The sequence below is a fragment of the Paenibacillus piscarius genome, assembly GCF_022234545.1.
In the GTDB taxonomy this organism is placed as follows: domain Bacteria; phylum Bacillota; class Bacilli; order Paenibacillales; family Paenibacillaceae; genus Paenibacillus_AQ; species Paenibacillus_AQ piscarius.
The window spans coordinates 115,343-173,013 of the sequence record NZ_JAIEUI010000001.1; the positions used below are offsets into that span (position 1 = coordinate 115,343).

39 protein-coding genes (2 of these 39 running past the window's edge) are annotated in these 57,671 nt (G+C 53.8%); 29 read left to right on the forward strand and 10 right to left on the reverse strand.

The features are described from left to right. The 3 genes from K1558_RS00560 to K1558_RS00570 form a co-directional block, all read right to left on the reverse strand. Positions 1-279, reverse strand: partial view of a hypothetical protein gene (locus K1558_RS00560; RefSeq protein WP_238649430.1) — the 5' end (the start) only. It extends 846 nt beyond the left edge of the window; 279 of the gene's 1,125 nt are visible here — the first part of the coding sequence; its start codon is at positions 277-279; the stop codon falls past the left edge of the window. Between the two features lie 198 nt (positions 280-477). Next, positions 478-1,548: a YqhG family protein gene (locus tag K1558_RS00565; RefSeq protein WP_420800388.1), complete on the reverse strand. Its 1,071-nt coding sequence runs from the start codon at positions 1,546-1,548 to the stop codon at positions 478-480. Then, positions 1,548-3,299, reverse strand: coding sequence for a DEAD/DEAH box helicase (locus K1558_RS00570; RefSeq protein WP_238649431.1), 1,752 nt, complete (start codon positions 3,297-3,299; stop codon positions 1,548-1,550). The genes K1558_RS00565 and K1558_RS00570 overlap by 1 nt, the downstream gene beginning before the upstream one ends. Positions 3,300-3,671: 372 nt before the next feature. On the opposite strand from K1558_RS00570, the gene K1558_RS00575 reads away from it, so the two are divergent. Further along, positions 3,672-7,460: an LAGLIDADG family homing endonuclease gene (locus K1558_RS00575; protein WP_238649432.1), complete on the forward strand. Its 3,789-nt coding sequence runs from the start codon at positions 3,672-3,674 to the stop codon at positions 7,458-7,460. 259 nt (positions 7,461-7,719) lie between these two features. Next, positions 7,720-8,235 (forward strand): hypothetical protein, encoded by a 516-nt coding sequence (locus K1558_RS00580; protein ID WP_238649433.1) that lies wholly within the window; start codon positions 7,720-7,722, stop codon positions 8,233-8,235. A gap of 316 nt (positions 8,236-8,551) precedes the next feature. On the opposite strand, the gene gap is transcribed toward K1558_RS00580, so the two are convergent. Continuing rightward, a complete protein-coding gene (gene gap / locus K1558_RS00585) occupies positions 8,552-9,562 on the reverse strand; it encodes a type I glyceraldehyde-3-phosphate dehydrogenase (protein ID WP_238649434.1) in 1,011 nt (336 codons plus the stop codon). Positions 9,563-9,701: 139 nt separating this feature from the next. Here gap and K1558_RS00590 point away from each other — a divergent pair, with 139 nt between their 5' ends. Beyond that, entirely contained in the window at positions 9,702-10,301 is a 600-nt protein-coding gene (locus K1558_RS00590; RefSeq protein WP_238649435.1) for a TetR/AcrR family transcriptional regulator, read from the forward strand. 137 nt (positions 10,302-10,438) lie between these two features. Here K1558_RS00590 and rarD read toward each other — a convergent pair whose 3' ends face one another. Further along, positions 10,439-11,341 (reverse strand): EamA family transporter RarD, encoded by a 903-nt coding sequence (gene rarD, locus K1558_RS00595; RefSeq protein WP_238649436.1) that lies wholly within the window; start codon positions 11,339-11,341, stop codon positions 10,439-10,441. 294 nt (positions 11,342-11,635) lie between these two features. Between rarD and K1558_RS00600 the strand changes: the two genes are divergently transcribed. The 7 genes from K1558_RS00600 to K1558_RS00630 all read left to right on the forward strand — a co-directional run bounded on the left by K1558_RS00600 (position 11,636) and on the right by K1558_RS00630 (position 22,763). Continuing rightward, positions 11,636-12,604, forward strand: a complete 969-nt coding sequence (locus tag K1558_RS00600; RefSeq protein WP_238649437.1) for an NAD-dependent epimerase/dehydratase family protein — start codon at positions 11,636-11,638, stop codon at positions 12,602-12,604. A 604-nt stretch (positions 12,605-13,208) separates the two neighbouring features. After that, positions 13,209-14,576, forward strand: a complete 1,368-nt coding sequence (locus tag K1558_RS00605) for a cytochrome ubiquinol oxidase subunit I (protein ID WP_238649438.1) — start codon at positions 13,209-13,211, stop codon at positions 14,574-14,576. After that, complete coding sequence (locus K1558_RS00610) at positions 14,573-15,586, forward strand: cytochrome d ubiquinol oxidase subunit II (RefSeq protein WP_238649439.1); 1,014 nt, start codon at positions 14,573-14,575, stop codon at positions 15,584-15,586. Before K1558_RS00605 ends, K1558_RS00610 begins: the two co-directional genes overlap by 4 nt. Next, entirely contained in the window at positions 15,587-17,347 is a 1,761-nt protein-coding gene (cydD, locus tag K1558_RS00615) for a thiol reductant ABC exporter subunit CydD (RefSeq protein WP_238649440.1), read from the forward strand. Then, entirely contained in the window at positions 17,344-19,065 is a 1,722-nt protein-coding gene (gene cydC, locus K1558_RS00620; RefSeq protein ID WP_238649441.1) for a thiol reductant ABC exporter subunit CydC, read from the forward strand. Before cydD ends, cydC begins: the two co-directional genes overlap by 4 nt. A 139-nt stretch (positions 19,066-19,204) precedes the next feature. Further along, positions 19,205-21,004 carry an ABC transporter ATP-binding protein gene (locus tag K1558_RS00625; protein ID WP_238649442.1) on the forward strand — a complete coding sequence of 600 codons (1,800 nt, stop codon included), beginning with the start codon at positions 19,205-19,207 and terminating at the stop codon, positions 21,002-21,004. Further along, positions 20,943-22,763 carry an ABC transporter ATP-binding protein gene (locus K1558_RS00630; RefSeq protein WP_238649443.1) on the forward strand — a complete coding sequence of 607 codons (1,821 nt, stop codon included), beginning with the start codon at positions 20,943-20,945 and terminating at the stop codon, positions 22,761-22,763. The genes K1558_RS00625 and K1558_RS00630 overlap by 62 nt, the downstream gene beginning before the upstream one ends. Here K1558_RS00630 and K1558_RS00635 read toward each other — a convergent pair. Then, positions 22,760-23,644: an AraC family transcriptional regulator gene (locus K1558_RS00635; RefSeq protein WP_238649444.1), complete on the reverse strand. Its 885-nt coding sequence runs from the start codon at positions 23,642-23,644 to the stop codon at positions 22,760-22,762. The two genes, K1558_RS00630 and K1558_RS00635, sit on opposite strands and share 4 nt — an antisense overlap. A gap of 155 nt (positions 23,645-23,799) precedes the next feature. On the opposite strand from K1558_RS00635, the gene K1558_RS00640 reads away from it, so the two are divergent. The 4 genes from K1558_RS00640 to K1558_RS00655 all read left to right on the forward strand — a co-directional run bounded on the left by K1558_RS00640 (position 23,800) and on the right by K1558_RS00655 (position 30,445). Next, positions 23,800-26,517 (forward strand): glycosyl hydrolase family 95 catalytic domain-containing protein, encoded by a 2,718-nt coding sequence (locus K1558_RS00640; RefSeq protein ID WP_238649445.1) that lies wholly within the window; start codon positions 23,800-23,802, stop codon positions 26,515-26,517. Positions 26,518-26,617: 100 nt separating this feature from the next. Beyond that, positions 26,618-27,106: an LURP-one-related/scramblase family protein gene (locus K1558_RS00645; RefSeq protein ID WP_238649446.1), complete on the forward strand. Its 489-nt coding sequence runs from the start codon at positions 26,618-26,620 to the stop codon at positions 27,104-27,106. Positions 27,107-27,197: 91 nt separating this feature from the next. Next, on the forward strand, positions 27,198-28,709 hold the full coding sequence (locus tag K1558_RS00650; protein WP_238649447.1) for a WG repeat-containing protein: 1,512 nt from the start codon (positions 27,198-27,200) through the stop codon (positions 28,707-28,709). Positions 28,710-28,906: 197 nt separating this feature from the next. Next, positions 28,907-30,445, forward strand: a complete 1,539-nt coding sequence (locus K1558_RS00655; protein ID WP_238649448.1) for a carboxylesterase/lipase family protein — start codon at positions 28,907-28,909, stop codon at positions 30,443-30,445. 337 nt (positions 30,446-30,782) lie between these two features. Here the strand turns inward: K1558_RS00655 and K1558_RS00660 are convergent, their stop codons facing one another. Further along, complete coding sequence (locus K1558_RS00660; RefSeq protein ID WP_238649449.1) at positions 30,783-31,547, reverse strand: helix-turn-helix domain-containing protein; 765 nt, start codon at positions 31,545-31,547, stop codon at positions 30,783-30,785. A 202-nt stretch (positions 31,548-31,749) separates the two neighbouring features. On the opposite strand from K1558_RS00660, the gene K1558_RS00665 reads away from it, so the two are divergent. The 5 genes from K1558_RS00665 (at position 31,750) to K1558_RS00685 (ending at position 38,886) form a co-directional block, all read left to right on the forward strand. Beyond that, positions 31,750-33,480 (forward strand): extracellular solute-binding protein, encoded by a 1,731-nt coding sequence (locus K1558_RS00665; RefSeq protein ID WP_238649450.1) that lies wholly within the window; start codon positions 31,750-31,752, stop codon positions 33,478-33,480. A 72-nt stretch (positions 33,481-33,552) separates the two neighbouring features. Beyond that, positions 33,553-34,452 (forward strand): ABC transporter permease, encoded by a 900-nt coding sequence (locus K1558_RS00670; RefSeq protein WP_238649451.1) that lies wholly within the window; start codon positions 33,553-33,555, stop codon positions 34,450-34,452. Positions 34,453-34,535: 83 nt separating this feature from the next. Beyond that, positions 34,536-35,387 (forward strand): carbohydrate ABC transporter permease, encoded by an 852-nt coding sequence (locus tag K1558_RS00675; protein ID WP_420800396.1) that lies wholly within the window; start codon positions 34,536-34,538, stop codon positions 35,385-35,387. A gap of 81 nt (positions 35,388-35,468) precedes the next feature. Beyond that, positions 35,469-37,235 (forward strand): sensor histidine kinase, encoded by a 1,767-nt coding sequence (locus tag K1558_RS00680; RefSeq protein WP_238649453.1) that lies wholly within the window; start codon positions 35,469-35,471, stop codon positions 37,233-37,235. Further along, complete coding sequence (locus tag K1558_RS00685; protein ID WP_238649454.1) at positions 37,213-38,886, forward strand: response regulator; 1,674 nt, start codon at positions 37,213-37,215, stop codon at positions 38,884-38,886. The genes K1558_RS00680 and K1558_RS00685 overlap by 23 nt, the downstream gene beginning before the upstream one ends. A gap of 369 nt (positions 38,887-39,255) precedes the next feature. Here the strand turns inward: K1558_RS00685 and K1558_RS00690 are convergent, their stop codons facing one another. After that, positions 39,256-40,404, reverse strand: coding sequence for a family 8 glycosyl hydrolase (locus K1558_RS00690; RefSeq protein ID WP_238649455.1), 1,149 nt, complete (start codon positions 40,402-40,404; stop codon positions 39,256-39,258). A 222-nt stretch (positions 40,405-40,626) separates the two neighbouring features. Here K1558_RS00690 and K1558_RS00695 point away from each other — a divergent pair, with 222 nt between their 5' ends. Both K1558_RS00695 and K1558_RS00700 read left to right on the forward strand, forming a co-directional pair. After that, on the forward strand, positions 40,627-42,450 hold the full coding sequence (locus K1558_RS00695; RefSeq protein WP_238649456.1) for a family 43 glycosylhydrolase: 1,824 nt from the start codon (positions 40,627-40,629) through the stop codon (positions 42,448-42,450). Between the two features lie 22 nt (positions 42,451-42,472). Continuing rightward, positions 42,473-43,900: a family 43 glycosylhydrolase gene (locus tag K1558_RS00700; RefSeq protein ID WP_238649457.1), complete on the forward strand. Its 1,428-nt coding sequence runs from the start codon at positions 42,473-42,475 to the stop codon at positions 43,898-43,900. A gap of 72 nt (positions 43,901-43,972) precedes the next feature. On the opposite strand, the gene K1558_RS00705 is transcribed toward K1558_RS00700, so the two are convergent. Next, positions 43,973-44,866 carry an AraC family transcriptional regulator gene (locus K1558_RS00705; protein WP_238649458.1) on the reverse strand — a complete coding sequence of 298 codons (894 nt, stop codon included), beginning with the start codon at positions 44,864-44,866 and terminating at the stop codon, positions 43,973-43,975. A gap of 119 nt (positions 44,867-44,985) precedes the next feature. On the opposite strand from K1558_RS00705, the gene K1558_RS00710 reads away from it, so the two are divergent. Then, positions 44,986-47,412: a glycoside hydrolase family 31 protein gene (locus K1558_RS00710; RefSeq protein ID WP_238649459.1), complete on the forward strand. Its 2,427-nt coding sequence runs from the start codon at positions 44,986-44,988 to the stop codon at positions 47,410-47,412. A 55-nt stretch (positions 47,413-47,467) separates the two neighbouring features. On the opposite strand, the gene K1558_RS00715 is transcribed toward K1558_RS00710, so the two are convergent. Then, a complete protein-coding gene (locus K1558_RS00715) occupies positions 47,468-48,382 on the reverse strand; it encodes an AraC family transcriptional regulator (protein ID WP_238649460.1) in 915 nt (304 codons plus the stop codon). Positions 48,383-48,468: 86 nt separating this feature from the next. Here K1558_RS00715 and K1558_RS00720 point away from each other — a divergent pair, with 86 nt between their 5' ends. The 7 genes from K1558_RS00720 to K1558_RS00750 all read left to right on the forward strand — a co-directional run. Further along, a complete protein-coding gene (locus K1558_RS00720) occupies positions 48,469-49,320 on the forward strand; it encodes an amidohydrolase family protein (RefSeq protein ID WP_238649461.1) in 852 nt (283 codons plus the stop codon). Positions 49,321-49,533: 213 nt separating this feature from the next. Further along, positions 49,534-50,493: an aldo/keto reductase gene (locus tag K1558_RS00725; protein ID WP_238649462.1), complete on the forward strand. Its 960-nt coding sequence runs from the start codon at positions 49,534-49,536 to the stop codon at positions 50,491-50,493. Further along, a complete protein-coding gene (locus K1558_RS00730; protein ID WP_238649463.1) occupies positions 50,493-51,512 on the forward strand; it encodes a zinc-binding alcohol dehydrogenase family protein in 1,020 nt (339 codons plus the stop codon). Before K1558_RS00725 ends, K1558_RS00730 begins: the two co-directional genes overlap by 1 nt. Before the next feature lie 20 nt (positions 51,513-51,532). Continuing rightward, a complete protein-coding gene (locus tag K1558_RS00735; protein ID WP_238649464.1) occupies positions 51,533-53,779 on the forward strand; it encodes a glycoside hydrolase family 95 protein in 2,247 nt (748 codons plus the stop codon). A 531-nt stretch (positions 53,780-54,310) separates the two neighbouring features. Beyond that, positions 54,311-56,005: a type 2 periplasmic-binding domain-containing protein gene (locus K1558_RS00740; protein ID WP_238649465.1), complete on the forward strand. Its 1,695-nt coding sequence runs from the start codon at positions 54,311-54,313 to the stop codon at positions 56,003-56,005. A gap of 96 nt (positions 56,006-56,101) precedes the next feature. Then, on the forward strand, positions 56,102-57,088 hold the full coding sequence (locus K1558_RS00745) for an ABC transporter permease (protein ID WP_238649466.1): 987 nt from the start codon (positions 56,102-56,104) through the stop codon (positions 57,086-57,088). Positions 57,089-57,103: 15 nt separating this feature from the next. After that, on the forward strand, positions 57,104-57,671 hold the 5' portion of the coding sequence (locus K1558_RS00750; RefSeq protein WP_238649467.1) for a carbohydrate ABC transporter permease. Its footprint extends 344 nt past the window's final position; only the first 568 of its 912 coding nucleotides appear in the window; it begins with the start codon at positions 57,104-57,106; its stop codon lies beyond the right edge, outside the window.

A 57,671-nucleotide genomic window follows, 5' to 3' on the forward strand; every position in this document is an offset into this window, starting at 1 on the left:
GGCATCCTTCCACTCCTTAAAAGGAGCATTGGCTGACAACTGCCCGATCATCTGCTTCGTGAAGGCCTGCAGCGTCTCCGGCGCCGGGATCGGCTTCATGGCAAGCTCCGGAAGCGTCTCCTGCATGACAGCCTGGGTCACGGTAGCGCGGCTGCTAGTTGAGGCGAGCGCAGCGGGAGAGGCAGCACTTATGACCAGCAGAGATAATCCAATCGACAGGCAGAGAAGCAGGCGGCTAAGCCGCCGGAGCGCTTCCTGCTGCCTTGCTGTGATCTTCATAGGTTCGTTCACCTTTCCTGTTCCAAAGGTTAGCGGAGTCCGCCCGGCCAGGACTTTCTTGCCACAGCAACCGGCCTGGCTTCCGTTTCTTACTGTAATTGTAGAGGACAAGCCCTGAAAAGGCTGTTGCTTGCTGTCGCGGCAGGCGGCAGGAGTTTCTTTGTTTTTTTGCCTGCTTTTAGCGGACGGGGTCGCATTCTATGTGCTGCGCAGATGGAACAGCCCGTATGTGACGGCAGAAACTGCAATCTGCGGCTCATACTGCCACGTGGTCTCCTGCCGGCGGCGGTTATATTGCTCCCGGGTGCTGAGCCGCTTCTCCTCATCCTGCTCCTTGAGCAGCTCCGCGTAATAGATATCCACGATGCTAAGCTCCAGCTCCAGCCGCTGCCGGGCTTCTTCGGCCCAGGTATAATCCATCAGCGCCAGCTTGGAGGTGAGATACCCTTCCAGCCTGTCGGCTCCAGTGGCAAGACTAAGCTCCGAGGGCTGGATATGAATATTCTCCGGCAGGCGCGGCGTCAGCTCCCTGGACTCCAGCCGGGCCTGGAAATCCGGCACGATCAGGCCGGAGGTCAGCGACACACCGATGAAATGCAGCTCCTCGCGCTTCAGATCACAGGTCATCTCTACCTTGTAGCAGACCGCCAGCCACGGCTCGTAGGCTGCTGAGAACAGCGTGGTCCGCTGCCGCTGCCCCGGGTCCTCGAACAGCTGCAGGCAGCGGCCCTCGTCCTGCGCCGCCGACCAGATCTGGCGCAGGCGCTTGCTGCCGTAGGTCACATCCTCCCGGCGGATCATGCCGGGGCCAAGACGCGGCAGGGCCGGAACGATGCCGAAGTACCGGGCCAGGATGCTGTCCTCCGGGGCAGCGGACACCCCCGGCGGCACTACGCCGCCTGGAGCGGCCGGCTGCGCTGCGCCTAGCTCCGCACCTGCTTCGGCATCCCCCGCCCCGGCCAGACCCGGCAGCGTTCCTGGCCCGGACGGACGCCTTGCCCCGCCGCGCGGCTGGGCCGTTCTCTCAGCGGCCTGCGCCGCGAGTGCATCGTACTTCTCCGGGTCGAAGACGAAGCTGAAGCTTAGGGTCTCGGGATCTACGCCGGTGCGCTCCACGAAGCTCCAGTAATAAGGCCGGTCCGTCAGCATCCGGTCCGCGCGCGGCGAGAGCTTCACCGTCACATGCAGTGGAGAGGACTCCAGAATGGTACATTCCGTGGCCTCCAGATAATCCATGACCTGCTTGCGTACTTCCACAGGCGTCAGCATCAGCGGGCCACCCCGCTCTCATCCACATCCGCATCGGCATGGGTCAGGCTGCTGAGCGTATCGCCGATTCCGTCCAGTCCGCTGCGCAGCTCCTCGTCGCTGCGGGCCTCGAGGACGATTTTGTACAGGCTTTTCTCCAGCGACCCGTTCTGCTCGAAGCGCTCCAGGATGACGTCCAGCCCGCCGATGACCATCTCGAACATGTTGATTTTCTCATGCAGCAGGTGGAGGATATGCTCTTCGATGGTTCCTTCGGTGGAGAGATTGTAAATCACCACATCATTCTCCTGGCCCAGCCGGTGCACCCGGCCGATCCGCTGCTCGACCCGCATCGGGTTCCAGGGCAGATCGAAATTGATCATATGGTGGCAGAATTGCAGGTTAATACCCTCGCCGCCCGCCTCTGTAGCAATCATCACCTGGGCGCGGCCGCGGAAGAGGTCCATCATCCAGTCTTTTTTGCCGCGGTTCATGCCGCCTGAGTAGGTCACACATTGAAGCCCGTGATCCCGGAAATATTGCAGCAGATACTCCTGGGTCGCGCGGTATTCGGTGAACACAATAACCTTCTCGTCCATCTCCCGGATGAGTTCGATCGTCTTCTCGGCTTTCGTATTGGTTTTGACCGTGCGGATCGTCTGGAGCAGACCCATCATGCGCTCACGCTTGGGCGAGTCCTCCGGCAGCTTCTTGATCAGATTCACCAGCGTAACGAACACGGCATCCCGGCTGCTGCACACCTCGCGCTGAAGCGTGACCAATGAGAGCATACTGCTGAGATTGCCGCCCGCCTCCTGATACTGGTCCTTGACGAAGGCAGTAACGCCGTCATACAACGCCTTCTCCTCCTCAGAGAGAGTGAGCGGGATGTTGCGCACCTTGCGCTTGGTGAAATTCACCGGCCCCTCGCCCCGGCGGTTGCGGATCATCACCTTGGACAGCTCGCCCCGGAGCTGCACTTCATTCTTGGGCTGGCGCTTGTCCACAACGAAATTGGCGGCAAAATCCCCCTGATTCCCAAGCTGCCCCGGCTTCAGCAAAGTAATCAGATTGAACAGCTCGCCGAGGTCGTTCTGCACGGGGGTGGCGGTGAGCAGGAGGCAGTATTTTTTGCGGAGCTGCTGGACGAACTGGTAATTCGTCGATTTCTTGTTCTTCAGCTTATGGGCTTCGTCGATGATCAGCATGTCGTACTCCTGGCTTAGCAGCATCTCCTTATGCGGGTCGCGCTTGGCCGTATCCATCGAGGCGACCACAATATCGTTGCCCCAGGAATAGGTCTTCTTCTGCGCCACAGCAGAAATGCCGAATTTCGTATTCAGCTCGCGTACCCACTGCAGGACGAGCGAAGCAGGCACCAGAATCAGCACCCGGCTCACCAGGCCGCGCACCAGATATTCTTTTAGCACCAGTCCGGCTTCGATCGTCTTGCCCAGGCCCACCTCATCGGCGAGGATCGCCCTTCCCGACATCTCGAACAACACCTTATGCGCGGTATCCAGTTGATGCGGCAGCGGCGACAGCCCGGACAGATGCTTCATACACTGCAGCTCATCGAAGCTCGTGACCAGGCTTGACTGCTCTCCCTGCACGGCAAGACGGGATAACCGCCAGTCGCCCCAGGGTCCGCCTTTGTCGAGTCTGGATTCCAGATCCTGCAGCCAGTTCCGTTCAAAAGCTAGAGGAACAGGCAGCAGCGGCGCAGGTGTCACGTTCTCTTGGGGCAGGGAATTGCGGAATAATTGCGTCATGATGCAGCCTCCTCCGGTGCGGTTTCATATCGAATGCGTACCAGTAGTATGTGCGTTTCAGAGAGATTTCATAACCCCGCTTCGCCGGGCTGGCGCCTGCGGAATCTGCATTTTCCCTGCAAAGCTTTCAGGATCACCACCTGCAAAAAAACGAGAAAGAGGGAGCAAACGAGCGTTCTTTTCCTGATTTCAGGGCATTCCCGCCCGGGGCCGGTTGTTTCAAAAAAGACCGCAAGTCACAATATGTGGTATAGTTTTGAAGTTGAAGTACACCATATATTGTTACAGAAGTGTGAAGCACGGTCCCCTCGCGGACCTCTTCACCACAATGAACGGCAGCATCACCTATTAATCAACCGGGAGGTTTTGCTATTGAGTACAGTAGAACATAACAAGCGCCTGGAAGGCCTGAGTGAGAAAATTTTCCTGGACCGTTATGCCTGGAAGGATGCAGACAGCAACAATGCGAAGGTGGGCGATGTCGTCCTCGTGCTGACGAAGGATGATCCGAAGTTCCCGACCAAGGAGGTCGGCGAGATTGTCGAGCGTACCGGCCGAACCGTTACAGTCCGTACCCGCAGCGGCGAGCTGGTGCAGTCGGATGTCGAGAAGCTGACGCTGAATATAGAGAAGACACCGGAGGAGATGTGGGACCGCCTTGCGGCCGCGATGGCCTCTGTGGAGAAGACACCTGAGCTTCAAGAGGAGTGGACAAGCCGGTTTCGCTCGATTCTGGATGACTGGAAGCTGGTTCCGGGCGGACGGATTGCGGCAGGCGCAGGGGCAAGCGAAGAGCTTACGTTGTTCAACTGCTATGTCATTCCATCGCCAAAAGACAGCCGGGGCGGCATCATGGAGACCCTCTCCGAGATGACCGAGATTATGGCCCGCGGCGGCGGAGTGGGCATTAATCTGTCCTCGCTGCGCCCGCGCCGCGCTATTGTGCGTGGGGTGAATGGCTCCTCCAGCGGCTCCGTGTCCTGGGGCGGATTGTTCAGCTATACGACCGGACTGATTGAACAAGGCGGCAGCCGCCGCGGCGCACTGATGCTGATGATCAACGACTGGCACCCGGATGTGCTGGACTTCATCACCGTGAAGCAGACGATGGGCCAGGTCACGAACGCCAACCTGTCGGTATGCGTCAGCAACGGCTTCATGAAGGCAGTGAAGGAGGATCTGGATTGGGAGCTGGTCTTCCCCGACACCACTGATCCCGATTACGACACGCTCTGGGACGGCGATCTGGACAAATGGAAGGCCGACAACCGCCGCGTCATCCCTTACCGCACCGTCAAAGCCCGCGATGTCTGGCATACCATTATCGAATCGGCCTGGAAATCAGCAGAGCCGGGCGTTGTTTTCATGGAGTATTATAATCAGATGTCGAATAGCTGGTATTTCAATCCGATTATTTGTACGAATCCGTGTTTCCACCCGGACACCAGAATTGCTACGGAATACGGCCTTTTAACCATCGAGGAGCTATATAAGAAGGTCGGAACGGAATCCTTCCTGGTTGGAACCGATTTGAGACTGGTGGAGCAGGCCAAAGTGGTTGGCGGAAGAAGCTACGAAGTTCCGGGTCTGCAGATGAGACGGGCTACAGTGTTCCCGACCGGAACAAGAGAAACCTTGAAGATCTCGCTGCAAAATGGAGTCGAGCTGTCCGTTACGCCGGAGCACCGCTTATTTACCGATTCCGGCTGGAAAGAGGCCCGTACTCTGACGGCTGAGGATAGTGTGTACTTGCAGTCTGGTGAGGGCGGGTTTGCTGCTGAGGATCAGCTTGGTGAGGATTGGGGCTGGTTCCTGGGCTGGCTCACAGGTGATGGCTGGTTATCCAAACGCGGTGACATCGGAATGGTATTTGGCGAGGCAGACAGTGAAGTAATTCCAACACTTATTGATGCTGCTGAGCGTATTACCGGTGTGAGTGCGAAGGTATTCGACAGAACGAATGGCACCAAACAAGCATACTGGTGGCGTAAAGCGTTCCGTGAACAACTTGAGGAACTTGGAGTTAAGGCGGTCAGAGCCGCCGACAAAGAGGTTCCGGCCGCGCTGTATACCGCTTCACGCGAGACCGTTGTAGCCTTCCTGCAAGGATTGTTCTCGGCAGACGGAACGGTATATGACCGTGATGAGATGCATCGTTCCGTCCGACTGACCTCAGCTTCCAAGAAGCTGCTTCAAGGCGTTCAATTGCTGCTCCTTAACTTCGGAATTAATAGCTCCATCTATAACCGTGAGAAGAGAAATCAGGCTGTATTTACGTATACAACTATTGCGGGCGAGGAACGTAGCTATGAGGGTGGCGGATTCTATGAGCTGATCTTAAGCGGCAACAACATCCTTGAATTCAAGAATAAGATCGGGTTCAAGCTGCTTACCAGAAAACAAGAGGCGCTGGAGCGCATTGCCAGACCTTCCCGCAAAAATGAAAAGTTTATCTCCAAAGTTGTTGGTATCGAAGCAGGCGAGATTGTAACGGTATACGATATTACCGAGCCTGTAACGCACTCGCTGATCGCTGGCGGTGTTGTTGCTCATAACTGCGGTGAACAGGGCCTGCCCGGCTGGGGCGTGTGCAACCTGTCCGCCGTCAATCTTTCCAAGTTCTACGATGCCGACAAACATGATGTGGACTGGGCAGATCTGGCGAGAACCACCCGGTATTCCGTCCGCTTCCTGGATAATGTTATCGACAAGACACCGTATCATTTCCCGGAAAATGAAGCCAACCAGAAGCTCGAACGCCGCGTAGGGCTCGGCACTATGGGATTGGCTGAGCTGATGATCAAGCTGAATATCCGCTACGGCAGCCCTGAATCGCTGGAGTTCCTGGACAAGCTCTATGGCTTCATGGCCCGCGAGGCGTATCTGGCTTCGGCTGAGATTGCCGGAGAGAAAGGCTCGTTCCAAGCGTTTAACGAGGAAAAATATTTACAGAGCGGATTTATGCGAAACATTACTGAGGTCTACCCTGAGGTTGGCGAAGCCATCCGCAAGCAGGGAATGCGCAATGTAACTGTAATCACCCAGGCTCCTACAGGCAGCACCGGAACTATGGTCGGAACATCCACAGGCATCGAGCCGTATTTCGCCTTCAAATATTTCCGCCAGAGCCGTCTCGGCTATGATGAGCAATTCGTACCGATTGCCCAGGAATGGCTGGAAGCCCATCCGGGAGAAGAACTGCCGGACTACTTCGTCACTTCGATGGACCTGTCGGCCAAGGACCATATTCGCGCTCAGGCCGCTATTCAGCGCTGGGTAGACAGCTCGATCTCCAAGACCGCGAACTGCCCGTCCGACTTCACGGTGGAAGAGACCGCCGAGCTGTATGAAATGGCCTTCGATCTGGGCTGCAAAGGCGTAACCATCTACCGTGACGGCAGCCGTGACGTGCAGGTACTGGAAACGGCGAAGAAGGAAGACAAGAAGGACGCTGCGGCAAAAGTTGAACCGGTGGAAGCAAAAGAAACTGAACCAGCAGCTCCTTATACTGTAGTTGCACAGCCAATGACTATGAAAGCATCGGAGGGTCTGCCGGGTGCCGGCGGAGTGGACAAGCAATATAAGAAACGTCCGCAGGTGTTGCGCGGCGCGACCTATAAGATCAACACGCCATTCGGTATGGCGTATATCACGATCAACGATCTTGACGGCATCCCAGCCGAAATCTTCCTGAACGTCGGCAAGGCCGGCTCTGACGTTTTCGCCATGGCGGAAGCCTTGGGCCGCGTATGCTCGCTGTTCCTGCGCTACGGCGACCACGGCGAGAAGGTCGGCCTGCTGATCAAGCACCTCAAGGGCATCGGCGGCTCCGGCGCCATCGGCTTCGGCGCGAACCGCGTCGAGTCCATCGCTGACGCAGTGGCCAAGGCACTGGAAACTCATGTGCTGAACAACGCCCATGACGACCATATCCCGGCGCCCATCGCCGCCACGCTGGAGCTTGATTTCAACGAGGCGCTGAGCGCTGAGCTGAAATCCACGGTCCCAGCAGCATCCACTGATGATGGCCATGGCAGCCACGGAGCGCACAGTCACGCTACCGCCTCGCGGGATCTCTGCCCTTCCTGCGGCAGTGCCTCGCTGATTAATATTGAGGGGTGTAAGACTTGCGGGAATTGCGGGTATAGCCGGTGCGGGTGAGTGGTAGATAACTAACAAGTTTTGTTTTAAGAACAATGTGAAATAACGTGGGAAGCGATAGCTGCTCCCACGTTGTTTTTATATTTTTTATGTCAAAAGCAAATAAAGTTGTAGACTGAGAATTAAAATATTAGATTGTCAACGCTTCATTAACCTAACGGGCAGGATAACATAATGATTTCGCGAATACTCTACATAATGGAAATTTCCAATGTTTCTAAATAGTGATGGACGCTATGGAAAACTCAATAGGAGCTGAATGATGAGCGAATTTAGTGCAAGTTATCATTTGCAGACAAGCGATCAGCAAAAAGTCGTTGAACTAATTAGAGCTTCAAACAATAAAGGATTTGTTTTCCCTGAGTTTAATGGTTGGGTGACTTTTATTGTTAAGGGGCCGACATTTGGTATCCGTAAATCGATTGTATCATTAAATCCAGGCTTATTAGTTCATTATTCATATATGGAAGATCATGGATGGGGACTATCCATTTTTGAGAAGGATGAAATCATCTCCACATATAGGTGCGATTGGACGGATGAACTAATTATTGAGAAAGATGAGCATGATATGGTTCTACTTAGAGAATTAATTATGAAGCAAGGAAATTCAATTGAAGACCTGGAAGAAGCTTTTGATTTAGTGAAATACGATGGTGAAGAGCCTCCAGCTTATTTTATCGCAAATAAACTAGGCTTAGGATATTTTGAATGGCTGTCCGCTGATAACATCGGCGATGGCTCACATTATGAAAATTTAGTCATTGTGGATTAGTCGAGAAAGAGAAGATTAAAGCCCATGAAGGTTAGCAAAGGTGGAAACGCTATGAAGTCTTAGATAAGGGGAGTAATCATATTAACATTTCACTACCACCACTTTTATAGTAACTTTGGCATGTCCCTCAAGAAGCCCGGAAATCTCATTGGCACTGATCACGAATGTGGAAAAATCGAAAATAGATTCATATCAATTTATTCTATAAGGGTTTCTAACAGGATTTTCTCATTTGAAATGAAAAATCATAGCCCAAACCTTAAAGGTCTGGGCTATTGCAGCTTCATTTGAATCTCAATACAGATTTTCAACGATGCTACTTGGCGATTTTGGCGAAGTATTCTAATGTTCTAACCAGTTGCGCGGTGTAGGACATTTCATTATCGTACCAGGCTACAGTCTTCACCAGCTGCTGATCGCCAACGGTTAGGACTTTTGTTTGCGTGGCATCAAAAAGAGAACCCAATGTCATTCCCCTAACATCGGAAGATACGATCTCATCCTCAGTATATCCGTATGTTTCGGGATCTGATGCTTGTCTCATAGCGGCATTAACTTCTTCAACCGTAACCTTCGTGTTCAAAACAGCAACGAGTTCTGTCACGGAGCCTGTGGCTACAGGTACTCGCTGAGATGCACCATCAAGTTTTCCCTTCAATTCAGGAAGAACGAGCCCGATGGCTTTAGCAGCACCGGTGGAGTAAGGAACAATGTTCTCTGCTGCTGCTCTTGCTGCGCGGAAGTTTCCTTTGGAATCCGGTGCATCAAGAGTATTCTGATTGCCTGTATAGGCGTGAACGGTGGTCATCAACCCGGACTGAATGCCGAATGTATCGTTCAAAGCTTTAGCCATGGGAGCGAGACAGTTCGTTGTGCAAGAAGCAGCGGAAATGACGGTTTCCGTTCCGTCCAATGTTTCATGGTTTACGTTATATACGACGGTCTTCATGTCGCCTGTTGCCGGAGCGGAAATAAGGACCTTCTTGGCTCCGCCTTTCAGATGAAGCTCTGCCTTTTCTTTGGTGGTGAAGAAGCCGGTACATTCGAGTACGATCGCTACGCCAAGCTCGCCCCATGGGATGTCTTCAGGGTTGCGGTTGGCCAGCACTTTAATTTCTTGGCCGTTAACAGTGAGCGCTCCGTCATGAACTTCAATGTCACCCTGGAAAGTGCCTTGAGTAGTATCATATTTGAGCAGATGCGCCAGCATCTTTGCGTCAGTTAAATCGTTTATCGCTACAACCTCGATATTATCCATTTCCTGAATACGACGGAAAGCCAGTCTGCCAATTCGCCCAAAACCATTAATGCCTACTTTTATTCTCATTGAATCGTCCTCCTGTTTGTTTTATAATAAAAGATACCATTCGGTATCTTTTATTATATCAGAACTTAAACCGTTGGCAAGGTTTCGGCCGTAAATTTGATATAATGTTAATTTAGAATAAGATAACTTGGAGGATACAATGAAAAAAGGAGATCGGACAAGAGAGCACATTGTTATGAAATCGGCAGCAATCTTTAATCAAAAAGGTTACGCAGGTACATCATTAAACGATATTATTGCCGACACCGGGATTAAGAAGGGGGGCATCTACCGGCATTTTGCCAATAAAGATGAGATTGCGCTTGAAGCCTACAGCTACGCTGCCAGTATAGTTTCCAACAAATTCGCTGAGGCGGTCGACCGGGAGCAGTCTGCGTCAGGGAAGTTACTTGCTTTTTTTCGCGTTTATGAAGATGTTGTGGGTAATCCACCCTTTGTTGGCGGATGTCCTATGCAGAATACAGCAGTAGAAAGTGATGATACTCATGCGGAGCTTCGTGACCGGGCAAGACAAGGGCTGCATAACCATTTGGATACGCTAAAAAGTATCATTCTGAATGGGATAGATAGCGGGGAGTTTAAAGAGGATTTGAATGCGGATGCACTTGCTTCATTTGCCTTTTCCTTGCTCGAAGGAGGCATTCTGCTCAGCAAATTGGATGGGGATAATAAGCATATGCACATGAATACAGCATCCTTTGCACTCTATTTACAGAATTGTTGTTTAAAAAACAGTTAAGGTGAAAATATCGCGCAGCATCGGCATAGCGAATCACTTGTTCATGAGGCCGCCTCGTTCCGGGAGATTGCAAGGGGATCAACCCTCTACCGGATGAGGCGGCTTTTTTACACCTGAAGGCCCTCGTCATTCACTGGTCATACATAGTTTTTATCAGGGTGAACCTTCACCTTCGTGGCTTTGGTGCCGCGAACGGATGCTACAGCATATATAACAAGTGCTGTCCAAATGAGTGCAAAACCGATGAGCAGAGTAGAGGAAACCGACTCCTTAAACACAAAGATGCTCAGTAACAGCATGATTGTCGGCCCGATGTATTGTACGAATCCGAGAGTGGAGAACGCCATGCGGGCAGCCGCCCGTGCAAAGAAGAACAGCGGCAGAGCCGTTACTACGCCCGAAAGGAGTAGTCCGATGAACATGGACGGAGGCAGTGTCCAGGCCGTCGCCTTGCCTGCGGAGGCCAGATAGATCCAGTAGCCGAGCGCAATGGGGAGAACGACAACCGTCTCTGATAACAAGCCTGCAGATGCGTTTAGCACAACCTTCTTTTTCGCCAGGCCGTATAAGCCGAACGATGCAGCCAGCGAGATGGCGACCCACGGAAATCGTCCGTAATCGATTGCAATGAGGAGCACCGCCGCGCCAGCGACGGCAATCGCGAGCCACTGGCCCCGATTCGGCTTCTCATGAAGGAAGACAACCGCTAGTAACACGTTCAACAACGGGTTTAAATAGTAGCCGAGACTTGTCTCAACGACATGGTTGTTGTTGACAGCCCAAATGAAAATGAGCCAGTTCGCAGCGATCAACAGACCGCTGGCGGTGAGCGACAGCAGGAGCGAACGACTGGTCACAATCTGCTTCATATCCCCCCAGCGGCGCTGAACGGTGACGAGAATACCCACGAAGACAAACGACCAGACCACCCGATGTGATAAAATCTCGCCTGAAGGCACATCCTTAAACAACTTCCAGTAAAGCGGGAGAACTCCCCACATGATATAAGCGATAATAGCGTTGATTAACCCGTTATTCATAATCCATTTCCTTCTTCCCGCCCCGATTTCTGTTCAGTGCCCCGTTATGACAATTCATTGTAACACATTTCGTTACGTTCGTATTTTTCTGTTCTTATCTCCTTTTCGTATCCGCTGGCCTGGATACCCTAGTCGCTTTTTCTTGCGTCCCTCTTAGGTTCAACTTCAGTTGTTTCATTCTAGAACAGCATGTTGTACAATAAAAGATACCGAATGGTATCTTTTATTGTACCATGATTCCAGTGAAAGACAAGACCGGTCCATCCTAAACCTTGAACAGAAAGGACGAACACAATGAAAATACTTGTCACGGGAGGTACGGGTCTGCTGGGCGGCCGCCTTATCCCTAAGCTTATAGAGGACGGTCATGAGATTTTCGCACTTACACGCTCCATATCATCTCACGCCAAACTTAAGTCCATGGGTGCTGTGCCGGTCGATGCCGATCTCGAAAGCAGCACGCCACTCCTATTACCACAAATTGATGCGGTTGTGCACGCGGCTGCCTTGTTCCGCTTTTCGGGGCCACGCGAACCCTTCTTTCGCACCAACGTTGACGGAACTGCAGCCTTGTTGCAGGCAGCCGAATCCGCCGGTGCGAAGACATTCGTCTATATCAGCGCAGCAGGAATCCTCATGGATAATGGCGGCACACCAATCTGTAACGTTGATGAGAGCACACCAGTTATCACGAACCACTTCTCCGCCTACCTGGCAAGCAAGGCACGGGCCGAATCATTAGTTCTGGCAGCTAACCAACCCGGCTTCCGCACCATCGCACTTCGCCCGCCGGCGATCTGGGGGCCTGGTGATCCGTTCAGTCAAGGGCTTCCCGAAGCCGTCAGAACTGGACAGTTTGCCTTCATCAACCGCGGCGACTATGCTTTTGCAACCTGTCACGTGGACAATGTTATAGAAGCTATACAATGCGCTCTATTACGCGGAGAAGGCGGTCATGCCTTTTTCATCAAAGACCAGGAAGATCAGACTTTCCGTGAGTTCGTCACCTCGCTCGCTAACTTGCAGGGCCTGTCCATCGATAAGCTGCGTTCGATACCCTACTGGCTGGCCTCGGCCATTGGCAGGCTGCTTGACACGATCTGGGCCGTCACGCGAAAAGAGGGGGACCCGCCGATCTCGCGCTCAATGATACGCATGATCGGGCGTGAGTTCACAGTCAACGATGCCGCTGCACGCCGGGAGCTGGGCTATGTCGGAAGAACTTTGCGCGACGTGGGCTTGAGAAGCTATGAGGGACCATAGGCCAATTTCGAAAGATAGGAAATTATGATTTTCGTCCAATGTGGATAAGTGTCTTGGAGCATCCGCAGGATGACTATATTCTAGAATGACTTCGCTGATTTCACCGAACACAAGGGGCTGCACGTGGTCATCTGGGCTGGAGCCGGATGTGGTCGAAAAACCGACCACATTCGGTACAACGGAGGCACGATGGCGAGATAAGGTCGAAAAACCGACCACATTCGGTATAGCGGAGGCACGATGGCGGGATAAGGTCGAAAAACCGACCACATTTGGTACAGCGGAGGCACGGTGGCGGGATAAGGTCGAAAAACCGACCATATTCGGTACAGCGGAGGCGTGAGGACGGGATATGGTCAAAAAACCAACCACATTGGCGATGCCGCAGGCATTTTGTTCTTACCCGAACAGTCCTCTACCACGTTATTCCCCACCCAACAATAGCCCAAAAGAGTAGTTTCGGCTGTATTCACCAAGTTGTAAAAAAGAGTTGATGCTTTCATGAACGTTTAAAGGCAAAAAGGTGACCGAAAGTGTTTTAATTAAAATTAAAGATATAATAATTCAAAATATCTAACCGCTTGGATAAGGAGGCACTAACGTAATGGGCATCGATACTGTGCTGTGGAGCAGGCTGGTGACAGGCTTGACACTGGGGTTCCACGTTATTTTCGCAACAATTGGCGTTGGGGTTCCGCTGATGATTGCTATTGCAGAATTCATGGGCATACGCAAAAAAGACGCTCACTACACGCTGATGGCCAAGAGATGGGCCCGCGGGTTTGTCATATCTGTGGCGGTGGGTGTGGTGACCGGTACGGCGATTTCATTGCAGCTGGCCTTGATCTGGCCGAATTTCATGAAGCTGGCCGGTAACGTGATCGCGCTCCCGTTATTTATGGAGGTGTTTGCTTTCTTTTTTGAGGCCATCTTCCTGGGGATTTATCTCTATACCTGGGACCGGTTCAAAAAACCGTATATCCACTGGCTCCTTACGATCCCGATTGTGGCCGGTGCCGGGATGTCCGCTGTGTTTATCACAACCGTCAATGGATTCATGAATCAGCCGGAGGGCTTTGCTATGGCGGGAGGCCAATTCACTGCAGTGAATCCGGTGCAGGCGATGCTGAATACCGCGACGTTCTCCAAGGTGTTCCATGTCTTAAGCTCAGCCTATCTGACCGGAGCCGCACTGCTGGCGGGTATTGCTGCGTTTGCACTCCTGAAGAAGGGAGCCTCCGAATACCATAAAAAAGCGCTGAAGCTGATGATGGCCGTGGTGATGGTGTTTGGACTGCTGAACTCACTTGCTGGAGATACATCTGCGAAATTTTTGGCGGAGCATCAGCCGGAGAAGCTGGCAGCGGCAGAGTGGCATTTTGAGACGGAAAGCGGAGCAGATCTGATTCTATTAGGGTGGCTTAACGCTGAGCATGAGGTGCTGGGCGCACTGCACATTCCCAAATTTCTCAGCTTCCTCGCCTTTGGCGATTTCAATGCAGAGGTAACAGGTCTGAATGAATTCCCTGCGGATGAGCGGCCGCCGCTCCTGGTTCATTATTTGTTTGATCTGATGGTCGGTGTAGGGTTCGCACTGCTGGGCATTTCATTCCTGTACTTCCTGTTTGTCTTCTGGAAAAAACGCAATGAGCATAACAAATGGCTGCTTCGCGTGATCGCGTTAGGTGCACCGCTTGCTTTTCTGGGAGTCGAGCTGGGCTGGTTTTATGCTGAGATCGGGCGGCAGCCTTGGATCTTAAGGGGATACATGCGTGTAGAAGAGGGGGCTACGACGTCACCGAGCGTGAGAATTCTGTTTTTTGTATTCCTGTTGCTGTACATCCTGTTAGGCACTGTGTGTGTTCTTGTGCTGCGGCGCATGTTCAAGGACAATCCGGCAGAAACCGAGATGGAGAAGTGGAATCAGCATCCCGGCGGCAAATCAACAGGAAGGAGTGAGCAATTAAAATGAGTTATGAGCTGATAGGGATTTCAGTGCTCTGGCTGTTTTTATACGGCTACTTAATTGTGGCCTCCATTGATTTTGGAGCCGGGTTCTTTGCCTTTTATGCCCGGCTGACGAAGCAGGATCATCTGATTAACCGTCTGATCTCCCGCTACTTATCGCCTGTCTGGGAGATTACGAATGTGTTTTTCGTTTTTTTCTATATTGGACTTGTCGGCTTCTTCCCGGACACCGCTTATTATTACGGCTCGGCGCTGCTTGTTCCGGGAAGTATTGCTGTGATCCTCATCGCGATCCGCGGTTCGTTCTATGCGTTCGAGAATTACGGCTCCAAAAATAACATCGTCTACCTGTTCCTGTACGGCGCTTCGGGACTGCTGATTCCCGCATCGTTGTCCGTGGCGCTCACTCTGTCGGAAGGCGGCTTCATCTTCAAGCAGGGAGAGAACGTGTCTCTGGATTACTGGGCTTTGTTTACGAACCCCTTATCCTGGAGCATTGTAGGCCTGGCGATTGTATCAGTACTGTTTATCAGCGCCTCCTTTTTGGCTTTTTATGCTTCACGGGCAGAGGATCAACCCGCGCTGAAGCTGATGCGTACCTATGCGCTATTCTGGAGCACGCCGACGATTATTATCGCACTGACGGCCTTTATCTATTTGGGCCAGCACAATGAGCGGCATTTTCAAAATATGATGGATTTATGGTGGCTGCTTGCGCTGTCCGTCGCTTTCTTCATGCTTGCCATGTGGCTGCTCAACAGCGGACGCCGTTACGGGCTGGCGTTCATAAGCATCATGCTGCAATTTCTCTGCGCCTTCTTCGCTTACGGGATCGGGCAGTATCCCTATATTCTGGACCCGTTCATTACGCTGGAGAACAGCATCACTTCACCAGCCATGGGCCTGGCGCTGGTCATTGTGTTCATCGGCGGGATGTGCCTGCTCATTCCTTCCCTGATTCTGGTGTTCAAGCTGTTCCTCTTTGACGCAGATTATGTGAAAGGAAAGAAATAAATGGACAAGACAACAAGCCTGATCGCTGAGCAAATGTCACGGCAACGCAAACGACTGGTTATGCTGGCCATCCTGTCGCTCCTGCTGGGCACTGCGGTTGTAAGTCAGGCCGGGCTGCTGGCGGAAGCGGTGCAGCGGGTGTTCGTGGAGAGGGCTTCCTTGTCCTCGGTTGCTCTGCTGCTCGCGCTTCTGCTGTCAGTGATGGCGATCCGTTCTTTGCTGGTATACGCCAACGGAAGAGTAGGCTTAACTATGGCTGCCGATGCTAAGGCAAATATGCGTTCAGCCGTGCTGCAAAAGCTTACACACGCTTCCATGCCTTCAACGCTGCGGGGGCAGACGGGGGGAAAGGTCAGTGTGGCGCTGGATGCAGTGGATGAGGCGGATAGCTATTTCAGTCAATACATGCCACGGATGGCCGAAGCAGCGATTATTCCGGTTCTGATTCTGGTCGTTACATTTATTTTACATGCGAATACCGGCTTCATTCTGCTGTTTACAGCACCGTTCATCCCGCTGTTTATGATTCTGGTGGGACTGCAGACGAAGAATAAATCCGAAGAAAAATATGCACAGCTTGCCGAATTCTCCGGCACCTTCCTGGATTCGCTTCAGGGGCTGGTGACCCTGAAAATATTCGGACAGGCCCGCCGCCAGCAGCAGCAGATTGAGCGCAGCAGCCTGGGGTATCGTGACGCGACCATGGATATTCTGAAGGTTGCTTTTACGAATACGTTTATGCTGGAATCCATCGTCATGCTGAGCATCGGGATTGTTGCCCTTGAATTGGCTATTCAACTGCTCGTGTTCAAATCGATGCCGTTCCACACGGCCTTTCTGGTGCTGCTGCTTGTTCCTGAGTTCTTTAATCTGCTCAAAAATACAGGCACCGCTTTTCACAGCGGGCGGACCAGTATGGGAGCAGTCCGTAAGGTGGAGCAGATGCTGGCGGAAATAGGCGGCGGCACCGGCACACAGCCGGAAGAGAGCGGGCAATCATCAGCCAAGCTTCTTAAGATGCCGCCATCCATTGCGCTGGATGATGTGCATTTTCATTATGCCCCTGGTTCATTTGAGCTTAAGGCTGGACCCGTCTCTATAGAACCGGGACAGCATGTTGCCATCGTCGGCCACAGCGGCTCGGGCAAAACAACCTTGCTCCATCTCATTGCCGGGCTGCTCAAGCCGGTATCCGGGACAGTGCTGGTGAACGGAAGCCCGCTGACAGAGTGGGAGGAAGATTCATGGTTTGAACAGGTCAGCTACATTACACAGCATCCTTATATTTTTGCCGGCACATTTGCTGAGAATATCGCCATCGGTGCCGGACGTAACGTCTCCAGGGAAGAAATCAGGCAGGCCGCAGAGGAAGCGGGACTTGCAACGCTGGTTGCCGGGCTGGAGCTGGGATTGGATACCTATGTCGGGGAAGGCGGGAGGGGACTGTCGGGAGGGGAAAAGCAGCGTCTTGCTTTAGCCCGGGCTTTTTTGAAGCGTCCGGCCTTGATCCTGTTCGATGAGCCTACGGTCGGCCTCGACTTGCAGACCGAGCAGATTCTGCAAAGCTCCATCACCAAGCTGGCCCAACAGGCAACGATGATCACAGTCGCGCACCGCTTATATACGATCCGGCAAGCGGATCAGATTTTGTTTATGGACCATGGAGTATTGACGGCGGCAGGATCTCACAATGAGCTCCTTGAACGGATGCCGCAATATGCCGAGATGGTTAATATTCAGCGAAAAGGAGGGTCAGCATGAATGAGCTGGCGATTTTGTCCAAGGCCATGATAGCAGAACGGAAGGATATACTCCTGTCGATTCTGGGAGGGTTTATTGCCGGCGCAGCCGGTGTGGCTCTCTTCTCCGCGAGCGGATATCTGATTTCACAGACGGTCTTTATGCCGCCGCTCTATACCCTGATCATACTGACTTCGCTGGTCAAGCTGCTGGGTCTGCTCCGGGCGGCAAGCCGTTACGGGGAACGCCTGTATTCGCACAGAGCAACCTTTTCGATGCTTAGCCGTTTGCGCACAGGCTTTTTCGCCAGGCTGATCCCGCTAACGCCCGGTATCTTGAACAAGAACCGCAGCGGAGATCTGCTGGCGCGGATTGTCGGCGATGTAGAGAGCCTGCAGAATTATTTTTTGCGTGTCGCTTATCCGCCGGTGATCGTCATTACTGTGTTTCTGGCAACCATGGTGTTCAGTGCTTCCTATTCGTTCTGGATCGCCTGCTTGTTTGTAATCGGGATGCTGCTGACAGCATTAGTTGTACCGGGCATCGTATTGCTGGGCCAGCGGAAGATACACGGCCGTGTCCGTAAGCAGCGGGCGCTGCTGTCAACGGAAGTGACCGAAGTATTATATGGCTTCCGCGATCTGAAGGTATACGGACAATTGCCGCAGCGGGAGCGGCAGCTCCAGGCGGCTTCGGAAGCACTGACAGCAGAGCAGCAGCGTGCAGCCGGCCATCTGCTGCGCGGACAGGCGATGCACACCTTTGTCACCTTTTTTATATCTTGGGGTGTACTGACGCTAGGGGCCTATCTCATTATGGAGGGGGCGCTGGCTGGCGTATTTTTAGCGATGCTGGTTATGGCCTCACAGACGGTGTTTGAAGAGGCTGGAGCCATGGCAACTTTGCCTGCCTATAAGCAAGACAGCGAGCATGCCGCCAAAAGACTGACTGAAACTGTAGGGACTGCTGATGACATACCTGTGCAGCCGGACCGCACCTTGGCGGAAGGAGAGCCTGTTTCGGTGGAGCTGTCCGGCGTTACGTTCCAATATGATGACGAGTGGCGGCCCGCGCTGACAGAGGTGTCGCTCCAGCTCCCGGCGGGCTCCAGAACGGCTATTGTCGGACCGAGCGGTTCCGGCAAATCCACGCTGATCGATCTGCTGCTTAAATTACGCATGCCTGTATCCGGGGAGATACGGTTGAACGGCATTCCGGTGCAAGAGCTGGATGAGTCAGGCATTTGGGAAGCCGCGAATGTCGTATTGCAGGGAAGCCATTTTTTCCGCGGAACGGTTCGTGATAACCTGCTGCTGAATGGAGAAGAACACTCTGACGAAGCATTGCTGGAAGCTCTGGCTAAGGCCCAATTGCCGGATGTGGCATTAACCGATATGGTATTCGAAAAAGGAGAGAACCAGTCCGACGGCGAGAAGCAGCGTCTGGCGCTGGCCCGGGTTATGCTCCGCAAAGGGCGGTTATGGCTGCTGGATGAACCGACCTCTTCGCTGGATTATGTAACGGAAGAGCGCGTGCTCACCCATCTCTACGAACAGGCAGCCGGAGACACCTTACTGCTCATTTGCCACCGGCTTACCGGCCTGGAAGGCATGGACAGGATTATCGTCATGGAGCAGGGCAGGGTGATCGAGACAGGTTCATATGCGGAGCTGATGGAACAAGAAGGGTATTTTTACCGGATGAAGCAGATTGAGCTGCAGATGATTGGAGAGCAGTAATGAAAACAATAAACAATCCCGATATGACACCAAGCATATCAGGGTTGTTTTTTTGTCTGGTTATACCTTTCCCTGTAATTAAACGGGTTGTATATTTACAGGAATATAGTTATATTTTAGGAAATGCAGAAAGGAGAGAATGAATGAAATTATGCCAAAGCAAGCCATAAAATCCATCGCCATTTTATTCAAATATGCGCCCTATCTAATCATCTTGAAGTTCTTACAGATCCTGCTGCTTGCTCTGACCACTCCGCTGACGCTATACATAACACAGCATCTGATTGATTCTTTACAAGGTTACATGAATAATGTTGTTCCGCTGATTCAGCTTGTCAAATGGGGCTTAGCCTTGGCGGGGACGCTGCTTTTCTCGGCGAATAGCACCTTCATTGACAGCATGATTACCCTACGCTTGAGGAGCAAGCTGAACAAGGATTTTATGGAAGAGCTTGTGCAGAAATTTAACCGGATTGAGTACTCCTGTTTTGAGGATTCGAAGGTGCAGGATCATCTAAATAAGATGGGGAATCACCCGGATGAAAAGATTCTGGAGGTGCTGATTCAGACCTTAACGATGATATCACAGCTTGTCAGTTTATTGAGCTTGATGGCTATCTTTTTACAGGTGTCGGTCTGGTTTACTGTGGCCTTCCTGGCGATCTTCACACTAATGGTGGTACTGAACTTCAAAGCGATGAAAATGATGAACGGGCTGTTTACTAGCCAATCCCGGGATGAGCGTGAATTATCCTATCTGGGGGGACTGCTAAGTGACAAAAGACCCTTGTTAGAACTCAAGGTATTTGGTGCGGTCGAATATATCCAGAGTAAATGGAAACAAAAATCAGAAAAGGTGCTAAAAGAGCGGTTGATGACTACAATAAAGTCTCATCGCTATTTTGCTGCCAGCAGCTTTTTGCTTCTAATGTGGATTGGACTAGTAATCTTTGAGCTGATTCATGGAGTCTTAGACCGGCGGGTTTCTGTCGGGTTGTTCGTTTCTTTGATTGGAGCATCCGGCAGTATTCTGGGAACTGCAGATGATCTGTCATTGCTATTCTCCCGGCTGTCTCATCGTTGTATGGAGATTATGCATTATGAAATGTTCATGCAGCTTCCAGAGCGGCAAACTGCAACTGTATCTGAGCATCCGCCATCTGCCGACTCTGGACCTTATCCATTCATAGAATTTAGAGACGTCTGTTTTACATATCCGGGTACTGCAGAACAGGTGCTGAAGAAGGTCTCCTTCACCATTCAACAGCATGAACATATTGCTTTGGTTGGAGGGAATGGGGCCGGTAAATCGACAATTGTGAAGCTGTTAATGAAGCTTTATGCTCCAGATCACGGAGAAATATTGATATATGGCGTACCATTGAACCAGATCAGTCAAGAAAACCTTAGAAACAGTATGGGGATTATCTTTCAGGATTATGGAAAGTATTCATTGACTCTTCGGGAGAATATTGCTTTTGGTAACATAGCTAAAATAGGAAACGACAATGACCTTAGAGGTGCTCTGACCAAGGCAGCACCAGATGGGGTTCTATCTGATTTGGATACGGCTTTAGGAAAGATTGCAGAGAATGGTATAGATCTGTCCGGAGGACAATGGCAGAAAATAGCCATGGCCCGTGCCTATTTGGCAGATTGTCCCTTCATGATTATGGATGAACCGACAGCAGCATTGGATCCGGTGGCTGAAAGTGAATTGTACGCGACTTTTAGAGATATGATGGGTGAAAAGGGTTGTTTATTTATCTCTCATCGATTGGCGAGCGCCAGATTCTCTGACCGTATCTTAGTGCTACAAGACGGTGCTATTGCGGAAGACGGAACTCACGAACATTTAATCGGTCAGCAGGGTATGTATGCAAATCTATGGAGCAAGCAAAGCTCTTGGTATAGGGACAGTGATGACTATGAAGGATAAATACACACCGCTGGTGATTGTGTTAAGAGTGTACAAACAAACGTTAAAGGCTGCTCCATGGTCAGGGATCTTGTCTCCGCTGTATTATTTGCTTGAGGGCATTTTTCCGGTGTTTATAACGATTATATCAGCCAGACTTTTTAATGAAATTTACGCTTACTCCCAAGGCAGGACGGAGGCGGAGCCTCTTTTTTTCTATGGAGGAGTTCTGCTGGCAGGCTATGTAGTGAAGCAGATCCTTCAGTTTATATCAAATATTACAATCAATGCCGGAGTCTATGAACGATGCACAGACTATCACAAACAGGCTATAGCCCAAAAGAGTTCCCGGTTACCGCTGATCCTGTATGAGGACTCCGAGACCATGAACATCAAAGCTAGAGCTATGGACTGTGTAAACCGTGAAATTCTAAGTCAAATTTATATGTCATCTGCGGTATTTGCTACCAGCGCTATCAGTATTATTTCATTGGTGTCTGTGCTGGCCAGTTACAATCTGCTGTTTATTCTGTTGTCTTTATTAACAGTCATCCCCTACTTTATTGCTAGAAGGCTGCGTGGTAAGGATTTCTATGCTCTGAAGAAGAGACAAACCTCACGAGTCCGCTATAGGGATTACTTGTGGGAAATGTTCAATGACAGGACAGCGGTGAAAGAAATGCGAACCATGGGGTTCGACCAGTACTTAAGAGAGCAATTTAGAGAAACGAGAGTTGAGATTGATAAAGAGCTTTGGGCATTCAGTAAAAAGGATGCCTTATCTTTGCTATTCTGCGATACGATTCGTGTCATTGGTTATACGGCGAGTGTTGTTCTCGCACTGGTCCTAACCATATCCGGCGAGATTAACATAGGCTTGTTCGGAGCAAGCATTGGGGCTTTTTTATCTGTGCAGAATGAAACGAAGAAGTTCTTAATGGATCTGGGCAGCCTTCCTGAGAAAATAGCTTTTGCCAAAGACTACTATACTTTTTTGGACTTAACTGAAGAACAGAAAGGCTCTGTACCAAAAAAGGGACTGAGCAACAGCATAAGACTGGAGCAACTTGACTTTACTTATCCCAATGCAGCTGCCAAAACGATTAAAGGCATTAATCTGGAAATCCATAAAGGTGAGAAGATAGCGATTATAGGGGAAAATGGAAGCGGAAAAACAACGCTCTCGAAGTTAGTTTTGGGCTTATACCCCGTTCAGAACGGAACAGTTACCTATGATGGGGAAGCGGTGGAGGAATTTAATCAAGAAACGCTTTTCCAAATGATTTCTATCATTCCACAGGATTTCATGAGATATTCACTTACACTGAGAGAGAATGTTTGTATAGCGGATCTGGGCAAATCTGAGGCTGACAGTGATATCTTGGATGTGCTGGCGTTGGTTGATCTGGATATCGACGCCTTCGGACTCGATCATACACTAGGGCGAGAATTCGATGGACTGGAGCTTTCAGGCGGACAATGGCAGAAGCTCTCCATTGCGAGGGCGTTATTCAAGAATAGTGAGATTATCGTGATGGATGAGCCTACTAGCGCATTGGACCCGCTGATTGAGAATCAGATTCTGATGAATTTCCTTACAGTAGCTCATGGCAAGACAGCAATTATCGTCTCCCACCGGACCGGCTTGTGCCGGCATGTGGACAGAATTGTAGTGATGAAGGCCGGTGAGATCGTCGAAGTCGGCAGCCACAGCGAGCTGATCCAGAGAGACGGCGAGTATACAAGATTGTATACAACGCAAGAGCAGTGGTACGTTTAGATTTCACCAGAACGTACTAACCGGTACCTGCCCGCAGGCATTCCATAGTGTCTCTTAAAGGCTGAGCAAAATTGCTCAAGCGACGAGTAGCCGACCGATTCTGCGATATGGCTGATGGTCATGGCCGTCATGGTAAGGTAATGAGCTGCTGCATTCAACCGGGCCATGGTCCGTTTCTGGGTAAAGGTCATGCCGTAAAATTGTCTGATCGTTCGTTCCGTCTGTCTGACGCTTAAGCCTAAGGTGTCTGCCAGCCCTTGTACGGTAATAGACTGGTATTGATATAGAAAGCTGTGTTCGATGGTAGCCAGCCGGGTGTCGTCCAGGGTCTGCAGGGGGGCCTGTGAGACAGAGGCGGCCGGCTGGTCCCGTGCATAATTCCGGATCAGCTTGACGATGATCTGTTCAAGAATCGTGCTTACATACCGGTGATAACCGATGAATTTGCGGGTCGTTTCGTAAGATAGCTGCTCGAACAGAGGCATCAGATTTTGTGTATCCTGGCCAATCCAGAATGGTGTCTGTGCGAATGCACCGGTGATGCTCTCAAGCTCCTGATCCCGGGCAGGCTTGTGTTCAAGCAGCTCGAAGCAGATACAGTACTCCGACATGGGGTCTGAAGGATTCGTTATCTGCTCATGGACGACATCTGGTCCTGTCATGAACAAGGTGCCGGGGACGACCGGATAACTGTGGCCGTTCGCAATCAGCGTACCTTGCCCCTCCGGGACATAATGCAGCTCATAGCTTCGCTTGCTGTGGATGTGCTCGGGAAAAGAACGGTGAAACGTGCCGAATAGCATATATACCACATTCAGATTCAGTCCTCCGATTGTAATCTTAAGATTCATATTCTCCAGGTGGATCGGCGGTAAATTCATGCGCTATCCGCTCCTCATTCAAGGCTGTGCCCCCATTATAACAGATCTGCGAAATTGCGACATGTGAAGCGGGAATCTGTCGTTCCTGTGAATGCTGCTTGAGGTCAGGTGATCTTTATAATAAGAGTCAAATGAGTAGGAGGGAGCATCACCGCATGAAGAATGATATACAACCTGTCCGCCTTTACGAACAAGGAAATTTCGCCAGCACCTATACGGAGATTCCAGTGTCTAATCCTGGCCGGGCGTGGCGGGACGGAATGGTCAGCGGCAACGGGGAGAACGGATACGTCACGTCCGGAGCGCCGTATTCGGACAGCTTTATTTTTCAAAATATGTGGTTCAACTATCCGTCCGGCGACCCGCGGGTGATACCGGAGGAATTGACTGGACAGCTTGCTGAGGCCAGGAGGAATGTCTTCCAGCTTAATGATCAATGGAAGATTACGTTTGCGGACGGGACCACCCGGGCTAGAACCTTTCTCTACAGCTATCATCCGGGACACCAGCTCCGGCTAAGCGTCGAGAATAAGGGAACCGTGTCCGGCTATGAAAGATGGACGAATTATGAGACAGCGGAAACCGGTGTGCGATACTCCGATGGAGGTGGAGAGTGGGTGCGCACCTCTTTTACGTCCAGGGAAGACAATGTATCGATTACGAGGATCTCGCAATCCTCCACCGGTGCCAAGATCAACATGATCATTTCAATAGATGACATTTCGGGGATGTACAAAGCGCAGGACGGGGCGACCGAGGTGACGGCGCTCCAATACAAGAAGCTGGTTAATCCGAATGCGGACTATATCGCACAGGTGGCCCATTACCCCTCCTACCCGGGCAGCGAGCTGGCCGATGGGGGATACGCCGGTCTGACTCAGGTTGTGGTCATTAACGGAACACAGAAGCGGGTGCTGCTTGCCGACACGGATGAACCAATGAATGTTGGAGCAGAGCAGAATCCGGCGATTCAAGTGGCCGATGCAGAAGCCGTCTACTTGATTTCGCAATCGGACCGGACCTTTGATCTGGGCAAGATTGGTGATTTTGCAGGCCAGACGAGCTATGCGATCGTTGACGGTCTTTTGCAGAATACGAAGGCTGTTGCGGTAAAATATCAGGACGCTTCGGGCATCTTCGATTACAATGCCGCCCTTGCGCCCCATGCCCGGAGGCACGCCGCAGAATTTAACGCCGTACGTTTCTCTCTGGCAGGCGACAACGAGGGTAAGTCCGCAGACAATGTAACCTTGATCAACGCGCAGAAGGCTTCCAAAACGGAAATCCATCAAGCTTTTATGGAACAGGTGTACAATCAGGGAAGGTATGCCTTGATCTGCTGCAGCGGCTCAAGCGTTCCACGGCTATACGGCATGTGGACGGGAGAGTGGAACCCAGGCTGGCGCGCCATCTATACTCTCGACGCCAACGTGAATTTGCAGGTCTCGCCGATGAATACAGGTCATTTGACGATTGCCCAACTTGGCTATATCACCTTCTTTTTGCGGAATACGCCCGATTTCGAATACAATGCGCGGATGGCCTACGGAATGCACGATGCGCTTCAGGTATCGGTCAACTCGGATATCGACCGCGGGATGCATGTGGAATACGACAACGATTACCCGTTTCAATATTGGAATGCCGGGGCAAGCTGGTGTCTTCTGCCCATCTATGAATATTGGCAATGTTACGGCAACCAGCAGATTCCCATCAACGATTACATGAGAATCCATGAGCTGAAGCCGATTCTGAGCGTTAAGGACGGGGGGCTGACGGATGAAGAATTCGCAGAGCTGCTCGGCAGGGGATATCTGGATTTAGAGCAGGATATCTTGCTTACGCTGTTAACTAAGCAGGCTAATTTCTGGGAGCAGCTATGTACGCCGGAGTACTATACAGATGCTAACGGCAAAGCGTGCTATGAGCAAGGGAAGACGGAGCTGCATCCGGGCGAGAAATATCTGCTCATCCCCGCCTATTCGCCGGAGAATCACCCTGTCGGTTATAACAGCACGCTTACGGCTAATGCCAGTATGGATATTTCAGCAGCAAGGGACGGACTGAATATGGTCATCACCCTGGAGCGGGCGGTTAAGCGTGATGGATACGAAGCTGCGGTTGCCAGATGGGAAGCATTGCTTGCGCTGCTGCCGGACTATAAGGTGGACAAGGACGGCGCTTTGCGCGAATGGGCAATGAATGAATATACGGAGAACAACGACCACCGCCATTTGAGCCATCTCTACCCGGCCTGGCCTGCTTATGAGACGCAGAACGATGCTGAGCTTGCGAGAGCTGCTATTACCGCGATGGAGAACCGCAACAAATACAATACGTCGGACGCCACGGCGGGGCATGGCTGGATGCACAAAGCGCTGGTCTGCGCACGGTTGAAGGACGGCAACGAAGTGGCCGCTTCGCTTTTGCCGATGATGACGGATTCCGGTTACTATGCCTCGCTGATGACGGACCACGACACCAACGGTAGAAATGACTGCTATTGCACGGATACCTTATTCGGTACGGTGGGAGCGGTGAATGAGGCTTTGTTGTTCTCCAATACCGGTGAGATTGAGGTACTTCCGGCCCTGCCGCCCGGATGGAAATCTGGGTCCATAGATGGATTGATGGCCAGAACCCGGCTGGAGGTCCGCACTTTAACATGGGATCTTGCATCCAAAACAGTGAGCGTTACCCTGCACTCCATGATGGATGCCAACAAGCTCCAATTGAAATTGGGCCTTCCTTGGACAAGAGCAACGGTAAACGGAGAAGAAGCTATGGCGCATGGAGAGGGAGCGGGGAAATATCTTCGCATGACGTTGAGTTCCGGTATTGCTGTTACTGTCGAGTTCACGTTATGTGATTAAGGTCGAGGGGAGGCAGGCATCCAATAACCGGGTAATGAAACTGTGACAGGCGGTGATACGTATCTGAGGTAGGTAGACTATAATACGGAGGATACAAATCATGAAACAACTCTACATCAAGCAAAAAGTATTCAGCATAGGCGAGAAGTTCACGGTGAAGAACGAGCGGGAGCAGGATGTGTACTACGTGGAGGGCAGCTTTATGCAGATTCCCAAGACGTTCTCGATTATGAACGCAGGTGGAAGGGAAGTCGCGCTGATTACGAAGAAGGTGTTCAGCTTGCTGCCCCGGTTCTTTGTGGAAGTGGGTGGCCGTGAGGTGCTGACGATTCAGAAGGAGCTGTCGTTCTTCAAGGCGCGTTATTCGATTGATTCGGCGGATATTGAGGTGCACGGGAACTGGTGGGACATGGATTTCCAGGTCTTGCAGCGCGGAACCGTCGTGGGGGAAGTCAGCAAAGAGTGGTTCACCTGGGGGGACAGCTACAGCGTGCTAGTACTGAATGAGGAACTGGAGGCGGTCATCGTTGCGATTGTGGTCGCCATTGATTGCGTGAAGTCGGACCACCGTGCTGCTGCTTCTAATTAGGAGTATTTGTGAAACTAATCTTTCCTCCAAGCGTCTATAACATTAATTCCAGTTCCACCCAACTGTATGACTTAGGAGGAGGATTCCTACGATGTACTTATCTCATTCATGGCTTCACAGACACAAGCTCACGGGAATGCTGGCTGCAGGCCTGATCGCATTGGCTGCCTGCTTGGGACTTGGCGGGACCATGGCCCATGCGGACCGCTGGGAGATTTTTGACCAGGGCGAGCATTTATTTTTGCCGGAGGGGCCTATAGAGGTGGGGGAGGTGGTGATGCTGCCGCTTCGCCCGGTCTCTGAGCGGTTTGGGTATACCATCGCCTCGGTCACGAATAAGGAGATTGTGCTAAGCCATAAAGACGGGCGTAAGGCCGTGATCCGCCTGGGCACCAAGACAGCCTTGCTCGAATATGAAGGCGGTGCCAAAGTACAGCTCATGGCGCAGATTCCGCGTAATTATAACGGAGCGTGGTTTATTGATCTGGCATTAGCTGGAGCGCTCGGCGGCCAAGGCCACTCTACGGTTCCCGGCACCAACTTCATTCAGCTTCGTCCCGTGGCGGGGGATGCGAAGGAGCAGCTGGAACGCCAGTATTGGTTCAGCTTCAAGGATCAAGGCCAGACCGTATTCGTGAACAACCAGGGGCAGGAGCAGCTGCAGACGCCATATACCTCCCAGCTGGACTTCGGTTATGATGAACTGCTGCCGGTGAAGAAGTCTGGTTATACCGCCGGGTACATGAACCGTGCAGGGGAGCTTGCCATTGATGCGCCGCACTACCAGCTTGGACTGTTCAGTGAAGGGCTGGCCTGGTTCAAGGATCTTGTGAATACAGAGAACGGCGGGGTTACGGTACGAATGGGCTATATGAACCGTGCGGGGAAGGTTATTATTCCGGGGATCTACAACCGGGCTTATGATTTCTCGGACGGACTGGCGAAGGTGACCCGGGCAGGCAAGACCTATTATATTAACCACAACGGTCAGATGGTGATCCCGCCGATCCCCGGGCTGCAGAACAGCGAGTCCTTCTCGGATGGTCTGGCGGCTGTAACCGTAAGAACCACAGCAGGCGGCAAAAGCGTCCTCCGGACAGGCTTCATCGACACCGCAGGCAAGTGGGTGATCAAGCCGATCTTTGATTCAGCGACGCCTTTCTCGGAGGGGGTGGCTACGGCAACGTTGAACGGTAAAAGCGGTCTCATCGATACCGCAGGCAAATGGATTGTGCAGCCCCAGTATAGCGGCGGGAGTACGTTTCTCGGACAGTTCCGTGACGGGCATATTCTGCTTACGCTAAGCGGCAAGCATGATTATACGCAGCGGCTTGTCGATACCAAGGGCAAGATCATCACCGTTCCGGGCACCGGCCAGCTTACGGGATTTGGGGATGGCATGGTCTCGTATAATGACACAGGCGGCTATGGCTTCAAGACAGTTGCGGGACAGGTGATTGTCAAGCCGATGTATTCCTATATGTGGGACTTTACGGCCGGGGCGGGCAAAGGATTCATTGATTACAATGAGGTCTATGAAGCTCATCTGATCAATAAAGCTGGTAAAGTGGTGTGGAGCACCGGCTCTCCGGCTATAGAGTGACCAAGGACTGGGCAGTGTAACGAAATTCCCCTCCGCTGGCAGCGAATGAACATCGCTTGCCGGTCCGGAGGGGGTTTTTGGTGTGTGCTGTTAGGTGAGAATACATCAATTATGATCCTGCTTAGATCATTGTTTTGGGCCAGGGGGTTGATTAGAATTTGGGGTGTAGGCAATGTAAATGTAAAGGAGACGGTAATATGCTTAGATTGGTGAAGGTTGAGAACGGTATGGTCAAGGGCCTGCCCGCAGCCGATCCCCGGATTACGAGCTTCAAGGGAATTCCGTTCGCGGCACCCCCTGTAGGGGAGAACCGCTGGCGTGCACCCCAGCCTGCCGAAGACTGGGAGGGTGTGCTTCAGGCCCACGAGTTCGCACCGGTCTCCATGCAGGTCAGACAGGAGCTTGATGACAACAACATCTATACCCGTGAATGGGCGGTAGAGCCGGATATCGCGATGAGCGAGGATTGCCTGTACCTGAACGTATGGACCCCGGCCAAGCAAGCGGACGAGAAGCTTCCCGTGTATGTGTGGTATTTCGGCGGCGGGCTGCAGGTGGGCCATCCGGCGGAGATGGAATTCGACGGCGAACGGATTGCCCGCCGGGGCATCGTGGTGGTGACGATCAACTACCGGCTGAATATCTTCGGCTTCCTCTGCCATCCCGAGATTACGGCGGAATCGCCGGAGGCACCCGCCAACTTCGGCAACCTTGACCAGCAGGCGGCAACCCGCTGGGTGAAGCGCAACATTGCCGCCTTCGGCGGTGACCCGGACAATATCACGATCGGCGGGCAGTCTGCTGGCGGTGGCAGTGTCATGAGCCAGCTCACCTCTCCGCAGAACGAAGGCTTGTTTCAGCGGGCGATTGTTGAAAGTGGTATCTGCACAGACCTGTATCCGGGAACGCTGCTGCCGCCGCTTCGTGGGACATTGCAGGAGGCGGAACAGGACGGCATCGAGTTCTTCAAATATCTCGGCGTATCCACTCTTGCGGAAGCGCGGAAGCTGGATGCGGTCTATCTGCGGGACAAGGCTGTAGCGCTTGGCGGGTTCTGGGGAACGGTGGCCGACCAGAAGTTCCAGGTGGGCAACCCGTTCGATCTGTTCGTAGAGAACAAACGCTGGCAGGTGCCGGTCATGCTCGGCCACACCTCCTCCGAGTTCTTCAGCACCCCGAAGGTGCAGTCCTACGAGGAGTTCAAGCTGCTCGCTGAGGATATGTTCGGGGAAGATGCGGAGACCTTCCTGGAGCTGAGCGGCGCTAAACCGGACAATGTGCAAGAAGCAGCAGAGCGGGCGGCAGTAAGCGGAATCGAATACGCGATCCGGATCGCCGGGCAGGCGAATGCCGATACCGGGGGTGGAACACCGCTCTATTACTATAATTTCGATGCCGAGATTCCGGGCTGGGATAACCCCGGCACCTTCCACTCGGTGGATCTGTGGTTCTTCTTCGAGACGCTGGCCAAGTGCTGGCGGCCGTTTGTCGGCAAGCATTACGATCTGGCCCGCCAGATGTGCAATTATACCGCGCACTTCATCCGTACCGGAGACCCGAACGGCCCGGATTCCACCGGCGAAGAGCTGCCGCGCTGGGAGCCGTACACCCCGGAAGCGCCTTACGGGATGCTGTTTGCTGACAAGGCGGAGTTCTTGAGACAGCCGCCCGGAGCGGTAATGGATTTTCTGGTGAAGCAATATTTCAAGAAGGCCAAGAAGCCTGTTAAGAGTTGATAAGTTCAGGAGTGTAGGTGGTGTAATAAGTGTCTAGTACTTGCTGAGGGTTGCCGTGCCCGATTAAGGTGCCAGGGTAGGCATAAATGCAGTCTGTACAACTAAATAGCCTGATGTGCCGCCGAATCTCTGTTTAGCTGTATTTCGTGCAATTAAAATGCCTCTACACCTGGATTTTCGCCCATCCGGGAAAATATAGTTGTACAAGAATGCAGTTAGAAGAGGAAAGCCTTCTGTTTCACTGTTTTTAGTTGCATAGAATACACTTATCTCTGATTATTCGCTACGAACGCAGCTTCAACCCTTACTGGAATGTTGGAATTGACCTGACGTTGTACTACCCTCTGCTCTGCCGCTGGTAATTGCGCGGTGTATATCCGGTCATCTGCTTGAATTGGCGGCAGAAGTGCTCCACGTTCGGATACCCGCACCGGGCGGCGACCTCGGCGATGCTCTCGGTGCTGTAAACTAAATACTCCTTGGCCATGCGGATCCGGCTGTTGATGACATCCCCCATGCAGGAGAGGCCGAAGGCTTTTTTGTAAATATTCTGGAGATACCCTGGACTGATCTCAAGCACATCGGCCATTCTGGAGACGGTCCAGTATTCTCCGGGGTTACTCTGAATTAACGTGCGCAGCTTCAGCAGCTTGTAGTATTGCGGGGTAATATTGCCCTGGAAATAAGATTCCCACAGCTTGTTGAACAAGGCGCGCAGCAGCAGATCGATGGAGGAGGCCTTGCAGTCCCGGTCAAAATGATGCTCGCTGACCAGCAGCTCCACCAGCTTCCGGCAGGAGTCTGGATCACTTAACGCAAAAGGGATACCGAAGGGCAGCGGCGATTCTGTAATATACGGCTCGTCTGCCTCAAAGCGAATCCAGTCATTGGCGAAGGGCTCGCCGCATGCTCCGTAATAGACCTTCTGCTGCGGACGGTAAAGAACCACCGTATGTTCAGGGTAGACCTTCAGCCCGCCGTGCACCCAGAACTGGGCCGGGGTCTTGGTTATGACCAGGAGCCACTGCGAGCCTGCGGGCACATCCACGACAAAATTGGCAGCGTGTGTTGTATTGCATTCCACATAATGAATAAATGCCATTCGCGCTCTCCTCCATGTAAACATGCTTAATTATAGCATGTTTTTTTTGCTGTTATGGACAGGTACGGAGGGGAGAATCGTCCGTTTATGTCAATGCCGGAGAAGGGAAGTAAAAATGTGAGCGTTGTCAATAAATAGGTGCCTCCCCCATAATGAAAGCGTAACCAAATAAAGACCACAAAACATGAACTGGGGGTTGACCATGAACACAGGTACTGGAAAAGGCCCGGTGTGGCTGAAGAAAGCTTCGATTCTGCTGTTGTCTGCACTGCTGTTGTCCGCGTGCTCAGGAAAGCTGGAATCCGGCAACGGCAAGCAGGAAGCGGCAGCAAGCAATGATCCGCAGGCAAGCCCTGCGGCCGTCGATGAGAGTCCGCTCGGCAAGTATGATCCTCCGATTGAGTTGTCGTTCGTCAGAGACCTTAGCGATGTGGTAGAGAATAACGTGCTTGGCGTGCTGAAGGATGAGACGATTGACAACAACCGCTGGACGAAGCTGTATGAGGACCAGCTCGGGATCAAGATTAAGTATAACTGGATCGTGAAGGGCAGCCAGACTTCAGACCAGTATCTCCAGAAGATTAACGTTACGCTGGCCTCCGGCGATCTGCCGGATGTAACGCCGGTCAATGCGACCCAGCTCAAGCAGCTGGCCGATTCCGGCCAGATTGAGGATATGACGGCACTATACGAGAAATATGCTTCCCCGTTCACCAAGAAGGTGCTGTCGGGTGAAGGCACAAGTGTCTTCGATGCCGCTACCTTCGACGGCAAGCTGATGGCGATCCCAGCCCTGGAGTCCTCCATCGAACGCTCGATGTACATCTGGATCCGGACCGACTGGCTGGAGAAGCTGGGCCTGCAGCCGCCGAAGACGATGGCGGACGTCCTGGCCATCTCCGAAGCGTTCGCCGAGAAGGACCCTGACGGGAACGGTAAGAAGGATACCTACGGTCTTGGGATTACCAAGGATCTGTGGGGTGGAGCAATGGGGCTGGAAGGCTTCATGGCCGGGTATAATGCGTACCCGAATATCTGGCTGGAGGATGGGAACGGCAAGCTGGTGTACGGCAGCATTCAGCCGGAAGTGAAGAAGGCGCTCCAGGTGCTGCAGGATATGGCCAAGAAGGGCCAGCTGGACCAGGAGTTCGGCGTCAAGGACGGCGGCAAAGTCTCCGAGCTGATCTCTGCCGGCAAGATCGGGATGGAGTACGGTGAGCAGTGGAACTCCATCTGGCCGCTGCAGCTGAACCGTGACAATGATCCCAAGGCGCAGTGGCAGGCCTTCCCGATTGTCTCTGAATCGGGCGATACGCCGAAGGTGCCGCTGAAATTCAGCACGACCCGCTTCTTCGCTGTGAAGAAGGGGGCGGCTCATCCGGAAGCCGTGATCAAATTGTTCAATCTCCACCTGGAGAAGAACTGGGGCGAGACGGCCGAATTCGATAAGTACTATGCACCGCCGGAAGCGGAGAGTGTCTGGCAGCTGTCCCCGGTTACCCCGTATCCGGTAACGAAGAACGTAGACGCGTTCCGTGAGATCGATGCTGCCCGCAAGGCCGGGGACTTCTCGACCCTGAAAGGTGAAGCCAAGACGATCCAGGAGAAGCTGGAGTCCTACGCTTCAGGCTCAACCGAAGGCTTCTCTCTATGGGGCTGGGAGCGGATCTACGGCGAGCAGGGCTCCATGGGCATAGCTGACCAGTATATCAAGAATGACCAGTTCATTCAGGAGAAATTCGTCGGTGCTCCAACGCCGACCATGGTCGAACGCAAAACGACGCTTGAGAAGCAGCAGAATGAAATTTTCGTCAAAATTATTCTGGGTGAGCCGATTGAGAAGTTCGACCAGTTCGTGAAGGATTGGAAGAAGCTGGGCGGAGATCAAATTACGCAAGAGGTCAATGAATGGTACGCAGCGACTAAGAAATAATGCGCGGATGGAGGAAGAAAGCACCCTTTTCTTCCTCCATTCCATTCTAGCCTGCAGATGTGGAGGATAACGATGAGATCGAAATTGCGCAAAGAACTGCCGCTTCATCTGATGCTGCTGCCGGGACTGATTATGATCATCCTGTTCTCTTACGTTCCGATGGCCGGTGTCATGATAGCGTTCCAGAAGTTTATTCCCGCCAAGGGCCTGTTCGGGGACCAGAAGTGGGTGGGCTTCGATAACTTTGAATATGTGATGAGCCTGCCGAATTTCACCCAGGTGCTGTGGAATACCCTGTTTATTTCCAGCCTGAAGCTGATTCTCGGCCTGATTGTCCCGCTTGTCTTCGCGATATTATTGAATGAGCTTGCGAGCAATGTCATTAAGAGAACGGTGCAAACCGCGATCTATCTGCCTTATTTCCTGTCCTGGGTCGTGCTGGGGGGGATTCTGATTGATATTCTGTCCCCGTCAGGCGGGATCGTCAATGAATTCCTCGGCCTGTTCGGCGTCTCCAAAATCTTTTTCCTCGGTGATAACGACTGGTTTCCTTTTACACTGATCGCTTCGGATGTCTGGAAGAACTTCGGGTACGGCACGATAGTCTACCTGGCAGCCATTACGGGCATTGACCCCGGATTATACGAAGCAGCGACGATTGACGGGGCGAACCGCTGGCACAAAACATGGCATATCACCATCCCCGGTATCCGCATGGTCATTGTCCTGCTGTCGGTGCTCAGTCTGGGGCAGCTGCTGAACGCCGGCTTCGACCAGGTATTTAACCTGTACAGCCCGCAGGTCTATGAGAGCGGAGATATTCTGGATACCTTCGTCTACCGGATTGGGCTATTGGATGCGCAATATGGCGTGGCGACGGCTGTGGGCTTCTTTAAGTCCATCATCTCGCTCACCTTGATTTCCAGCTCGTATTTCCTGGCTTACCGTTTTGCCAAGTACCGGATTTTTTAGAGGAGGGAGATCCCTTGCAGCAACCGCTGACGCCTAACCAGGCAGACCTAACTACTGTTCACCGTAAAAAGAAGTTCGACGGGATATCGGTGCTGAACGCCACCTTTCTCATTCTGGTCTCACTGCTCTGTATCCTGCCGCTTATTCATATTGTCGCTGTATCCTTCAGTTCAAGCGCAGCGGCATCCGCCGGATATGTCCGGCTCTGGCCGGTAGATTTCACGTTCGCTTCGTATATGTATACGATGAGCCGCACGGAATTCTGGCAGTCGATGGTGGTATCACTGACCCGGATCGGGATCGGGACGCCGCTGAACCTGCTGCTGACAATCCTCGTGGCCTACCCTTTGTCCAAAGAGTCACATGCCCTGCGGTTCCGCAGTGTATATGCCTGGGCTTTTTTCATCACTATGCTGTTCAACGGGGGGCTGATTCCCTGGTATACCACGCTCAAGGAGTACGGCTTGCTCGATTCGATCTGGGCGCTGGTGCTGCCCGGTGCGGTCCCGGTATTCAGCGTAGTGCTGCTGCTTAACTTCTTCCGCGAGATTCCGAAGGAGCTGGAGGAAGCGGCGCTCATTGACGGGGCCGGCCACTTCCGGACGGTCTGGTCCATCTTCGTGCCCATCTCCAAGCCTGCGCTGGCTACACTGGCCTTGTTCTCGATGGTGGAGCACTGGAACAGCTGGTTCGACGGTCTCCTCTTAATGGGGAATCCGGCAAACTATCCGCTGCAGAGCTATATTCAGACCATTGTCATCCAGCAGAACCTGTCGAATATGTCGCGTGATGCGATGCTGGACCTGGCGCTGATCTCGGACCGGACACTGAAGTCCTCCCAGATCTTCCTCGGCTCGCTGCCGATTATTCTGGCATATCCGTTCCTGCAGAAGTATTTCGTGAAGGGAATTGTACTCGGCAGTGTCAAAGGATAAATTCAGGGAAGTTATGCATCAGCCTGCGCTTCTCCCGCCAATCAGGCTATAATGGTGAAAATGATTCTGGGGGGCCTGGCATTGTTGTTCCAAAAGGACTTTTCCCTGCGCAATACGATCTTTCTGCGCCTGATTGTTACCTTTTTGCTCATTATGCTGCCGATTATTGTCTTCGCGGTCTATCTGTACCAGTGGATTCTGCACACGGCCAGCGCCGACATCCGCACCTCGGCCACGGCCCAGACGGCGTTCTACCTCAGTGATATGGAGAATGAGATCGAGCGGATGAAGCTGCTGCAGTACAGTCTGCTGGAGGATGAGGACCTGAACAAGCTGGCGCTGACCTGGGAGACGCTGGCGGTGATTGACCGCACGGAGAATCTGAATTCGCTCATGAAGCGCCTATTCATCGTGCAGAACAGCAGCACATATATTAAGGATGTACGGGTGCATATCATGACCATCGGACGGACGATCTCCTCGGTCGGGGGCGTGCGCGATCTGGAGATAAAGCGCTTCCGCGAGATCCGCTCGGTGTTCGGCGACCAGCGCTCCCCGGTGATTGAATGGGACGGCGGTCTCTACCTCAGCGCGATGAAGCAGCGGGGAATCAAAGGGGCGGAGCCGCTGTTCACGGTGGAGATTGAGCTGGACGCGCAAGAGCTGCGGGCGGCGCTGGGCCAATTCAACACCTATCCGGGCAGCGGTACGCTGCTGCTGTCGGACACCTCAAGCGTAGCTCTGTCGAGTGTGACCGGTGAGCTGGCGCAGGCGGATAAGTCGCAGTACGTCCGGGAGATTCGCGATGTGGCCTCGGGGGAACGGCTGAGGATCGCCGGTGCGCCCTACTATATTGTCCAGGCCGGCTCCCAGGAGCTGGGCCTGTCGATCTACCGTATGATCCCGGAGGCGATCATCAAGACCCCGCTGAGCAAATTCTATACCTGGGCCTGGGTGTTTGCCGTGGCCGGGCTGGCGATCATTGTCGCTTTTGCCATGTCTACCTATAAGTTCATCCACAAGCCGATGCTGACCCTGGTCAAAAGCTTCCGCAGAATGGAGCAGGGGGATCTGGACATTTACATCAAGCATGAGTCGCGGGATGAATTCCGTTATCTGTACAGCCGTTTCAATCAGATGGTCAGCAATCTGCATTCCCTGATCGATCAGGTCTACAAGCAGAAGATTATGGCTCAGCGGGCCGAGCTGAAGCAGCTGCAGTCGCAGATTAACCCGCATTTTCTGTATAACAGCTTCTTCATTCTCAACACGATGGCCAAAACCGGCGACACCGAGCGGATTGAACAGCTTACGACGCTGCTCGGCGAGTATTTCCAGTTCGTGACCCGCAACGCCTCCGACCTGGTGACGATGGAGCAGGAGATTCATCATGCGCGGATGTATACCGAAATTCAGGCCATGCGGTTCTCGCGGCGGATTACGGTCCGGTTCGATCCTCTGTCCGAGACGCTGAAGCCCGTGCAGGTCCCGCGGCTGATCGTGCAGCCGATAGTGGAGAATGCGTTCAAGCACAGTCTGGAAAAGAAGGCGATGGAGGGCCTGATCATTGTGCGTTTTGAGCAGGAGGAGGCCTGCATCCGCATTATTGTGGAGGATAACGGGGACCGGCTGACCGAGGAGACGCTGGCGCAGCTCAAGAAGTCGCTGAATGCCTGCCAGGAGCAGGCGGAGACGACGGGGCTGGTGAATATTCACCGGCGCATCCGCATTACCTTCGGGGAAGAAAGCGGCCTGCTGGTGGACCGGAGCGAGCTGGGCGGACTTAGAGTAACCATCCTGCTGACGACTGGAGGGGAGGGTGCAGATGTACCGGATGCTTATCGTTGACGATGAAGAGATTATCACGGACGGACTGGCGGTGGTGTTTGGCAAAATGGACCTGGGCCTCGACCTCTACAAGGCCTACTCGGGCCGGGAGGCGCTGGAGCTGCTGGACCGCACCCGGGTCGATATTGTTCTGTCCGATATCTGTATGCCCGAGATGGACGGAATGGAGCTGATGGAGCATATCCGCCGCCGGTGGCCGCAGTGCAAGCTGGTGTTCCTGACCGGACACAGTGACTTCAATTATGTCTATCAGGCGATTCAGGCCCCGGGCGTTCAGTATGTGCTGAAGAACGAAGGGTATCCCAAGCTGATTGAGGCGGTCAAGCGGTCATTGCAGGAACTGCAGGACACGATGCAGGCCAATGACCTGATCCGTGAGGCTAAGGAGCAGCTGAATACGCTGGAGACGCTGGCGCAGGGCGGATATTTCCGCCATCTGATCCACAGTGTGAAGGTGGAACAGGATGTGGCGGAAGACTTCGAGCGTCTGCGCATTCCGCTGGATGCGTCTGCGCCGGTGCTGCTCGCCTTGGGCAGCCTGACCGATTCCGATGCTGCGCGGACTTATACTGAGCGGCAGGAGACGGCGCTTGCCGTCAAGTTCCTGTCGGAGAAGCTGCTGAAGGAGCGGACGGTCAGCCTTGGGGTCATTGACCGCTTCGGCGACCTGATCTGGCTGATTCAGCCTGACGGGTCGTGGGCGGTGGACAGGGCTGAGGTGGGAGAGCATGGGGTGCAGATGGAGCAGGTGGAGCAAGTGGACCAGACTGAACAGATTGGCAAATTTCTCGAGGGTACCTTCGAGCTGATCCAGCAGACCTGCCAGGAATCGCTGGGCGTTACGGTAGCCATTACGCTCAGCGCCGAGCAGTCCACGTGGGCGATGCTTCCGGGCCTGTACGACAAGGTGCGGCAGGTCCAGCACTACCGGGCGGGTGACGGGGAGCGGATGGTGCAGCGGGTGCATCTGCATGAGGCTGCGGTACCGGATCAGGTCCGTGACCGGTTCCTGCGCGATAAAGCCGAGACGCTGGCCGCCCATCTGGAGGCGGGACGCAAGGAGGATTTCCTTCAGTTGTTCAGAGAGATGGCCGAGCCGGCGGGCCAGGAATGCACGCGGGGCAATCCTTATCTGACGGAACTGTATTACACGATTGCTCTGATGCTGATGTCGTACATCAACCGCTGGGAGGCCGACGAAGGGATAGCCACCTGTGGATTGATGAACCTGGAAGCGCACCGGACCTGGGGTGAAGCATTCCGTTATCTGGAGGACACGGCCGGAAACCTGTTCTCGGTGCGGAAGAGCGGGGAGCAGAAGCGGGCGGCCAGTGTGATCGACCGGATCTGCTTATATATAGAAGAGAATCTCGACCAGGACCTGTCGCTGGTCCGTCTGGCCGATGTGATCCACTTCAATCCCTCCTATCTGTCACGCTTGTTCAAGCAGGAACGGGGCATCAACCTGTCCGAGTATATCGAGGAGCTGCGCGTCCGCCAGGCCAAGGAGCTGCTGCGGCAAGGAGAGCTGAAGGTTGCCGAGGTCGGCTCGCAGATCGGCTACGTCACCCCGCAATCCTTCACCCGTGTCTTCAAAAAGTGGACCGGAACCACGCCGCAGGAGTACCGCACGGATGTGGTTGGCGGGTGAGGGAGAAGTGATGAAGGGAGCTGTCCCAAAAGCCATGAAATGGCTGATTGGGACAGCTCCTTTGGTGATGCTGGAAGTTAGGAGATTGGTGAGATGAAAGGGATAAATCCCTTTGATGGAGCTGGAAGTTGAGTAACTGGTGAAATGAGAGGGATAAATCCCTTTGGATGCGGACCGTTGAGCGAATGAGGTGCAGAAGTGCACTTGAATAAGCCGGACGCCGGCGAAATGAGCGAATAAGGTGCATTAGTGCACCTGAATATGCCAGACGTTGGCGAACAAGCAAATGAGGAGCCACTTGTGCAGGACAAGCGCTCCTCATTTTTCATCCCCGCCGTAGGTGGGCGGATTGCCTGAAGCAGCTTACAGTTACTTATAAATCCGGTAGTTCCCGCTGAGCGCCAGCAGGCTGAAGAAGTACAGGCAGTTGTCGTAGTACCGCCGCTCACCGGTGCGCAGCGGGGTGTTCCAGAACAGATTGACGAAGTGTCCGGCGTCCGGGCCATCGGCAGCAAGCGAGGCCATGGCGAGAGTGGCCAGCAGGCCGACCGGGTGCAGGGAAGGCTCGTCGAACGGCTGCCCGTCAATCGTATAGCGGCGGTAATCGGCCGGATCGATGTCCAGGAAGAACGCCTGAATCCGGTTCGATTGTTCCACCTGCCAAGGGTCGCAGCGGAACCATTCGTAGTCGAGGCCAATGTTGGCGGCTACCCGGTAGGCGTCGCTGAAGAAGTGGCGGAAGTCGCCGTGCGGCTGAGGTTCCGTCAGAGTCCCGTCATAGTTGGCGTATTCCGGGGACAGTCCGGTGACCGGGTGGCAGGCCAGGTGCAGATAGTCCCGGCTCCGGGTAGCTGCGTCTTTCCAGAAGGACCGGTCCGCTTCATCCGCCCAGAGTGCAAACAAATCATAGAAATGCGGCAGATGATAGGACGGATCGCTGAACGGGGTCTCGGGGATGAACTTGATCAGCCGGGTCTCCGGATCCCACATCGGATCGCCTTCTTCGCCATCCTCTCCCTTGTGCACACAAGCGCGGAGAATGATTCTGGCCTGCTCGGAATAGTTGAACGGCTCTGCACCATCACCCCAGCGGTTAGAGGCGAAGAACAGCGCCAGCGCGAAGAACTCCTCCCCGTCCGGGGCCGGGCCTTGCGACAGCCGGGTGCCGTCCAGCTTGCAGTGCCAGGCAAAGTAATGCTTATAACGGCCCTCCGTATGCTGCATGAACTCCTTGGCGAACTTCCAGAGCCGGTCGAACTCCTCTTTTTTGTCCAGTTGAACTGCCATCATCATGCCATAGGACATGCCTTCCGTGCGCACATCGGTATTGCCGGTGTCCACAATATACCCCTTATCGTCATCCATAGGATGATAGATCCGCACATCCGCTGCGCCGTAGAACAGCTCGTTCCAGGTATCCTCCAGCCGCTGCCGGATCGCTTCCTCGCTGACTCCATTTTCAAGGAACAAATTTCTGTATTCTCCTGTATGATAGGAGCCTGCTGCGTGATTATTCATAACCATCCTCCATGTGGATAATATTCCGCCCCAGTATACCATAAGCCGCACTGAAGAGATTAAAGCGTTTTCCTGAAAATTTATAGGGGATTTCGCCTGCGCTCCGCCGATCTAAGGATAGATCAATGTTAAGTGTCTATATGTCATGGACTTGCCTTCCGCCTGTTCTCTATACTGATAGGGACGTAGCTTAGACCACTACAAAGTGAAGGTGATAGTCATATGAATAGAGTGCAGAATCAGTTGAAGCTTACAGTGTATACACGCATTCCCGACCAGGATTATACAGCGTCTCTGGCGAACAGCGTTCATCTGGCTTATAGTGACGGGCAGCAGGGATGGCAGCCGCTTAACCGGAATTATGGCATTTTGTTTGCCGCGGCAACCGTAGATGAGAACAATGTGATTCATGAAAAAGGACTGAAGAACCCCTATCTCTTCCGCACAGCAGACGGTTCATACGGCATCGTGGCTGTAAGAGTAACCGCTTCCGGGGAGGATGATGAAGAGAGCAGAGGGCAGATTCTGCTGTGGACCTCGGCTGATCTGGTCACCTTCGAGAGCCGGGGACTGGTGCAGCTGGACAAGGAGCTATATGTCCAGGAGGCCATCTGTGTACCAGATGCGACAGGTGCAGGCTATGAGCTGCGCTGGCAGGATAACGGCGGGAACTATTATGTGAACCGGCTCGCGGACCTGGGGCAGCCGGATCGTATCTCGCCGCCGGAACGGGCGGAAGCTTATGCAGCAGAACGGCCAGACCAGCCGCTTCCCGGCACCCGTCCGGGCAATGTGCTCTCCTTGGATGAGACTTCCGGCCGCCAGGTGCAGGATGCCTGGACACCGGTATACAATACCAGTATCCGCGTAGCGGAGCAGGTCACTGCCAGCTCGGCGGATGAGCTCTCAGCCGTTACCGCGACTGCGGTTTACTCTGACGGCTCCACCGCAGACAAGCGTGTAGCCTGGGATACGCGGGGGATCGACTTCAGCGTACCCGGAACGTATACCGTACAAGGCAAGGTCGTTACGCATAACTATCCGTTCCCGTTGGCAAGCGGATATGCCGACCCGGTCCTCCTCCCTTGGAACGGCAAATACTATTTCCTGGCGACCAATGACAATGTCAACAATATCGGGATTTTTGTCCGGGAAGCGGACACCATAGACGACCTATTCACCCCCGGATTCCGGGAAACAGTCATTCTGGATCTGGATGAGGAGCGCAGCTTCATCCAGACCTTCTGGGCGCCGGAATTCCACCTGATCGGCGGAGAATTGTACATTCTGTTCGCCGTAGGCGGCAAGGTCTGGGGCCCGCAGTGCCATATCATGAAGCTCAAATCCGGCGGAGATATTATGCAGGCGGCTGATTGGAACGAGCCCGTCCGGGTGAAGCGGATGGACGGCACACCGCTGGCTGAAGAAGGGATTACGCTGGATATGACCTATTTCCAGGCAGACGGAACATCCTGTGTGCTCTGGTCCTACCGTAAGGGAATTGGCTCACCGCTCGATACCGGCTCCATGATCTATATCGCCACCGTCGATGAAGCGAACCCTGCGGTGCTCACCAGCGAGCCGGTGCTGCTCACCCGCCCGCTGCTGGGCTGGGAGAATGTTCAGGGCACGATCAACAACGAAGGCCCGTATCCGCTGATCACGGAGGATACGGTGTATATCGCCTACTCCGGCGGAGCGGCAACGGGGTACACCTATGCGGTAGGGCTGTTAAGCATTCCGCGGGGCAGCGATTATCTGGATGCCGCTGCCTGGCACAAGCCCAGCACGCCGTCCTTGTCCTATTATTCGCTGGAAGGGGTCTTTGGCCCGGGGCATAATTCCTTCTGCCGCGATGTGGACGGCACGCTGCTCATTCTGTATCACGGGGAGGAGCAGCTGGTGAAGCATGGAACGCGGTGCTCGGCGATGCACCGGGTGCATTTTAACGCTAAGGGTGTGCCTGTGCTTGATGTCGCCGGAGATAGAGATGTCCACCCGGATTACGCCGGTTGCACTATACAAGTAACAGTACCCGCATCTTAATTCATAATCAGGAGGAATAATCATGGCTAAGCAACAAGGAATTAACCCGTATCTGCCATCCTGGGAGTACATCCCGGACGGGGAGCCGTATGTATATGAAGGAAGAGTGTATGTCTATGGCTCGCATGACCGGTTCAACGGACACGCCTTCTGTCTGAATGACTATGCCTGCTGGTCGGCACCGGAGGACAATCTGGGCGATTGGCGGTATGAAGGTATTATGTACCGGGCCACGGATGACCCGCTGAACCCGGATGGCCGGATGTGCCTGTACGCACCGGATGTAACGCAGGGACCGGATGGCCGCTATTATCTGTACTATGTACTGGACAAGGTTCCGGTGGTATCGGTGGCAGTCTGTGATAAGCCGGGCGGCAAATATGAATTCTACGGCTATGTCACCTATAAAGACGGCACGCGCCTGGGCGAACGGGCAGGCGATGAGCCGCAGTTCGACCCGGGGGTACTGACCGAAGGCGATACGACTTACCTGTACACCGGCTTTTGCGGATACGGCGACAAATCCAGACACGGGGCGATGGCCACTGTACTGGGTCCAGATATGCTTACCATTATTGAAGAGCCTGTGTTTGTGGCACCGAGCCAGCCTTATAGCCAGGGGACGGGATTCGAGGGTTTTGAGTTCTTCGAGGCCCCTTCCATCCGCAAAAGAGGCGATATCTACTACCTGGTCTACTCCTCTATCTCCATGCATGAGCTGTGTTATGCGACCAGCAAGCATCCGACCCGGGACTTCGTCTACCAGGGAGTGATTGTCAGTAACTGCGATCTGCATATCGATACGTACAAGCCTGCGGAGCAGACGATGTATTACGGCGGGAATAACCACGGCAGTATCGTGGAGATTCAGGGGCAGTGGTATATTTTCTATCACCGTCATACGAACGGGACTGCGTTCTCGCGCCAAGGCTGCATTGAGCCGATTACGTTCCTGGAAGACGGTACGATCCCGCAGGTGGAGATTACGACCTCCGGCCCGAACGGCGGCCCGCTGGAAGGACGCGGAGAATATCCGGCTTATCTGGCCTGCCACCTGTTCACCAAGGATCAGGAGATGTACACCGGAGGCTTCGGCAAGGTGGGGGCCTGGATGGACAGCCGGTTCCCGAAGATTACCCAGGACGGTGGCGACGGCGATGAGGAGATTGGTTATATTGCCAATATGACTGATTCAGCAACGGCTGGCTTCAAATACTTCGATTGTAAGGGAGTTACCCGGGTCTCCATCAAGGTGCGCGGCTACTGCCATGGCGAATTCCAGGTGAAGACTGCCTGGGACGGACCGGCGCTGGCTTCAATCCCGGTAGGCTTCACGAATGTGTGGACCGAATACACTACTGACGTAGCTATTCCTGACGGGGTTCAGTCCTTGTACTTCACTTATACCGGCGGCGGCGGAGCGCAGCTGGGTTCCTTTACACTGGCATAATCCTGCTTGAAAAAAAGACAGCAGTACCTCAGCATTCGCTGATGGGGCTGCTGTTTTGCTGTCTAGAGGCTATTACAGTCCGGAGGCGTACCGGGCTTTATACTCTGAGGGCGTCATGTCCATATAATGCTTGAACCATTTGGTGAAGTAGCTGACATGCTGGAACCCGGATTCCAGGGCAGCCTCCAGCACATTATACGCGCCGCTGCGCAGCAGGCTGGCCGCCTGGCTGATGCGGATATAGTTGAGATATTCCATTGGCCTCATGCCGGTCCGGTCTTTGAAAAACTTACAGAAATGCGAGCGGCTTAGTGACACCACCGCCGCCAGCTGATCCAGCTCCAGCTTCTCGCGCGAATGCTCCTCCATATAGCTCAGCACCTGCCGGATCTGCCGGTTGTCCTCCCGCACGCGGCGGGTTCCCGGATCAGGCTCCATCCCTGTCTCTGCGAACGGGTAGCTGTCAGCGATGAACAGCAGCAGCAGCGCCTTCAGGCTCATCTCATAGGCAGGAGCCTTTCGGTCATAACGCGAGAGCAGCTCTCTGACCAGCCGGAGCAGCGGGAGATGGGCGCTATCCGCCGCAGATAACAGAACGGGCAACCGGGCCGTCTCCTGCAGGAGCGGGTCCAGGACCTGTTCCTGCACGCGGTCGGGCTGTGCAGAGGACAGCCAGGAAATGCGGAAGACAATGGAGTAGTAACACGTATCCCCGGAGCCGGTGTCCGTGCCGGAATGAAGCTCCCCGGGATGAACGATCAGGGCGTCGCCTGTCTGAAGGGGACATTCACGGCTCTCAATATGGAAGACGGCCTGCCCGGCTGCCATATAGATAATCTCCATCTCATTATGCCAATGCACCGGCAGGATGGAATGTGCGCCCGCCTGATGCTCAACCTTGTAGATATGCAGCGGGAATTCCGGCTGGCCGTGCAGCTTGTGCTCCCGGTAACGGTGTTCGTACATGGTGTCCTCCTGATTATCGTAATATTATGCTGACAAACCGCAAATATCTGGTAGAGAATCCGCTATCAATAATAATATCATTATAGCTATCAGAAGTCATAATGAAGGGTGGATACATTGTGGAATTGAAGCAGATACATTCCGGCAAGGACGGGATCAGGCTGGAGACGACAGAGGGACTGATGCAGATTGACTGGTGTACGCCGGGCATTGCCAGAATCCGGTATACGTTGAATGCGGAGTTTAGCGGTAAAGAGAGCCTGATGGTAGTGAGCCGGCCGGATGCGGAGGCAATAGAATATAAGGTGACCGACCTGGGCGGCTCCGTGGAAATTGCAACCGCGCGGCTGAGCATCCAGGTGGACAAAGCGACCTGTGCCTTCAGCTACAGAGACGCAGACGGCAGGCTGCTGACCCGGGAGCCGGGAAGAGGCGGCAAGACGCTGGAGCGTACAGAAATCTACCGCACCGTATTCGATGCGGATGCTGATGCGGTAGAGACCGGGCAGGGAGCGGACGGGCTGCGGGCCAGGGCCGAAGGTGTAAGCCGGAGGCTTGTGCGGGAGGCTTTTCATACGAAGCTGGAATTCGAGTGGCAGGAGGGTGAAGCCCTGTATGGGCTCGGCTCCCATGAAGAGGGGATGATGAACCTCCGGGGCAAGCATCAGTACCTGTACCAGCAGAATATGAAGGCGGTTGTTCCGGTCCTCGTCTCTACGCGCGGCTATGGAATTCTCGTAGATTCCGGATCTTATATGACCTTCCACGATGATGCCTTCGGCTCGTATCTCTGGAGCGATGCTGATGAGGAGATGGATTATTACTTCATTTACGGACCGGAATTCGACCAGATTACAGCAGGAATCCGCTACCTGACCGGGGAAGCGCCGATGCTGCCGAAGTGGTCCTTCGGATACGTGCAGTCCAAGGAGCGATATATCTCTCAGCAGGAACTGATTGACATCGTGCAGGAATACCGTGAACGCGCGCTTCCGCTCGATGGGATTGTGCTCGACTGGCAGTCCTGGACAGGCAACCTGTGGGGGCAAAAAACGTTTGATCCCGAACGCTTTCCGGATCCTGCGCAGATGATGGAACGCCTCCATGCCATGAATGCCAAGCTTATGGTCTCGATCTGGCCGATTATGGGCGCGGGCGGGGACAACCATGAGGAGATGAAGGCGGGCGGCTTCCTGCTCGGCAATCAGGCGACCTATGATGCCTTCTCGGAAGAGGCCCGGGCGCTGTACTGGAAGCAGGCGAATGAAGGGCTGTTCGCTCATGGCATCGATGCGTGGTGGTGCGACTGCACCGAGCCGTTCGAGGCGGACTGGAAGGGGGCAGTGAAGCCGGAGCCGGAGCAGCGGATGCTGATTAACACGGCGGAGTCGAAGCGGTATCTCGATCCGGGGCTGATCAATGCTTATTCAATGCAGCATTCCAAAGGCATCTATGAAGGCCAGCGCGCGGTGACCTCAGACAAGCGGGTTATCAATCTGACGCGTTCCGCTTATGCCGGACAGCACCGGTATGCTACCATCACGTGGTCAGGAGATACCGCCGCCAATTGGGAGACGCTGCGCAGGCAGATTGCTGACGGATTGAACTTCTGTGTAACCGGTTCGCCGTACTGGACTCTGGACATCGGCGCTTTCTTCGTGCAGAAGCACAAGGAGCAATGGTTCTGGAACGGGGACTATAACGAAGGGGTTGCCGATCTCGGCTACCGCGAGCTGTATGTGCGATGGTTCCAGTTGGGTGCGTTCCTGCCAATGTTCCGTTCCCACGGCACCGATACGCCAAGGGAGATCTGGCAGTTCGGCCAGGAGGGCGAGCTGATGTATGATACCCTGGTGAAATATCTGAAGCTCCGTTACCGGCTGATGCCGTACATCTATTCGCTGGCTGGTGCGGTTGCACACCACAGCTATACGATGCTCCGCGCTCTGGCCTTCGACTACCGGGAAGATACCCGTGTCCATGACATCGGGGACCAGTTCATGTTCGGGCCGGCCTTCATGGTGGCCCCCGTCACGGAAGCCATGTATTATGGCCCCGGCTCCCGTGAGCTTGAAGGGATCCGCAAGCAGCGCAGCGTCTACCTTCCTGAAGGGGAATGGTACGATTATTGGACCGATGAACGCCTGGCTGGCGGTCAGGTCATTGAAGCCAGAGCGGACCTTGCGACGCTGCCGCTGTTCGTCCGTGCCGGGTCGATTGTGCCGGCCGGTCCGGAGACACAATATACAGATGAGCAGCCGGATGCTGTGATCTCTCTGAAGGTGTACAGCGGTAAGGACACTGCCTTCACCCTCTATGAGGATGAAGGGGATAACTACAATTACGAGAGCGGCTCCAGTTCCATGATTACGCTCAAGTGGTCCGAGGCGGACCGCAGCCTGACCATCGGGGAGCGGGAAGGGCGTTATGAGGGAATGCCGGCCGTACGGCAATTTGCGGTAGAGATCGCCGGGCAGGCCGGAAGCTGTGCAGTGACCTACAGCGGGGAAGCTGTGACGGTCCGCGAAGCGGATCTGCACCTCTAAGCCGGGGCAGCGGCGGCTTGCTTCCGCAAAGCCCAGGCCGCTTGGTATGGATAACTTAATGCGTGCGGCTGTTCCTCCGGTAGGCGGCGGGGGTCATCCGGGTGATCTTTTTGAAGGTGCGGTAGAAGTGGGGCATACTCTCGAAGCCGCAGGCCATGGCGATCTGCTCGATCGTGCCGCTGGATTGCAGCAGCCTGTCCTTGGCGGCAAAAATCCGCTTCGTCGCAATATAATCTGTCACATTCATCCCTAGCCGCTGTTTGAAGACCCGACTGAAGTGGGCTGGAGAGATATTCGCCCGTCCTGCAAGCTGAGCCAGCTCCAGCGGCTGATGCAGATGGCCGTCAATAAAGGCCAGCGCCTCGCGGAACCAGTCCGGCAGCGACAGATTGACGTCCACCGGACCGGCGGCCTGCGGCAGGCAGTAGCGGTTCAGGTGCAGCAGCGTGAGCTGGAGCAGCAGGGTCAGCGCCTGTCCGCCATCCGGGCGGTTCTCACCGCGTTCCGTGTGAAGGGCGTCGATATCCTTTTGTATAATTGTGGCATGTTCGGGCGGCAGGGTATACTTGTATTGCTTGCTCGTCTTGGCGGCGTCGAACAGCTTCAGATAAGCATAAGGCTCGCCGTAGGATGGATGCTGAAGCAGATTCGGGCTGAAAAAGACCGCAGAAGAGGTCACCGGCTCCTCGCTATCGGGGAACCCCCGGTGCACCGTATTGCCGGGAACGACAATAATGTCGCCCTGGCTCATCTCGTAGAAGGTCTGGTCGATGAAGAAGCTGCCTTTGCCTCCATATACGTATATGAATTCGTACCAGTCATGCTGGTGGTCGGGAAGCTCGCGCTGCGGGCTTTTCGTCTCCTTATAGTCCAGCAGCAGGGAGAAGGGCCCTTGATTGTCAAAATGCTTGGTGATCGGTCCGATGATATTCTCCTCCTTGGGCAGACCTGTGAATCCTCTCTGTATCATATCAAAATAAGGTATAGATTTGTTTGTTTTCGCTATTTTTATTCCTTAATCGGATGTATAAAATAAGGTGGAATGGAGGCGTTATCATGTATATTGATGCTCACCAGCATTACTGGAAGATTGAGAGGGACGATTACGGCTGGATTACGCCGGAGATTCCGGTGCTGTTCCGGGATTATCTGCCCGCTGATCTGGAGCCGGAGCTACAGAAGCACGGGGTCAGCCATACGATTGTGGTCCAGGCTGCGCCTACGGTGGAGGAGACGGAATATATTCTGGAACTGAGCGAGAAGGCGGATTCCGTGGCAGGCGTTGTCGGCTGGCTGGATCTTGCAAGCCCTTCCTTCCAGGCCGAATTCGAGCGTCTGAGCAAGCATCCGAAGTTCACCGGGCTGCGGGTGATGATTCAGGAGATGGCAGACCCCGGCGTGCTGTTAACCCGGCCTTATATAGAAGCGCTCTCATATCTTGCGGAGCGGGATGTGCCGGTGGACCTGCTGGTGCTTGACCATCAGCTTCCGCAGCTCATTGCGATGCTGAAGCAGGTTCCGGGCCTGCGGGGCGTTATCGACCATTTGGCCAAGCCTCCGATTGCATCGGGCAGCTTAGAGCCGTGGAGAAGCCGGATGGCAGAGGTTGCGGGACATCCCGGGATATACTGCAAGCTGTCTGGGATGGTAACGGAGGCGGATCCGCAGGGCTGGACGCAGGAGGATTTCACGGCTTACATTCATGCTGTGCTGGAGCTGTTCGGACCGGAGCGGGTGATGTTCGGCAGCGACTGGCCGGTATGCCTGATGGCGGCAACCTACGATGAGGTTATAGAGATTCTTCGCAATGCCTTGCAGGGCCGTTTGTCAGCGGAAGAGATGGAGCCGGTGTTTGGAGCGAATGCGGCTAGATTTTATAAGCTAGATCAGCAGCACTTAGGTAAGTAACAGAAAGCGTGAAGGAACGGAGGGGAATTTTGGAACTGGAGGAGCGGTAGCGTTCGCCTTTGTCACCGGATTTTCACCGCAAAGGAGAATCAATAAAATCTGGGGACAACAGCGACCGGAAGTCCAAATGTTCACCGCAGTGACGATTACGCCTCAAGTTTCAATCTTAAGTGCGGCTTATAAAGATTCATAAACTATAGGAGGTTGAGCAATATGAAATACAGACAGCTGGGCAATACGGGGCTTGAAGTCTCGGCATTAAGCTTCGGGGCCTCTTCACTGGGCAGCGTGTTCCGGGAGGTACCGAAGGATGAGGCGATTCTTACGGTTCATACGGCGATTGATCTGGGGATCAACCTCATTGACGTCTCCCCATACTACGGCCTGATGAAAGCGGAAACGGTGCTGGGCGAGGCGCTGAAGACGGTACCGCGTGACAAATATATTCTGAGCACCAAGGCCGGACGTTACGGATCAGATGAATTCGACTTCTCCAGAGAGCGGATCATCCGCAGTGCGGAAGAGAGCATGGGCCGCCTGGGCACGGATTACCTGGATATTCTGCTGCTGCATGATGTTGAATTCGGTTCCATGGAGCAGGTAATGGAGGAGGGCATTCCCGCGCTGGAAGAGCTGAAGCAGGCGGGTAAAATCCGCTACTCCGGCATCAGCGGCCTGCCGCTGAGTGTGTTCGAGATGGTGCTGCCGCAGACCAGGCTGGATGTCATTCTGTCCTATTGCCATTATTCGCTCAACGATACCACGCTGCTGCGGCTCCTGCCCTTGCTGGAAGAAACCGGAACAGGGCTGATGAATGCGTCGCCGATCTCGATGGGGCTGCTCAGCAACCGCAAGGTACCGGACTGGCATCCGGCGAGTGCCGAGATTCAAGCCGCCTGTCAGCGTGCTGCTGAATATTGCAGAGACAAGGGAGAGGATATTGCCAAGCTGGCCGTCCAGTTCTCTACCGCAAATGAGCAGATTCCAACCACCCTGGTCAGCACGGCGACACCGGCTAATATCCGCAACAATATTAAGTGGACCGAAGAGCCGATCAATGAACAATTACTGGCAGAAGTGCGCGATATTCTGAAGCCGATTGATGGGGCCTCCTGGCCGAGCGGCCGGGCAGAATGGAATGAAGATTCGGTCCGGAACGGGGGGCATATATAATGAAGGGAATTATTTGTGAGGAAGTCGGAAAGTTCGTATTCCGCGAGGATCTGCCGGAGCCGGAGCTGCGGGAAGGGGAAGCGATTGTAAGCATCCGCCGCATCGGGATCTGCGGGACAGACCTGCACGCCTACCGGGGGAACCAGCCTTATTTCACTTATCCGCGTGTGCTGGGACATGAGCTGTCCGGGATCATTGAGCGTATTGGCGACAATCCGCAAGGGCTGCGCGTAGGGGATCAGGTCAGTGTCATTCCCTATCTGCATTGCGGGGAGTGCCGGGCCTGTCTGAGCGGCAAAACGAATTGCTGCCAGAAAATGAGAGTGTTCGGTGTTCACCTGGATGGCGGAATGCGGGAACGGGTGAGCCTGCCTGTAGGCAATCTGCTGAAGACAGACGGGCTGACGCTGGATCAGGCGGCCATGCTGGAGCCGCTGGCAATCGGTGCCCATGCGGTCCGGCGCTCAGGCATCAGTGCCGGGGATCAGGTGCTGGTGATCGGCGCTGGCCCGATCGGACTTGGCGTGATGGCCATGGCCCGGTACGCCGGGGCAAAGGTCATTGCGATGGATGTCAATGACGAACGTCTGGCCTTCTGCAAGGGCTGGGCGCAGGCGGAGCACACGGTAAGCGCCTTGAAAGAGCCGAAGGAGCAGCTGTCGGCACTGACAGACGGTAACTTCCTGCCGCATGTCATTGATTCCACCGGGAACATCTCTTCTATGGAAGGTGCCTTCGGACTGGTCGGCCATGGCGGCACACTGACTTATGTCGGATTGGTCAAAGGCAATATTACCTTTAGTGACCCCGATTTTCATGCCCGCGAGATGACGGTGCAGGGGAGCAGAAATGCGACCCGCGAGGATTTTGAACGGGTGATTAGCGCCATTAGGGACGGTTATATTGATGTGGACCGTTATATTTCCCACCGCAGCCCGTTCGGAGAGATGATCGGTAAGTTTGAGAGCTGGCTGAATCCTGAAACGAAGGTGATCAAAGCACTGGTTGAGCTGAATTAACTGCGAAGGAGCGAGCAACGATGACAAGCAAGGAACACAGCCAGCGGTTATGGTACAGTGAGCCGGCACAGAACTGGAATGAGGCACTGCCGATCGGCAACGGCCGGCTCGGGGCCATGATCTTCGGCCGGGCGGCAGAGGAAAAGCTCCAGCTTAATGAGGATTCTGTGTGGTACGGAGGTCCGCGTGACCGCAACAACGAAGATGCGCTGCCAAACCTGCCGAAGCTCCGCCAGCTAATTCTGGAAGGCAAGCTGAGAGAGGCGGAGGAGCTGGCGGCGATGACGATGACGGGCCTGCCGGAAGCGCAGCGCCATTATCTGCCGCTTGGCGATCTGCTGCTGTCGTTCGGCGGACATGGACAGCCAGTGGAAGAGTATAGCCGGGAGCTGGATCTGGACCGCGGCGTATCCCGGGTGAGCTATATAACTGGCGGTGTAAGCTATACCCGTGAGCTCTTTGCCAGCTACCCGGATCAGGCCATCGTGGTGCGGATTACCTCGGACCGGAAGCACGGCATCTCCCTGAAGGCCAGGTTCAACCGCCAGAACTGGAGAATGCTTGAGAAGACAGAGAAGTGGCAGGACAGCGGACTGGTGATGAACGGCGAATGCGGCGGCCAAGGCGGCAGTACATTTGCTGCCGTGCTGCGGGCGGTTGCCGAAGACGGAACCACCCGTACACTGGGTGAGCATCTGCTGGTGGAGGGAGCCAGCTCAGTAACTCTGCTGCTGGCTGCGGGAACTACCTTCCGCCAGCCTGATCCGGCGCTCCATGCCAAGCGGCAGCTGGAGGCGCTAAGTTCGGTACCTTATGAGGAGCTGCTGGCCCGCCATATCGCGGATTACCGCAGCTTGTTCGGCCGGGTTGCACTGACGCTGCCGGAGAACCCGGAGCGGAGCGGACTGCCGACCAGTGAACGGCTGAACAGGTTCCGTCAGGGGGAAGAGGATCACGGGCTGATCTCGACTTATTTCCAATATGGCCGTTATTTGCTGATCGCCTCCAGCCGTCCCGGCTCGTTGCCTGCGAATCTGCAGGGCATCTGGAATGACAGCTTCACCCCGGCCTGGGACAGCAAATTCACGATCAATATTAACGCGCAGATGAACTACTGGCCTGCCGAAATCTGCAATCTGGCCGAATGCCATGAGCCGCTGTTCGATCTGATCGAGCGGCTGCGTGAGCCGGGCCGGGTGACGGCTAAGGTGATGTATGGCTGTGGCGGCTTCACGGCCCACCATAATACGGATATCTGGGCGGATACGGCTCCGCAGGATACCTATCTGCCAGCCTCCTTCTGGCCGCTGGGCGCAGCTTGGCTCTGCCTGCATCTGTGGGAGCACTACCGGTTCAGCCAGGACCGCTACTATCTGGCCCAGGTCTACGACACGATGAAGGAGGCCGCACAGTTCCTGCTCGATTATCTCATTGAAGATGAATCGGGGCAGCTGATTACCTGCCCGTCCGTCTCGCCGGAGAACACGTATCAGCTGCCTGGCGGGGAATCCGGTGTGTTGTGCGCCGGAGCCTCGATGGACTTCCAGATTATTGGAGCTCTGTTCAACGCCTGTGTGCAGAGCTCGGAGATTATCGGCCGGGACGAGGTATTCCGCGAACAGCTTCTTGCGGCACTGGGCCGGCTGCCGGAGCCGAAGATCGGCAAATACGGGCAGATTCAGGAGTGGATGGAGGATTACGAGGAGGTCGAGCCGGGACACCGCCATATCTCCCATCTCTTCGCCTTGTATCCCGGAGATGCGTTCACGGTCCAGGGTACACCAGAGCTGGCAACAGCAGCTCGCACAACACTGGAGCGCAGGTTGGCCAGCGGCGGCGGACATACCGGCTGGAGCCGGGCCTGGATCATCAACTTCTGGGCGCGTTTGCAGGATGAAGGCAAGGCCTATACGAATGTGCGGGCGCTGCTGGAGCATTCCACGCTGCCGAATCTGTTCGACAACCATCCGCCGTTCCAGATTGACGGTAACTTCGGCGGCACCGCAGGCATTGCCGAGATGCTGCTGCAGAGTCACACGGAGGTGATTCAGCTGCTGCCTGCCCTGCCGTCAAGCTGGAGCGAGGGCAGCGTCCGCGGCCTGCGGGCCAGAGGCGGCTATACGCTGGACTTCACCTGGACGGGTGGACTTGTTACTGAAGTAGTGGTTACTTGTACGGTATCCGGCCCCTGCCGCCTGGAGGGCCCGGGACTTGCACCGGTATCGTTCGCAGGTGAAGCGGGAAGCTCGTACTCTTTCACCGGGTAGAGTAACATATAGGTTAGCTAGTTGACGAATAGGATAATATAGTTATGTAGGATTGGCGTATTTGCGCCAATCCTTTTTGGTGTGGTTAGCTAGAACGTCGAGTGTGGCCAAATGTATGCGGAAAACCGATCACAATCGGACCGGGGGCGGCACGTAGGCCAAATGTAATCGAAAAACCGATCACAATCGGACCAGGAGCGGCACGTAGGCCAAATGTAATCGAAAAACCGATCACAATCGGACCGGGAGCGGCACGTAGGCCAAATGTAATCGAAAAACCGATCACAATTGGACCGGGAGCGGCGCGTGGGTTGGCAGGTAAGTCAGTGCGCCGCCACTCCACGGCCCCACCCCACCCACAACGGCAACTCCGCTGCCAATCCGCAAGTAACCGTTTTCTTTTATCGATTTTTCAGGGGGGAAGACCTATAGTTTATGAATTGTAAGCGTATTCTGAAAACGTATAATTAGAGTTGTCACCAGGAGATGTTAGAAGCATAAGCATTAGCCAAAAAGGGGAGGCATAACAACATGCACAAATCTGCAAAACGTTCCGCCCAGGCCGCCGCAGCCGGTGTACTGGCACTCACACTGGCACTTACAGGCTGCGGTTCCGGCAGCAACAACAGCAACACCGGCGGTGACGCCGGCGGCAAGAACGCAGCAAGCGGGGGCAACGCCACTCCGGCCGCAGCCGGGGACGAGAACGCTCCGGTAACATTCTCCGTATTCATGAACGGTCCAGGGCAGCAGCCTACACCGGACAACAAGATTCTTAAGCTGATCAAAGATGAGACCGGCATCACCTTCAACCAGGAATTCCTGGTCGGCGACCTGCAGCAGAAGCTGGGCGTCATGATCGCCGGTGGCGACTATCCGGACATTATGTCCGGGGACGACAAACTGATCAATGCTAAGGCATATATCCCGCTCGAAGATCTGATTGAGAAATACGCACCGAACCTCAAGAAGCACTACGCGGCCGTGTGGAACCAGATCAAGGACGAGAGCGACGGCCACATCTATGTACTCCCAAGCTACGGCGTGTATCAGGGTAAAATCACTGAACCGACTTACCAGGGACCAGGCTTCTGGCTGCAAAAGAAGGTCCTGGAGGAAATGGGCTACCCAACGCCTAAGACCCTGGATGAGTATTTCGATATTATTGCCAAATATAAAGAGAAACACCCGGAAGTCATCGGGTTTGAATCACTCAACTTCGACTGGCGTGTGTTCCCGTTGCAGAATGCACCTGAGCATCTGTCGGGACATCCGAATGACGGAGCGGTGATTGTAGATAACAATGTAGCACAGATTTTTGCCGACAAGGATATCTCCAAGACTTACTATAAGAAGCTGAACGAGATTAATGCCCAAGGCCTGATGGATAAGGAAGCCTTCGTACAGAACTATGACCAGTATCTGGCCAAGGTGGCAAGCGGCAAGGTTGTCGGTATGTTCGACCAGCACTGGAACTTCCAGGACGGCGAGAAATCCCTGATCTCCCAGGGCAAAATGGAAGATACCTACATCGGCTTCCCGCTGCTCTATCCGGGCTATGAGGAATGGTACCGTGACCGTGGAGCAGTCGGAACCAACCGCGGCTTCGGGATTTCGATCAAGGCCAAGGACCCTGTCCGCATTATCAAGTTCTGGGATAAGATGATTACCGAGGATTGGCAGAAGACCCTGCAGTGGGGCGTGAAAGGCGAGGATTATGAAGTGAATGCCGACGGCTCCTTCTACCGCACCCCTGAGCAACGGGCGAATGCAGATCAGACCAGCTGGCAGGTAGCTAACAAAATCTCGGGTATGTTCGGATATATGCCCAAGATTCAAGGTACGTACAGCGACGGAAATGCTGCCGATGCAGGCACACAGCCACAGGAATTCTTCGACAGCCTGAAGCCGTACGACCAGAAGATTCTGAAGGCCTACAACAAGAAATCGTGGTCTGAATTCTTCAAAGAACCGAAAGAGAACAACATTTACTTCCCGGCTTACTCCATCGTGCTGAAGGATGGTTCGCCAGCCCAGCTTGCGCAGTCCAAACTGAACGACCTCCAGGTGAAATATCTGCCTAAGGCCATTATGGCAAGTCCGGCAGAATTCGAATCCGTATGGCAGGATTATGTAGACAAAATCCACAAGCTGGATATCAAGGCTTATGAAGACCGTATTAATGAAGGCATCCAGCAGCGTATCGAAAAATGGAGTGTCAAATAAGCGGCACGTACGTCTTGAAGCAGAGCGGGAAATGAGATTTCCCGCTCTTCCTAAATAGAAAGTGGAGAGAACGATTTACACAGGAGGGATTACTACATGTCTGATGCCGTACTGGACAAACAGGTCAAGAAACAGAAGACCCGCAAACGCAAAGTCGATCCGGAAATCGGTGTGAGCCTCAGCTGGAAGACGCTGAAGGTACAGAAGCAGCTCATTTTCATGTCCGTGCCAATTGCCATCTATCTTATTATTTTCAACTATGTTCCGATCTGGGGCTGGATTATGGCCTTCCAGAATTACCGTCCGGCACTTCCGTTCGGCCAGCAGGAATGGGTAGGCTTCGACCAGTTCAAATTCCTGTTCTCGGATGACACCTTCTTGCTCGTGCTGCGCAATACGATTGCCATGAGCTTCATCAACCTGGTGCTGGGCACGGGGACGGCGATTGGCCTGGCCCTGCTGCTCAATGAGATCCGGGTCAAATTCTTCAAGCGTATCGTACAGTCCATCTCTTATCTGCCGCACTTCCTGTCCTGGGTTATCGCAGCAGGAATCGTGGCCACCTCCCTGTCGATTGACGACGGGATTGTCAACGTTATTCTAATGAAGCTCCATCTGATCAAAGAACCGATTATGTGGCTCAGTGAAGGCAAGTATTTCTGGGGCATTGTCGGAGCGTCGAATGTGTGGAAAGAGGTAGGCTGGGGCACTATCATCTATCTGGCCGCGATTACCTCCATTGACCCTTCCCTGTACGAGGCGGCATCGATTGACGGTGCGACGCGCATGCAGAAAATGCGTTATGTCACCCTGCCGGGAATTAAAGCAACCTTCGTGATCCTGCTGATTATGAATATCGGACATATTCTGGATGCCGGCTTTGAGCTTCAGTATCTGCTGGGCAACGGACTTACTATAGACTATTCGCAGACCATCGACATCTTCGTCATTAAGTACGGGATCTCTATGGGGAACTATTCACTGGCTACGGCTGCAGGGATCTTCAAGACCATCGTCAGTGTCATACTCGTATTCATGGCCAACTACACTGCCAAACGTCTCGGCGAAGAGCGGTTAATCTAGAAGGAGGAAAGCCCTATGAAAGCTGTAGCAAAAGGATCAAGCCGCGTAGAGCCGGTTGTATTTCATACACTGAACACGCTGTTTATGCTCTTTGTGGTTGCTGTTACCCTGTATCCCTTCCTCCACACGCTGGCGGTATCGCTCAATGACGGCAGTGACACGCTGGCAGGCGGAATATATCTCTGGCCCCGCGCGTGGACGATGGAGAACTATAAAGCGGTGTTCGTATCGGGAACGATCTATCATGCCGCCTTTATCTCTGTATCACGTACCGTTATATCGACGCTGGTCGGTGTGTTCCTGACCACAATGCTGGCGTATGCGCTGGCGCAGCCACAGTATGTCTTCCGCAAAAAAATCGGCCTGCTGTTCATTCTGACCATGTACTTCAACGCCGGTCTGATTCCGAACTACTTCCTGATCAAGAATATGGGCCTCCTGCATAACTTCATGGTCTATATCCTGCCGAGTCTGGTCAGCGCGTTCAACCTGATTATTATGCGGACGTATATCCGCGGCCTTCCTTACAGTCTTACCGAATCGGCGAAGATTGACGGGGCAGGAGACTTCCGGATTTTCTGGA

What these genes read in the sequence shown, in the direction of transcription:
- K1558_RS00610 (WP_238649439.1), top strand. Translation starts at nt 14,573, where the DNA reads ATGAGTTATGAGCTGATAGGGATTTCAGTGCTCTGGCTGTTTTTATAC.
- K1558_RS00565 (WP_420800388.1), bottom strand. Translation starts at nt 1,548, where the DNA reads ATGCTGACGCCTGTGGAAGTACGCAAGCAGGTCATGGATTATCTGGAG.
- K1558_RS00700 (WP_238649457.1), top strand. Translation starts at nt 42,473, where the DNA reads ATGGCTAAGCAACAAGGAATTAACCCGTATCTGCCATCCTGGGAGTAC.
- K1558_RS00720 (WP_238649461.1), top strand. Translation starts at nt 48,469, where the DNA reads ATGTATATTGATGCTCACCAGCATTACTGGAAGATTGAGAGGGACGAT.
- K1558_RS00730 (WP_238649463.1), top strand. Translation starts at nt 50,493, where the DNA reads ATGAAGGGAATTATTTGTGAGGAAGTCGGAAAGTTCGTATTCCGCGAG.
- K1558_RS00580 (WP_238649433.1), top strand. Translation starts at nt 7,720, where the DNA reads ATGATGAGCGAATTTAGTGCAAGTTATCATTTGCAGACAAGCGATCAG.
- K1558_RS00665 (WP_238649450.1), top strand. Translation starts at nt 31,750, where the DNA reads ATGAACACAGGTACTGGAAAAGGCCCGGTGTGGCTGAAGAAAGCTTCG.
- K1558_RS00650 (WP_238649447.1), top strand. Translation starts at nt 27,198, where the DNA reads ATGTACTTATCTCATTCATGGCTTCACAGACACAAGCTCACGGGAATG.
- K1558_RS00605 (WP_238649438.1), top strand. Translation starts at nt 13,209, where the DNA reads ATGGGCATCGATACTGTGCTGTGGAGCAGGCTGGTGACAGGCTTGACA.
- K1558_RS00655 (WP_238649448.1), top strand. Translation starts at nt 28,907, where the DNA reads ATGCTTAGATTGGTGAAGGTTGAGAACGGTATGGTCAAGGGCCTGCCC.
- K1558_RS00715 (WP_238649460.1), bottom strand. Translation starts at nt 48,382, where the DNA reads ATGATACAGAGAGGATTCACAGGTCTGCCCAAGGAGGAGAATATCATC.
- cydC (WP_238649441.1), top strand. Translation starts at nt 17,344, where the DNA reads ATGAATGAGCTGGCGATTTTGTCCAAGGCCATGATAGCAGAACGGAAG.
- K1558_RS00725 (WP_238649462.1), top strand. Translation starts at nt 49,534, where the DNA reads ATGAAATACAGACAGCTGGGCAATACGGGGCTTGAAGTCTCGGCATTA.
- K1558_RS00600 (WP_238649437.1), top strand. Translation starts at nt 11,636, where the DNA reads ATGAAAATACTTGTCACGGGAGGTACGGGTCTGCTGGGCGGCCGCCTT.
- K1558_RS00705 (WP_238649458.1), bottom strand. Translation starts at nt 44,866, where the DNA reads ATGTACGAACACCGTTACCGGGAGCACAAGCTGCACGGCCAGCCGGAA.
- cydD (WP_238649440.1), top strand. Translation starts at nt 15,587, where the DNA reads ATGGACAAGACAACAAGCCTGATCGCTGAGCAAATGTCACGGCAACGC.
- K1558_RS00590 (WP_238649435.1), top strand. Translation starts at nt 9,702, where the DNA reads ATGAAAAAAGGAGATCGGACAAGAGAGCACATTGTTATGAAATCGGCA.
- K1558_RS00640 (WP_238649445.1), top strand. Translation starts at nt 23,800, where the DNA reads ATGAAGAATGATATACAACCTGTCCGCCTTTACGAACAAGGAAATTTC.
- rarD (WP_238649436.1), bottom strand. Translation starts at nt 11,341, where the DNA reads ATGAATAACGGGTTAATCAACGCTATTATCGCTTATATCATGTGGGGA.
- K1558_RS00570 (WP_238649431.1), bottom strand. Translation starts at nt 3,299, where the DNA reads ATGACGCAATTATTCCGCAATTCCCTGCCCCAAGAGAACGTGACACCT.
- K1558_RS00625 (WP_238649442.1), top strand. Translation starts at nt 19,205, where the DNA reads ATGAATGAAATTATGCCAAAGCAAGCCATAAAATCCATCGCCATTTTA.
- K1558_RS00670 (WP_238649451.1), top strand. Translation starts at nt 33,553, where the DNA reads ATGAGATCGAAATTGCGCAAAGAACTGCCGCTTCATCTGATGCTGCTG.
- K1558_RS00690 (WP_238649455.1), bottom strand. Translation starts at nt 40,404, where the DNA reads ATGAATAATCACGCAGCAGGCTCCTATCATACAGGAGAATACAGAAAT.
- K1558_RS00735 (WP_238649464.1), top strand. Translation starts at nt 51,533, where the DNA reads ATGACAAGCAAGGAACACAGCCAGCGGTTATGGTACAGTGAGCCGGCA.
- K1558_RS00630 (WP_238649443.1), top strand. Translation starts at nt 20,943, where the DNA reads ATGCAAATCTATGGAGCAAGCAAAGCTCTTGGTATAGGGACAGTGATG.
- K1558_RS00660 (WP_238649449.1), bottom strand. Translation starts at nt 31,547, where the DNA reads ATGGCATTTATTCATTATGTGGAATGCAATACAACACACGCTGCCAAT.
- K1558_RS00745 (WP_238649466.1), top strand. Translation starts at nt 56,102, where the DNA reads ATGTCTGATGCCGTACTGGACAAACAGGTCAAGAAACAGAAGACCCGC.
- K1558_RS00635 (WP_238649444.1), bottom strand. Translation starts at nt 23,644, where the DNA reads ATGAATTTACCGCCGATCCACCTGGAGAATATGAATCTTAAGATTACA.
- K1558_RS00695 (WP_238649456.1), top strand. Translation starts at nt 40,627, where the DNA reads ATGAATAGAGTGCAGAATCAGTTGAAGCTTACAGTGTATACACGCATT.
- K1558_RS00685 (WP_238649454.1), top strand. Translation starts at nt 37,213, where the DNA reads ATGTACCGGATGCTTATCGTTGACGATGAAGAGATTATCACGGACGGA.
- K1558_RS00645 (WP_238649446.1), top strand. Translation starts at nt 26,618, where the DNA reads ATGAAACAACTCTACATCAAGCAAAAAGTATTCAGCATAGGCGAGAAG.
- K1558_RS00740 (WP_238649465.1), top strand. Translation starts at nt 54,311, where the DNA reads ATGCACAAATCTGCAAAACGTTCCGCCCAGGCCGCCGCAGCCGGTGTA.
- gap (WP_238649434.1), bottom strand. Translation starts at nt 9,562, where the DNA reads ATGAGAATAAAAGTAGGCATTAATGGTTTTGGGCGAATTGGCAGACTG.